The 55,830-nt window shown below is 68.1% G+C and carries 55 protein-coding genes and 2 pseudogenes (2 of these 57 only partly in view); 20 read left to right on the forward strand and 37 right to left on the reverse strand.

All coding sequences use genetic code 11. The annotated features are described in order from the left end of the window. Positions 1-2,194, forward strand: the 3' portion of a protein-coding gene (gene nirB, locus ADBZ6K_RS07330) for a nitrite reductase large subunit NirB (RefSeq protein WP_526345206.1). 335 nt of this gene lie to the left of the window's left edge; only the last 2,194 of its 2,529 coding nucleotides appear in the window; its start codon lies beyond the left edge, outside the window; the stop codon is at positions 2,192-2,194. Continuing rightward, a complete protein-coding gene (gene nirD / locus ADBZ6K_RS07335; protein ID WP_526345207.1) occupies positions 2,191-2,571 on the forward strand; it encodes a nitrite reductase small subunit NirD in 381 nt (126 codons plus the stop codon). The genes nirB and nirD overlap by 4 nt, the downstream gene beginning before the upstream one ends. 99 nt (positions 2,572-2,670) lie before the next feature. Here the strand turns inward: nirD and ADBZ6K_RS07340 are convergent, their stop codons facing one another. After that, positions 2,671-3,561, reverse strand: a complete 891-nt coding sequence (locus ADBZ6K_RS07340; protein ID WP_526345208.1) for a hypothetical protein — start codon at positions 3,559-3,561, stop codon at positions 2,671-2,673. Positions 3,562-3,781: 220 nt separating this feature from the next. Here ADBZ6K_RS07340 and ADBZ6K_RS07345 point away from each other — a divergent pair, with 220 nt between their 5' ends. Next, complete coding sequence (locus ADBZ6K_RS07345; protein ID WP_526345287.1) at positions 3,782-4,054, forward strand: hypothetical protein; 273 nt, start codon at positions 3,782-3,784, stop codon at positions 4,052-4,054. 6 nt (positions 4,055-4,060) lie between these two features. Here the strand turns inward: ADBZ6K_RS07345 and ADBZ6K_RS07350 are convergent, their stop codons facing one another. The 8 genes from ADBZ6K_RS07350 to ADBZ6K_RS07385 all read right to left on the reverse strand — a co-directional run bounded on the left by ADBZ6K_RS07350 (position 4,061) and on the right by ADBZ6K_RS07385 (position 11,369). Beyond that, the gene (locus ADBZ6K_RS07350; protein ID WP_526345209.1) at positions 4,061-4,783 is read right to left on the reverse strand and encodes a sirohydrochlorin chelatase; all 723 of its coding nucleotides are present in this window, start codon (positions 4,781-4,783) and stop codon (positions 4,061-4,063) included. Continuing rightward, positions 4,780-5,949, reverse strand: a complete 1,170-nt coding sequence (locus ADBZ6K_RS07355; protein ID WP_526345210.1) for a uroporphyrinogen-III synthase — start codon at positions 5,947-5,949, stop codon at positions 4,780-4,782. Before ADBZ6K_RS07355 ends, ADBZ6K_RS07350 begins: the two co-directional genes overlap by 4 nt. A 180-nt stretch (positions 5,950-6,129) precedes the next feature. Then, positions 6,130-6,663, reverse strand: coding sequence for a GNAT family N-acetyltransferase (locus ADBZ6K_RS07360; protein WP_526345288.1), 534 nt, complete (start codon positions 6,661-6,663; stop codon positions 6,130-6,132). Between the two features lie 196 nt (positions 6,664-6,859). Then, the gene (locus tag ADBZ6K_RS07365) at positions 6,860-7,750 is read right to left on the reverse strand and encodes a 5-oxoprolinase/urea amidolyase family protein (protein ID WP_526345211.1); all 891 of its coding nucleotides are present in this window, start codon (positions 7,748-7,750) and stop codon (positions 6,860-6,862) included. A 10-nt stretch (positions 7,751-7,760) separates the two neighbouring features. After that, the gene (locus ADBZ6K_RS07370; RefSeq protein ID WP_526345212.1) at positions 7,761-8,435 is read right to left on the reverse strand and encodes a 5-oxoprolinase subunit B family protein; all 675 of its coding nucleotides are present in this window, start codon (positions 8,433-8,435) and stop codon (positions 7,761-7,763) included. Positions 8,436-8,529: 94 nt separating this feature from the next. Then, the gene (locus tag ADBZ6K_RS07375) at positions 8,530-9,171 is read right to left on the reverse strand and encodes a queuosine precursor transporter (protein ID WP_526345289.1); all 642 of its coding nucleotides are present in this window, start codon (positions 9,169-9,171) and stop codon (positions 8,530-8,532) included. An 87-nt stretch (positions 9,172-9,258) separates the two neighbouring features. Continuing rightward, positions 9,259-10,236: an ABC transporter substrate-binding protein gene (locus tag ADBZ6K_RS07380; RefSeq protein ID WP_526345213.1), complete on the reverse strand. Its 978-nt coding sequence runs from the start codon at positions 10,234-10,236 to the stop codon at positions 9,259-9,261. A 17-nt stretch (positions 10,237-10,253) separates the two neighbouring features. Then, the gene (locus ADBZ6K_RS07385) at positions 10,254-11,369 is read right to left on the reverse strand and encodes a putative sulfate exporter family transporter (protein ID WP_526345214.1); all 1,116 of its coding nucleotides are present in this window, start codon (positions 11,367-11,369) and stop codon (positions 10,254-10,256) included. A gap of 301 nt (positions 11,370-11,670) precedes the next feature. Between ADBZ6K_RS07385 and usfY the strand changes: the two genes are divergently transcribed. The 3 genes from usfY (at position 11,671) to ADBZ6K_RS07400 (ending at position 12,659) form a co-directional block, all read left to right on the forward strand. Further along, positions 11,671-11,982 carry a protein UsfY gene (gene usfY, locus ADBZ6K_RS07390; protein WP_526345215.1) on the forward strand — a complete coding sequence of 104 codons (312 nt, stop codon included), beginning with the start codon at positions 11,671-11,673 and terminating at the stop codon, positions 11,980-11,982. Between the two features lie 90 nt (positions 11,983-12,072). Continuing rightward, positions 12,073-12,330: a Rho termination factor N-terminal domain-containing protein gene (locus ADBZ6K_RS07395; RefSeq protein WP_526345216.1), complete on the forward strand. Its 258-nt coding sequence runs from the start codon at positions 12,073-12,075 to the stop codon at positions 12,328-12,330. Between the two features lie 62 nt (positions 12,331-12,392). Further along, positions 12,393-12,659 carry a YdeI/OmpD-associated family protein gene (locus ADBZ6K_RS07400; RefSeq protein ID WP_526345217.1) on the forward strand — a complete coding sequence of 89 codons (267 nt, stop codon included), beginning with the start codon at positions 12,393-12,395 and terminating at the stop codon, positions 12,657-12,659. Positions 12,660-12,664: 5 nt separating this feature from the next. On the opposite strand, the gene ADBZ6K_RS07405 is transcribed toward ADBZ6K_RS07400, so the two are convergent. Together ADBZ6K_RS07405 and ADBZ6K_RS07410 are read right to left on the reverse strand one after the other, a co-directional pair. Next, a complete protein-coding gene (locus ADBZ6K_RS07405) occupies positions 12,665-13,735 on the reverse strand; it encodes an NAD(P)H-dependent flavin oxidoreductase (protein ID WP_526345290.1) in 1,071 nt (356 codons plus the stop codon). 31 nt (positions 13,736-13,766) lie between these two features. Further along, complete coding sequence (locus ADBZ6K_RS07410) at positions 13,767-14,690, reverse strand: LysR family transcriptional regulator (RefSeq protein ID WP_526345218.1); 924 nt, start codon at positions 14,688-14,690, stop codon at positions 13,767-13,769. 127 nt (positions 14,691-14,817) lie between these two features. Between ADBZ6K_RS07410 and ADBZ6K_RS07415 the strand changes: the two genes are divergently transcribed. The 4 genes from ADBZ6K_RS07415 to ADBZ6K_RS07430 all read left to right on the forward strand — a co-directional run bounded on the left by ADBZ6K_RS07415 (position 14,818) and on the right by ADBZ6K_RS07430 (position 17,152). Beyond that, positions 14,818-15,531, forward strand: a complete 714-nt coding sequence (locus ADBZ6K_RS07415) for an SDR family NAD(P)-dependent oxidoreductase (protein ID WP_526345219.1) — start codon at positions 14,818-14,820, stop codon at positions 15,529-15,531. Between the two features lies 1 nt (position 15,532). Then, positions 15,533-15,910 carry a nuclear transport factor 2 family protein gene (locus tag ADBZ6K_RS07420; RefSeq protein ID WP_526345220.1) on the forward strand — a complete coding sequence of 126 codons (378 nt, stop codon included), beginning with the start codon at positions 15,533-15,535 and terminating at the stop codon, positions 15,908-15,910. Positions 15,911-15,987: 77 nt separating this feature from the next. Continuing rightward, a complete protein-coding gene (locus ADBZ6K_RS07425; protein WP_526345221.1) occupies positions 15,988-16,431 on the forward strand; it encodes a VOC family protein in 444 nt (147 codons plus the stop codon). 43 nt (positions 16,432-16,474) lie between these two features. Further along, complete coding sequence (locus tag ADBZ6K_RS07430) at positions 16,475-17,152, forward strand: SDR family oxidoreductase (protein ID WP_526345222.1); 678 nt, start codon at positions 16,475-16,477, stop codon at positions 17,150-17,152. Between the two features lie 32 nt (positions 17,153-17,184). Here the strand turns inward: ADBZ6K_RS07430 and ADBZ6K_RS07435 are convergent, their stop codons facing one another. From ADBZ6K_RS07435 to ADBZ6K_RS07445, 3 genes are all read right to left on the reverse strand, one after another. Continuing rightward, positions 17,185-17,616: a VOC family protein gene (locus ADBZ6K_RS07435; RefSeq protein ID WP_526345223.1), complete on the reverse strand. Its 432-nt coding sequence runs from the start codon at positions 17,614-17,616 to the stop codon at positions 17,185-17,187. Positions 17,617-17,856: 240 nt separating this feature from the next. Then, positions 17,857-18,723, reverse strand: a complete 867-nt coding sequence (locus ADBZ6K_RS07440; RefSeq protein WP_526345224.1) for an alpha/beta fold hydrolase — start codon at positions 18,721-18,723, stop codon at positions 17,857-17,859. A gap of 43 nt (positions 18,724-18,766) precedes the next feature. After that, positions 18,767-19,174 (reverse strand): hypothetical protein, encoded by a 408-nt coding sequence (locus ADBZ6K_RS07445; RefSeq protein ID WP_526345225.1) that lies wholly within the window; start codon positions 19,172-19,174, stop codon positions 18,767-18,769. 186 nt (positions 19,175-19,360) lie between these two features. On the opposite strand from ADBZ6K_RS07445, the gene ADBZ6K_RS07450 reads away from it, so the two are divergent. Beyond that, on the forward strand, positions 19,361-20,350 hold the full coding sequence (locus ADBZ6K_RS07450; RefSeq protein ID WP_526345226.1) for a LysR family transcriptional regulator: 990 nt from the start codon (positions 19,361-19,363) through the stop codon (positions 20,348-20,350). Positions 20,351-20,393: 43 nt separating this feature from the next. Here the strand turns inward: ADBZ6K_RS07450 and ADBZ6K_RS07455 are convergent, their stop codons facing one another. Further along, the gene (locus ADBZ6K_RS07455; RefSeq protein WP_526345227.1) at positions 20,394-21,185 is read right to left on the reverse strand and encodes a class I SAM-dependent methyltransferase; all 792 of its coding nucleotides are present in this window, start codon (positions 21,183-21,185) and stop codon (positions 20,394-20,396) included. Between the two features lie 28 nt (positions 21,186-21,213). Next, complete coding sequence (gene fmdA, locus ADBZ6K_RS07460) at positions 21,214-22,467, reverse strand: formamidase (RefSeq protein WP_526345228.1); 1,254 nt, start codon at positions 22,465-22,467, stop codon at positions 21,214-21,216. A 122-nt stretch (positions 22,468-22,589) separates the two neighbouring features. Here fmdA and ADBZ6K_RS07465 point away from each other — a divergent pair, with 122 nt between their 5' ends. Continuing rightward, positions 22,590-22,877, forward strand: a complete 288-nt coding sequence (locus ADBZ6K_RS07465) for an FmdB family zinc ribbon protein (protein ID WP_526345229.1) — start codon at positions 22,590-22,592, stop codon at positions 22,875-22,877. 69 nt (positions 22,878-22,946) lie between these two features. Beyond that, the gene (locus ADBZ6K_RS07470; RefSeq protein ID WP_526345230.1) at positions 22,947-23,690 is read left to right on the forward strand and encodes a dienelactone hydrolase family protein; all 744 of its coding nucleotides are present in this window, start codon (positions 22,947-22,949) and stop codon (positions 23,688-23,690) included. Positions 23,691-23,717: 27 nt separating this feature from the next. On the opposite strand, the gene ADBZ6K_RS07475 is transcribed toward ADBZ6K_RS07470, so the two are convergent. Continuing rightward, positions 23,718-25,094: a cytochrome P450 gene (locus ADBZ6K_RS07475; RefSeq protein ID WP_526345231.1), complete on the reverse strand. Its 1,377-nt coding sequence runs from the start codon at positions 25,092-25,094 to the stop codon at positions 23,718-23,720. 192 nt (positions 25,095-25,286) lie between these two features. Here ADBZ6K_RS07475 and ADBZ6K_RS07480 point away from each other — a divergent pair, with 192 nt between their 5' ends. Next, on the forward strand, positions 25,287-26,156 hold the full coding sequence (locus tag ADBZ6K_RS07480; RefSeq protein WP_526345232.1) for an SAM-dependent methyltransferase: 870 nt from the start codon (positions 25,287-25,289) through the stop codon (positions 26,154-26,156). A gap of 30 nt (positions 26,157-26,186) precedes the next feature. Here the strand turns inward: ADBZ6K_RS07480 and ADBZ6K_RS07485 are convergent, their stop codons facing one another. Both ADBZ6K_RS07485 and ADBZ6K_RS07490 read right to left on the reverse strand, forming a co-directional pair. Continuing rightward, positions 26,187-28,316, reverse strand: coding sequence for an Rv1355c family protein (locus ADBZ6K_RS07485; protein WP_526345233.1), 2,130 nt, complete (start codon positions 28,314-28,316; stop codon positions 26,187-26,189). Positions 28,317-28,382: 66 nt separating this feature from the next. Continuing rightward, positions 28,383-29,033, reverse strand: coding sequence for a TetR/AcrR family transcriptional regulator (locus ADBZ6K_RS07490; protein WP_526345234.1), 651 nt, complete (start codon positions 29,031-29,033; stop codon positions 28,383-28,385). An 83-nt stretch (positions 29,034-29,116) separates the two neighbouring features. Between ADBZ6K_RS07490 and ADBZ6K_RS07495 the strand changes: the two genes are divergently transcribed. Beyond that, positions 29,117-30,058: an amidohydrolase family protein gene (locus tag ADBZ6K_RS07495; RefSeq protein ID WP_526345235.1), complete on the forward strand. Its 942-nt coding sequence runs from the start codon at positions 29,117-29,119 to the stop codon at positions 30,056-30,058. 132 nt (positions 30,059-30,190) lie between these two features. On the opposite strand, the gene ADBZ6K_RS07500 is transcribed toward ADBZ6K_RS07495, so the two are convergent. Genes ADBZ6K_RS07500 through ADBZ6K_RS07535 form a run of 8 tightly spaced genes read right to left on the reverse strand, consistent with a single transcriptional unit; the run spans position 30,191 to position 40,496 of the window. Beyond that, the gene (locus ADBZ6K_RS07500) at positions 30,191-31,765 is read right to left on the reverse strand and encodes a peptide ligase PGM1-related protein (protein WP_526345236.1); all 1,575 of its coding nucleotides are present in this window, start codon (positions 31,763-31,765) and stop codon (positions 30,191-30,193) included. Then, positions 31,762-32,877, reverse strand: coding sequence for an adenylate/guanylate cyclase domain-containing protein (locus ADBZ6K_RS07505; protein ID WP_526345237.1), 1,116 nt, complete (start codon positions 32,875-32,877; stop codon positions 31,762-31,764). The genes ADBZ6K_RS07500 and ADBZ6K_RS07505 overlap by 4 nt, the downstream gene beginning before the upstream one ends. Beyond that, on the reverse strand, positions 32,877-33,257 hold the full coding sequence (locus ADBZ6K_RS07510) for a response regulator (protein ID WP_526345238.1): 381 nt from the start codon (positions 33,255-33,257) through the stop codon (positions 32,877-32,879). The genes ADBZ6K_RS07505 and ADBZ6K_RS07510 overlap by 1 nt, the downstream gene beginning before the upstream one ends. Further along, positions 33,254-35,539 (reverse strand): GAF domain-containing protein, encoded by a 2,286-nt coding sequence (locus ADBZ6K_RS07515; RefSeq protein WP_526345239.1) that lies wholly within the window; start codon positions 35,537-35,539, stop codon positions 33,254-33,256. The genes ADBZ6K_RS07510 and ADBZ6K_RS07515 overlap by 4 nt, the downstream gene beginning before the upstream one ends. An 8-nt stretch (positions 35,540-35,547) precedes the next feature. Next, positions 35,548-36,198: an FHA domain-containing protein gene (locus ADBZ6K_RS07520; protein WP_526345240.1), complete on the reverse strand. Its 651-nt coding sequence runs from the start codon at positions 36,196-36,198 to the stop codon at positions 35,548-35,550. After that, a complete protein-coding gene (locus tag ADBZ6K_RS07525) occupies positions 36,198-37,505 on the reverse strand; it encodes a vWA domain-containing protein (protein WP_526345241.1) in 1,308 nt (435 codons plus the stop codon). The genes ADBZ6K_RS07520 and ADBZ6K_RS07525 overlap by 1 nt, the downstream gene beginning before the upstream one ends. Continuing rightward, positions 37,492-38,526 carry a PP2C family protein-serine/threonine phosphatase gene (locus ADBZ6K_RS07530; protein ID WP_526345242.1) on the reverse strand — a complete coding sequence of 345 codons (1,035 nt, stop codon included), beginning with the start codon at positions 38,524-38,526 and terminating at the stop codon, positions 37,492-37,494. The genes ADBZ6K_RS07525 and ADBZ6K_RS07530 overlap by 14 nt, the downstream gene beginning before the upstream one ends. After that, a complete protein-coding gene (locus ADBZ6K_RS07535) occupies positions 38,523-40,496 on the reverse strand; it encodes a serine/threonine-protein kinase (protein WP_526345243.1) in 1,974 nt (657 codons plus the stop codon). The genes ADBZ6K_RS07530 and ADBZ6K_RS07535 overlap by 4 nt, the downstream gene beginning before the upstream one ends. Here ADBZ6K_RS07535 and ADBZ6K_RS07540 point away from each other — a divergent pair. Beyond that, positions 40,495-40,758 (forward strand): hypothetical protein, encoded by a 264-nt coding sequence (locus tag ADBZ6K_RS07540; RefSeq protein WP_526345244.1) that lies wholly within the window; start codon positions 40,495-40,497, stop codon positions 40,756-40,758. The genes ADBZ6K_RS07535 and ADBZ6K_RS07540 overlap by 2 nt on opposite strands. A gap of 40 nt (positions 40,759-40,798) precedes the next feature. Here the strand turns inward: ADBZ6K_RS07540 and ADBZ6K_RS07545 are convergent, their stop codons facing one another. The 3 genes from ADBZ6K_RS07545 to ADBZ6K_RS07555 are packed head-to-tail and all read right to left on the reverse strand — an operon-like array spanning position 40,799 to position 44,141. Then, complete coding sequence (locus ADBZ6K_RS07545; protein ID WP_526345245.1) at positions 40,799-41,935, reverse strand: hypothetical protein; 1,137 nt, start codon at positions 41,933-41,935, stop codon at positions 40,799-40,801. Positions 41,936-41,937: 2 nt separating this feature from the next. Beyond that, complete coding sequence (locus ADBZ6K_RS07550; RefSeq protein ID WP_526345246.1) at positions 41,938-42,900, reverse strand: glutamate ABC transporter substrate-binding protein; 963 nt, start codon at positions 42,898-42,900, stop codon at positions 41,938-41,940. Continuing rightward, on the reverse strand, positions 42,897-44,141 hold the full coding sequence (locus ADBZ6K_RS07555; protein ID WP_526345247.1) for a GlnX family signal transduction membrane protein: 1,245 nt from the start codon (positions 44,139-44,141) through the stop codon (positions 42,897-42,899). The genes ADBZ6K_RS07550 and ADBZ6K_RS07555 overlap by 4 nt, the downstream gene beginning before the upstream one ends. A gap of 469 nt (positions 44,142-44,610) precedes the next feature. Here ADBZ6K_RS07555 and ADBZ6K_RS07560 point away from each other — a divergent pair, with 469 nt between their 5' ends. Further along, positions 44,611-47,262 carry a helix-turn-helix transcriptional regulator gene (locus ADBZ6K_RS07560; RefSeq protein ID WP_526345248.1) on the forward strand — a complete coding sequence of 884 codons (2,652 nt, stop codon included), beginning with the start codon at positions 44,611-44,613 and terminating at the stop codon, positions 47,260-47,262. A gap of 3 nt (positions 47,263-47,265) precedes the next feature. Here ADBZ6K_RS07560 and ADBZ6K_RS07565 read toward each other — a convergent pair whose 3' ends face one another. The 3 genes from ADBZ6K_RS07565 to ADBZ6K_RS07575 form a co-directional block, all read right to left on the reverse strand. Further along, on the reverse strand, positions 47,266-47,961 hold the full coding sequence (locus tag ADBZ6K_RS07565) for a QcrA and Rieske domain-containing protein (RefSeq protein ID WP_526345249.1): 696 nt from the start codon (positions 47,959-47,961) through the stop codon (positions 47,266-47,268). Further along, on the reverse strand, positions 47,958-48,515 hold the full coding sequence (locus ADBZ6K_RS07570; protein WP_526345291.1) for an RNA polymerase sigma factor: 558 nt from the start codon (positions 48,513-48,515) through the stop codon (positions 47,958-47,960). The genes ADBZ6K_RS07565 and ADBZ6K_RS07570 overlap by 4 nt, the downstream gene beginning before the upstream one ends. A gap of 76 nt (positions 48,516-48,591) precedes the next feature. Next, entirely contained in the window at positions 48,592-49,080 is a 489-nt protein-coding gene (locus ADBZ6K_RS07575) for a DoxX family protein (protein ID WP_526345250.1), read from the reverse strand. 221 nt (positions 49,081-49,301) lie between these two features. Here ADBZ6K_RS07575 and ADBZ6K_RS07580 point away from each other — a divergent pair, with 221 nt between their 5' ends. From ADBZ6K_RS07580 to ADBZ6K_RS07590, 3 genes and pseudogenes are all read left to right on the forward strand, one after another. Next, positions 49,302-49,823 carry a hypothetical protein gene (locus ADBZ6K_RS07580; protein ID WP_526345251.1) on the forward strand — a complete coding sequence of 174 codons (522 nt, stop codon included), beginning with the start codon at positions 49,302-49,304 and terminating at the stop codon, positions 49,821-49,823. Between the two features lie 214 nt (positions 49,824-50,037). Continuing rightward, a pseudogene (locus tag ADBZ6K_RS07585) lies at positions 50,038-50,238 on the forward strand (cyclohexanone monooxygenase); the annotation flags it as partial. Between the two features lie 42 nt (positions 50,239-50,280). Beyond that, positions 50,281-51,048: pseudogene (locus tag ADBZ6K_RS07590) on the forward strand (serine hydrolase domain-containing protein); the annotation flags it as partial. Between the two features lie 17 nt (positions 51,049-51,065). On the opposite strand, the gene ADBZ6K_RS07595 reads toward ADBZ6K_RS07590, so the two are convergent. From ADBZ6K_RS07595 to ADBZ6K_RS07610, 4 genes are all read right to left on the reverse strand, one after another. After that, a complete protein-coding gene (locus ADBZ6K_RS07595; RefSeq protein ID WP_526345252.1) occupies positions 51,066-52,022 on the reverse strand; it encodes a DUF808 domain-containing protein in 957 nt (318 codons plus the stop codon). Between the two features lie 25 nt (positions 52,023-52,047). Then, positions 52,048-53,643 (reverse strand): PucR family transcriptional regulator, encoded by a 1,596-nt coding sequence (locus tag ADBZ6K_RS07600; RefSeq protein WP_526345253.1) that lies wholly within the window; start codon positions 53,641-53,643, stop codon positions 52,048-52,050. A gap of 158 nt (positions 53,644-53,801) precedes the next feature. Further along, positions 53,802-54,926, reverse strand: coding sequence for a CaiB/BaiF CoA transferase family protein (locus ADBZ6K_RS07605; protein WP_526345254.1), 1,125 nt, complete (start codon positions 54,924-54,926; stop codon positions 53,802-53,804). Beyond that, on the reverse strand, positions 54,926-55,830 hold the 3' portion of the coding sequence (locus ADBZ6K_RS07610) for an aldehyde dehydrogenase family protein (RefSeq protein ID WP_526345255.1). Its footprint extends 571 nt past the window's final position; the window shows 905 of its 1,476 coding nt (coding positions 572-1,476); its start codon lies off the right edge, out of view — the gene reads right to left on this strand; its stop codon occupies positions 54,926-54,928. The genes ADBZ6K_RS07605 and ADBZ6K_RS07610 overlap by 1 nt, the downstream gene beginning before the upstream one ends.

Genomic DNA, 55,830 nt, shown 5'->3' on the forward strand with positions numbered 1-55,830 from the left:
GTATGCCTTCGTGCCGCCGGTACCCGGTCACGACCTGCCGGGCTGCCACGTCTACCGCACTCTCGACGATCTCGACGCCATCCACGCTGATGTGCAGCGCACCCTGGCCGCCGGGCACACCACCGCCGGTGTGGTGGTCGGCGGTGGCCTGCTCGGACTGGAGGCGGCCAACGCGCTGCGCCGGTTCGGGATGCAACCGCACGTCGTCGAGATGGCGCCGCGGCTGATGGCCGTGCAGCTCGACGAGGCGGGCGGGGCACTCCTGGGCCGGATGATCGGCGAGCTGGGCATCGCGGTGCACGCCGGTGTCGGCACCAAGGCCGTCGAAGCCACGCCGGACGGGTCGCTGCTGATCACCCTCAGCGACGGAAGCCAGATCGACGCCGGTGTGGTGGTGTTCGCCGCCGGGGTGCGTCCCCGCGACGAGCTGGCCCGCGCGGCCGGGCTGGGGATCGCCGAGCGCGGCGGTGTGCTCACCGATTTGTCATGTGTGACAACCGATCCCGCGGTGTACGCGGTCGGTGAGGTGGCCGCCATCGAGGGCCGCTGCTACGGCTTGGTGGGGCCCGGCTACACCAGCGCCGAGGTGGTCGCCGACCGGCTGCTCGGCGGCGCCGCCGAGTTCCCCGAAGCCGACATGTCGACCAAACTCAAGCTGCTGGGCGTCGACGTCGCCAGCTTCGGCGACGCCATGGGAACCACGCCCAACTGCCTGGAAGTCGTCGTCAACGACGCCGTCAACCAGACCTACGCCAAGCTCGTCCTGTCCGATGACGCCAAGACCCTGCTGGGCGGCATCCTCGTCGGCGACGCGTCCAGCTACGGGTTGCTGCGGCCGATGGTCGGCGAGCAGCTGCCCGGCGACCCGATGGCGTTGATCGCCCCGGCGGGCTCCGAGGGCGGGGCGGCCCTCGGTGTCGGTGCACTGCCCGCCGCGGCGCAGATCTGCTCATGCAACAACGTCACCAAGGGCGATCTGACCGACGCCATCGCCGCCGGCTGTCATGACGTGCCCGCGCTGAAGGCCTGCACCAAGGCCGGCACCTCCTGCGGTTCCTGTGTGCCGCTGCTCAAGCAGCTGCTCGAGGCCGAGGGCGTCGAGCAGTCCAAGGCGGTGTGCGAGCACTTCAGCCAGTCGCGTGCCGAGCTTTTCGAGATCATCAGCGCCACCGAGATCCGCACGTTCTCCGGGCTCATCGAGCGGTTCGGCACCGGAAAGGGTTGCGATCTCTGCAAACCCGCCATCGCGTCGATCCTGGCGTCCACCGGCTCCGGGCACATCCTCGACGGTGAGCAGTCGTCGCTGCAGGATTCCAACGACCACTTCCTGGCCAACATCCAGAAGAACGGCAGCTATTCGGTGGTGCCGCGGGTGCCCGGCGGCGACATCACGCCCGAACAGTTGATCCTCATCGGCGAGGTCGCGAGGGACTTCAACCTGTACACCAAGATCACCGGCGGGCAGCGCATCGACATGTTCGGTGCGCGGGTGGATCAGCTGCCCGAGATCTGGCGGCGCCTCGTCGAAGGCGGGATGGAATCCGGCCACGCATACGGCAAGTCGCTGCGTACGGTCAAGAGCTGCGTGGGCAGTGACTGGTGCCGCTACGGCCAGCAGGATTCGGTGCACATGGCCATCAACCTGGAGTTGCGCTACCGCGGGCTGCGTGCACCGCACAAGATCAAGATGGGTGTCTCCGGGTGTGCCCGTGAGTGCGCAGAGGCGCGTGGCAAGGACGTCGGCGTCATCGCCACCGAGAAGGGCTGGAACCTCTACGTGTGCGGCAACGGCGGGATGACGCCGAGGCATGCCGAACTGCTCGCAGGGGACCTCGACGACGAAACCCTGGTGCGCTACATCGACCGGTTCCTGATGTTCTACATCCGCACCGCCGACCGACTGCAGCGCACGGCGCCGTGGCTGGAGGCGCTCGACGGCGGACTGGATCACCTGCGTGAGGTCGTGTGCGACGACACCTTGGGCCTGGCAGCCGAATTCGAAGACGCGATCGCCCGCCACATCGACGGCTACGCGTGCGAGTGGAAGGGTGTGCTGGACGATCCGGACAAGCTGTCGCGATTCGTTTCCTTCGTCAACGCGCCCGAAACTCCCGATCCGACCGTGCAATTCACCGAGAGCCACGGCCGCAAGGTGCCGATCGGCATGCCCCGCTATCAGAAGGAGCAATCATGACGCTGCTCGACGACCGTCGCGCCAAGGCGGATGACCTCCACGCCTGGACCAATGCGTGCCGGTACGACTTCCTGATCCCTTGCCGCGGTGCCGGTGTCCTGCTGGACGACGGATCGCAGGCGGCGCTGTTCCGCCTCGACGACGGCTCGCTGCGGGCGGTGGGCAACATCGATCCGTTCTCGGGAGCTGCGGTGATGTCGCGCGGCATCGTGGGCGACCGCGCGGGCCGAGCCACGGTTCAGACGCCGATCAAGAAGCAGGCGTTCGCGCTGGACGACGGGACCTGCCTCGATGACCCTGCCGTCTCGCTGCCGGTATACGCCACCCGGGTCACCGACTACGGCGTCGTACAGGTGGGCCGCCGCATCTCGGCGTAGCCGCGATTGGCCGCCGCGACTGGACTGCGCGATGTCTGCGCAGGGGTCGTGGGGGGCGTCGAACCAACAGCCCTGGCGCAGAAGCCCCGGCACAGACCATCACAGCGCGCGCAACAGCCGCTGTCGTGTGCAAGCGTCGTCGGAGATCAGCTCGTCGCGGGTCCCGGTGCTCCACAACTCGATCGTCTGGATCGTCCAGTAGGCGCCGAATTCGAGGATCAGCGCGGATTCGGCGATGAGCACGGCGTGGTTGAAGCCGTCGAGGGTGAAGTGCAGCGCCACCGTCACCGTCAGGGTCAGCACCATCGCCACGGCGATCAGATGATAGAGCCGGTGGTAGATCTGCCGATTCGGACATTTGGCGTCATCCTGCCGTCCACTGAGGAATGCGGTGATGAACACCGTCAGGATCATCGCGGCGAACATGATCACGGCCGCGATGCCGTGGGCGTTCGCGGTGAACCAGTCGGGGGCGAGGATCAGGGTGGCCAGGCCCACGGCGAGGATGAGGCGCTGGGCCCAGATCGCCACGGTGCCAAGGACGCTCATCTGGTCGGACGTGTCTGTCCTGCGGTGCAGCCACCAGGACGCCAACCGGGAGGCGACCAGTGCGATGACGACCGCCCACACATTCGAGCGGATGACCGTCCCGAGCTCGAGTTCGCCGGGCGCCAAGGCGGTTCCGCATTCGAGGACGGGGCGCGTGGTGGGCACCATGGCGACGATGAACATCAGGATGCCCGCCAGGTTCAGTAGCACGTCCTCGGTGTCGCTGCTGCCGCGGTAGACGATGAACATGGCGCCTGTCGCGCAGAGAGCGCCGATGAACACGGCGTGCGCCGAGGTGAAGTAGTAGGCGCTGATCGATGTCTGCCAGCAATCCGCCCGCACTCTCTCGATGAGCACAGCGGCGGCCAACATCACGATCATGACCGGCATACCGCCACGCAGATAGCGGTAGGTCTCCAACGCAACGGAGCGTTGTGTCATTGCGCGAGTATGGCACTCGCCCGCCTTTCCGATCGTCGAGACAATGTCGCGGTTCTGTGACGTTCGACCAAAGCCGGGAAATTGCGGTGGCCGCGGTGCACAATGCGCGTGCGCTGACAGCACGCGGCGCGGCACCGACACCACCGGTGTGCCCGAGGAGATGGGGATTCAGATGAACCGATGCAAACGGATCGGGGTTGCCGTGCTCTGCGGGGTCGCCATGGTCACCGGCATCGAGATGTTGGGCGCGTCGACGATGACCACCCAGCATGACGCCGATGTGTGCGCCGGTGTCGGGGGCAGGCGCGTCTCCGTCAGCGGGTGCGGCAGCATCGCCGACGCCATCGCGCCGTGGGTGCCCCCTCCCGCGGAGTATGCGCCGATGCCCGAGGACTATGCGGCACCGCCTCCGCCGCCCCCACCGCCTCCGCCGCCGAATATCAACGTCTGCGCGAACGTCGGCAGGCGCATCAACGTCAGTGGCTGCATCTAGCCCGGGCTACGCGACCTCGCCCCGGTCCCGGGCCACCGCCCACCGGCCGGCCTGCTGCGGCAGGCGTGCGCGGCGGAACCTGGCGGCGACGAGGCGCACGGTGCCGGGATGCAGGCCGAGCGGATCGGTGACCACGTCGGCGCCACTGGCCCGCAGCCGATCCTGGAACAGGCCGTCCGCCAGCAGGTAGGACGCCACGACGACGCGGCGCGCGCCGTCGCGGCGCAATGCGGTCACCGCGTCGGCGATCCGCGGTGTCCCGGTCGCGGCGAAGGCCGGCTCTACCCGCGATCCGGTCAGCGCCGACAGCCAGGTGGCCGTGGTGTGGAGGTCGCGCTGGGCGGTCGGATCCGAAGTGCCCGCCGCGGCGAGGACGACCGAATCGCCGGGACGCCAGCCGGATTCGGCCAACCTGCCGGCCATCACCCGGATCATCTGCGGGTCGGGCCCGAGGGCGGCGGTGACGGTCACATCGGGGTGCCCGCTGTCGGCCACGTGTGCCGGTATGTCCGCGCGTACGTGATAGCCACGGGACAGGAAGGCGGGCACCACGATCGCAGGCCGGTCGTGCCAGTCCGCAAGCACCTCGCTAGGGGTGGGGCCGAGGACGTCGACGAACGCGACGTGCACGGTGCGGCCGAGCATGGCGGCGACGCGATCGGCGAGGTCACCGACCATCGACACGCCCTGCCGTTTGCGCGTGCCGTGCGCCACCAGCAGCAGGCTCACAGTGGCTGCGCCTTGTTGCGGACGTTCTCATCGATGTCGTCGTCGACGGCTAGCCGGTAACCGCGCTTGACCACCGTCGACACGATGTTCTTGTCGCCGAGCGCGGTGCGCAGCCGCAGCACGGCGGTTTCCACGGCGTGGGTGTCGGTGCCGCTGCCCGGCAGTGCATCGAGCAGGCTCGCGCGCGATACCACCGTACCGGGGCGATGGGCGAGGGCTCGGATGGTCGCCATCGCCGCGGGGGAAAGCGCCTTGACGGCGCCGTCCACCAGCACGCAGGTGCCGCGGATCTCGAGCACATGACCCGCTACCCGCATGGTGCGCGACCGCAGTAGCGGTAGCTCGTCGGTGATGTGGCGCGCCAGGGCGCCGAGACGCATGCGTTCGGGCATCGAGGTCGGCACCCCCAGCCGGACAAGGGGACGCGCGGTGACGGGACCGACGCACATGGCGTGCACCGGTCCGCGCAGCGCTGCCAGAAGCCGATCGCTCACGCCCAGCTCGGCCGCGCGCATGATGACCGACGCCACGGCGGGCGCCGACGTGAAGCTCACCGCGTCGAACTGCTCGTCGGCGATGCCGGTGACGAGTTGGTCGAACGCGCCGTGGCGCGGTGCGGGGCGCCAGCGGTACACCCGGATGGGCACGATTTCGGCACCCGCCTCGCACAACTCGCCGATGAACTCGGGGAACGGGTCCCAGTCGGCGGTCGCGCCGTGCAACTGCACCGCGATGCGGTGGCCGGCGACACCGGCCTCGCGCAGGTAGTGCAGCACCTCCCGGGACGATTCGGATTCGGGCGACCATTCCTCGGGCAGCCCGGCAGCGCGTAGCGCTCCGGTGGCCTTGGGTCCGCGCGAGACGACGCGAGCCTTGCCGAGCGCGTTGACCAGTTCGGTGGCCAGGCCCCAGCCGTCGGCGGCGGCGACCCAGCCGCGGAACCCGATTCCGGTGGTCGCCACCACAATGTCGGGCGGTGAGTCGATCAATGCTTCGGTGTGTGTCCGCAGCTCGTCGTCGTCGGGCAGCGACACCATGTCGATCGCGGCGGCGCAGGTGACGGAGGCGCCCCTGCGGATCAGCATTGTGCTCAGCTCGTCTGCTCGGCGGGCCGATGTGACGGCCACGCGGAAGCCGGTGAGCGGCTGCCAGTCGGGCTGGCTCATATGTTCTGTGTATGCATGTCGTGTTTCCAAGCGGTTACCGGGTCATTGCGGGGCTGTGTACCGTTCAGCCCCGGCTCGGCTCACGACGCTATGCGTTCATTATTGCCCCGACGCTGCGTGCGGTGACCCGGCTGTGACGTTCCGCTCACCCGGGCCGCGTGGCGGTTGTGAGATCGGCGCCTACCAGACGTCGCCTGCACGCCAGTCGCAGGTGATCTCCGCGGTGTCGTCGAGATCGACGGTGATCGGCAGGACGAAGAGGGAGCGGTCGTCGTCGGGGGTGCGGGTGACGCCTGCGGGTGCAAGCACGTAGGTCTGCCCGCGCCACGGGATCCACCCGCGGGAGCCGTACAGACGGCGACCGGCGTCGGATGAACTCAGCGCGCCGAGTTGGTAGGCGCCGCGCACGACCTGTTCAACCGCGTCCAGCAGCGCTCGCGCGAGGCCCTGGCCACGGCAGTCCTCCCGTACCGCCACCGCTTCGACGTATCCGCAGCGCAGCGGGGTGTCGTGGTAGATCAGCCTGCGCTGGACGACAGCCGCATGCCCGATGAGGGCACCGTGATAACCGATGAGTGCGTGCATGCCGCCGAGCGAGTGCTCCCAGTCGGCGTCGGTGAACTGACCTGCGAACGCCTCGATGACCATCTGGCGCGCGTCTTCGCGGGTCTCGTTGTCGAGGTCGGAGGTGTGGACGAGGCGTGCCGTGTGCACACCGCGGACGTGAGGAGCATTGGGGTTGCCGCGGACGTGAGGAGCGTTGGGGTTGCCGCGGACGTGAGGAGCATTGGGGTTGCCGCCCACGTGAGGAGCGTTGGGGTTGCCGCGCACGTGAGGACCATTGGGATCGTGCGTGTCCACACTGTCGTTCTACCAGCGCGGGCGCCGTTTGACACCCACCTCGGGAGGGTCAACGACGGTCGGTGAACGGCTTCCTCGGCCTCGACCAGTGCAGACGGACCGTCTGGCCCGGCCGGATCTGAGCCACCCTGTCGATGTCGCCGTCGGTGACCACGCCGATCACCGGATAGCCGCCGGTCACCGGATGGTCCGGTCCCAGGATCACCGGGAATCCGTTCGGCGGGACCTGGATCGCGCCGCGGGCGGCGCCCTCGCTCGCCAGCTGCCGGTCGGGCCACCGGTACTCCAGCGGCATCCCGACCAGCCGCATCCCGACCCGGTCGCTGTGGTTGGTCACCAGCCAGTTGGTGCGTACCAGGACATCGGGATCGACGAACCAGTCGTCGCGGGGCCCCGGTACAACATCGAGATCGAGCACGTCGGTCTTGATCGCGGCCACCGGCGCCTGGTCGAGTTCGGGGAACTCGTCAGGGTGGTCGCCGACCTCCAGCACGTCACCGGCGCGCAGGGGGGCGGGCCCGATCGCGGACATCACGTCGTAGCTGCGGGAGCCGAGGACTGGTTCGACGTCGAAGCCGCCGCGGACCGCGACGTACGTGCGCAGCCCCGCCTGCGGCGCCCCCATCGATATCACGTCGCCCTCATGGGCGTAGTGAATGCTGTTGGTGCCGAACGGGACCCCGTTGACCGACGGGTCCGTGTCGGCTCCGGTGACCGCGATCGCCACGTCGCCGCCGCGCACCCGGGCAGCGAACCCTCCGAACGTCACCTCGATGGTGGCGCTGTCGCCGGGGTTGGCGACCAGTCTGTTGGCCAGCGCATGGGAGCGCCTGTCGGCGGCGCCGGAGCGCGTCACCCCCATGTGGGCGAGCCCGGGCCTGCCGAGATCCTCGACGAGCGCCAGCGGTCCTGTGCGCAGGACTTCCAAACATGCGGTCATCGGAATCCCCTCACACTGCCCGGAACTGAACCCACATGCCTGGCGTCAGCAGGGCGGGCGTTTCCCGTTCGACGTCCCACAGCACGGCATCGGAGCGGCCGATGAGCTGCCAGCCGCCTGGCGATTCCCGCGGGTAGACACCACTGAACTCGCCGGCGAGGGCGACGGATCCGCGGGGTACCTTCGTTCGCGGTTCCGCGCGGCGGGGAACCTGGAGGCGTTCGTCACCACCGACGAGGTAGGCGAATCCGGGCGCGAAGCCGCCGAAGCCGACCCGCCATGGGGTGCCGGTGTGCGCGGCGATCACCTGGGCGGGCGCAAGCCCGGTCAGCCGAGCCACCTCGTGCAGGTCGGGGCCGTCGTACACCACGTCGATGGTGATGTCGACGCGGTGGCCGTGCGCCGATTCGGCGATCACGGCGGGATCGAGCCGCAGGGCGGCCACGCGCTGTCGTGTCGGCGCCAGATAGCGCGGGCCGGCGAGTTTGATCAGCACGGTCGCCGAGGCCGGCACGATGTCGACCACCCCGGGCAGGTGGGCGTCGCGCACCACGTCGGCCCACGCCAGCATCTCGGCGGTGCTGTCGAACTCGAGCAGCAGCGCTTGGTCGCCGTAGTCGTGCACCTTGCCGATGACCTTGCCGATGATCTCGCCGGTGATCTTGGCATCCGTTGTCGCGGTCATACTTCCCAAGCTACCCGCCGGTAAAGTCGCCGGCCGCTCCTTTGTGAGCGTTGCCAGAGCTGCCTTACCGAAGGCTCATGACTTTATCGGCCGCTCACACGGTGACGGGCCGGTAGGTCGGCTCACGCCGCTTGATCGCTGCGATCACGCGGTAGGTCACTGGCAGCAGCAGCACCTCGACCAACGTCTTGTAGATCCAGCCCAGCGCGGTGTAGGTGACGAAGTCACCGAAGGAGCTGATGCCGATGGCCCCTGCGGCGATGCTGCAGAACACCAGTGTGTCGCCGAGCTGTCCGGCGAACGTCGAGCCGACAAGCCGGGCCCACAGATGCTTCTCCTTGGTGCGTTCCTTGATTGCCACAACCACCCAGGCGTTGATGGTCTGGCCGACGATGAAACCCGCGAGCCCCGCCACGATCAGCTGGGTGTAGGCGTGCACGATGTTCTCGAGGTGTGCCTGATTGGCGTAGAAGTCGGCGGCAGGAAGATAGAGCGTCACCCAGAACGCGAGCGCCGCGAGCGCGTTCATGGCGAATCCGAGGAAGATCGCCCGACGCGCGGCCCGGAACCCGTAGACCTCCGAGAGCACGTCACCGATCACGTAGGTCAGCGGAAAGACGATGAATCCGCCGTCGGTGATGATCGACCAGTCACCGATGATCGGCCCGAACGCGACCCCCTTGGTCGCGGTGACGTTGGAGATGATCACGAGCGCGGTGAAGACCGCGACGAGCATCGGATAGTAGGTCGATCCGACCTGGGCGAACGCGGCGGCATGAGGCTCGGTCGGGGTGGTCTTCTGGCTTGTCACCCCGACATCTTGTCAGGCAAGTGCCGCGCCGATCAGCGCAGGCAACCGGCCGGCGACCACTGGATAGGACAGCGGTGAAGCGAACGCGATCGCTCCGGCGAGCTCCTTGTCGGTGAACACATGGCGGCGCCGGTCGGCCGCCCGTAGCCCCGCGATGACAGGGTCGGCTTCGAGCGCGGCCTGCTGCTCCGGGCTCTCCGTCGTCCACACCGACACGTCGGCGGCATCGAGGACCGACGCGATGTGGTCGCGGGGAATGAGGGTGCGGCCGTCGTGGTCGTAGTCGTCGATGCTGTCGGGGATCACCAGGCCCATCTGGGTAAGGAAATCGGTGCGCCAGCCGGCGGGCGTGGCCTGCACACTGTCCCGGTAGAAGGTGCCGCTCAACAGAAGCACCTTCGCCCCCGAGAACCGCGGCTGGCCCTTGCCCGCGGTGGTGAACGTGTCGTCGACACCCTCGATGAGGGCCTTCATGTCATCGGCTTTGAACACCGCCTGACCTATTGTGGTGGCCTGGTCCTTCCACGGTTCGAAGAACGCGTCCTGACCGGATTGCGCGACGGTCGGCGCGATCGCCGACAGCCGCGTGTAAATGTCCGCATCCAGTCCCGCGTTGGTCGCCACGATCAGGTCGGGCTTCAGCGAGGCGATCTGATCGACCTGGATGCCGTCGCTCAGGCCGAGGACGACGGGCTGGGCGCCCCCGAGTCTGGGCTGGGCCCAGGGCCACACGCCGAACGGCTCGCCGCCGAACCAGTCGGTGACGGCGATCGGGACGACCCCGACGGCCAGCAGATCGTCCTGTTCCGTGAGGCCCGCACTCACCACCCGCCGAGGCGGTGACAGGATCCTGGTCTCGCCGAACGCGTGCGCGATGGTCACCGACCCGTCGTCGGCGACCGTCCCCGGTTTCGGTGGGCCGCACGCGGCCAGCGTGGCGGCGGTCGCGCTGAGCGCGAGGAAGCGCCGGCGTGACAAGCCCGTTTGCACCGGCCAGAGCGTACGCGCTAACTCACCTGGAAGTTGCCGAACAGCACCAGGGCCAGGCCCAGCGCCACGACGATGTTGACGAAGGTGGCCGAGGCGAACACGGCGACCGGCCGCCAGCCCGCCTCCCGCAGCCCCTTCAGCGAGAACTCCAGGCCGATCGCGACGAACGCGAAGATCAGGAACCAGGTGCGCAGGTCGTTGACGGTGCCGATGACCGCCTTGCCGTTCTCGGCCCACTGCAGGTAGAGGGTTCCGATCACCGAAGCCACGGTGAAGCCCAGCACGAACTTCGGGAAGCGTTCCCAGAACTGCCCGATGGTGGGTCGGGCCTCGTTCGCGTCGCGTCGCTCGACTTTCAGGGCGAAGTAGGCGGTCAGCGCGATCGCGACGACGCCGATGAGGGCGTTCTGGGTGGTCTTGACGATGGTGGCGATCTGCAGGGCATCCTCGCCGGCGATGGCGCCCGACGCGGCCACCGCGGCTGTGGTGTCGATGTTGCCGCCTATCCATGCCCCGGCGACCGCATCCGGCAGCCCGAACCAGTGCGCCAGCCACGGCAGCAGAAAGATCGAGGGCAGTGCGAACGCGATGACCAGCGACGCGGCGTAGGCGAGCTGTTCACGCTTGGCCTGCACCGCTCCTGCGGCGGCGATCGCGGCGCTGACCCCGCAGATCGACACCGCCGAGGCCAGCAGGGCGCGCAGTTTGTCGTCCAGTCCGAGCCTGCCCCCCAACCACCAGGTGAAGCCGAAGACGATCGAAATGAGCAGCAGAGCCTGAATGATCGCCGGTCCGGCGGCGCTGATCAACAGCTTGAGGTTGATCGACGCCCCGAGCAGCACCAGGCCGGTCTTGATGAAGAACTCGGTACGAAACCCGCGTGACAGCGCGTCGCGCAGCGCGAGCTTGCTGAGGATGAGGTTGCCGATCAATCCCAAAGCGATTGCATAAACGGGGAACTCGACCGACTTGGCGATCTTGGCAAATGGCGTGCCGGCGGCCCAGGTGGGGACTTGCGCCTCCAGGAAGCGGGTGGCGGCGCCCAAGGCCACAACCACGACGACACCGGCAACGGCGTAACCCAGTGCCGAGGTACCCGTTCGCGACCGCTCTTCGGTGGTCTGCGTGGTCACGGAATCACGCTGCCCGGGATCGCGCCGACAAGCACCAGGACCAACAGGCTCAGGCCGACGATGACAGCGAGCCAATCCTCACTCATGACCCCGCAGGCTAGTCAGCGACGCGGTGGGTGGCACGAGTTGTGCTCAGCGCGAATCGAATCGTCCGACCGGAATCGGTTCCTACGTGGTCGACTGGAGTCGCCGTTGTCCGGCCCGTTTGATCGTCGCCATTGCCGGGTAGCAGAGGGCTACGGGAGAACGCACCGGGGAAACGCACCGTCGGTGCCCAGGACGCCCAGCGGAAGGAGCACCCGTGGGAGACACATCGCAGGATCCGGTCGACCATGCCCGGACGACACGGCAGCACGCAGGCGAGTCGATGAAGAACGGGACGAACGCGCCCGGCTTGATCGCGGTGGCGGTTGGCATCGTCGCACTGGTGGTGTGCCTGTTCGCCTTCGCCACCGGCTCCGCGGCCACCGCCTGGGTGGCGGGCATCGTGTCGGCGGCCGCGATCATCGGCGGTCTGGCGTGGCTGGCCATCGCGCACCGGCGGGTCCGCATAGCCGAACGACGCTGGCACGCGGAGAATCCGCACGCATGGGCGGAGCCTCCGACCAGTTGATCACCCGCCGCGGTTTCGCGGTGCACAGGGGCGGGAACTCGCGCGCAGCGGGCAGTCGCGCACGGATGGAACGTAGACGGAGGTGACTGGATGCCGAATGCATCGATCAAGGACGAGAAACTTTACGAAGAACTCCGCCAGGAGGGCAACTCCAAGGAGAAGGCCGCCAGGATCGCCAACGCCGCGGCCGCCCGCGGCAGATCGGCGGTCGGCCGCAAGGGCGGGAAGTCAGGTTCGTATGACGAGTGGACCGTCACTGAACTGAAGGCCCGGGCAAAGGAACTCGGCATGACGGGCTACTCGCGAATGCAGAAGGACCGGCTGATCGAGCTGCTGCGTAACCACTGAGGGCGGATCGGACGTTTGGCACGATAAGGGGAAACGGGCGTGGATCGAGGGGAGTCGGACCTGTGGGCAGCGAGCGTGTCCCCGGCGGTGTCGTGCACGACCTTCCCGCCGACCTGCGCACGGCGCTGACCGCCGACGCCACGGTACTGGCCGCATGGAAGGACATCACCCCGCTGGCGCGCAACGAGTTCATCTGCTGGGTCGAGGACGCCAAGCAGGATACGACTCGACAGCGGCGCATCCGCCGGACCCAGGAGGAACTCTCTGACGGCATGCGCCGGCCGTGCTGCTGGCCGGGGTGTAAACACCGCGAGCGCACAGGTCGTTAGCCGGTTCAGGCGCTGTCGGCGAGACGGGTCAGGATCGCGGCAGTGGATTCCTGCCGAGCGTGCCGGTAGCCGGTACCGGCCCAGAGGTGAACGAGGTCGGCTTCGCCTGCTGCCGCGGCGGCCTTGCGCAGCGGGCTGGTGAGGTGATGAATCGCCGGATAACCCAGAGGCGCTGTCGCTTCGTACTTCTCGATGAACGAGTTGCGTAGCCCGCGCGCGGGTCGGCCGGTGAAGGCGCGGGTGAGGACGGTGTGTGTCCGCGCCGGATCGGTCAGCGCGGCCCGATGGGTGGCGGAAGCGCCGCTTTCGTCGGCCAGGAGCAGCACGGTGCCGACGGCGGCCGCGACCGCACCGGCCCGAAGTGCATCGGCCACACCCTCCGCAGTTGCCAGGCCGCCTGCCGCGACGACCGGAGCCGGCACCGCGGCCTTCACCAGCCGGATCAGGTCGATGATGGGCACGGGATCGAGAGGGCGATCGGGGGTGAACGTGCCCGAATGTCCTCCCGCGTCTGCGGCCTGCACGACGACCATGTCGACGCCCGCGGCCACGGCCAGTTGGGCTTCTCCCGGCGAGGTCACCGTCTGCACGACGGTGGTGCCCGCTCGCTGCAGCGCTCGGATCACGGTGTCGGCGGGCAGGCCGAAGGTGAAGCTGACGACCGGAACCGGATCGGAGAGCAGGAGGTCCATCTTGGCCCCGAAGGCGTCGTCGTCGTCGACGGGATCGTCGGGCAGGGTGATCCCGAACCGGTCGGCCTCGCGCTGCATCTGCACCGCGTACCGGTGGTAGGACTCGACGTCGATGGGTACCGGATTCGGTGCGAAAAGGTTGACGCCGAACGGTACCGAGGCGTCGCGCACCGCGGCGATCTCCGCCTGGACGCTGTCGGGAGACTTGTAACCGGCGGCGAGAAATCCCAGGCTGCCTGCGCGTGACGCGGCGATCACCGTCGCGGGGGTGGTCGGTCCGCCCGCCATCGGGGCGGCGAGCACCGGGATGCTCAGGCCTAGGTTGGTCAGTGGTGATGTCATCGATGTCGTCCTATCACGGCGGTTGGCCTTCGATGTAACGATGGTGTCCCTGGTGGCGCCCGCTGGCGGGAACTCAGGGTGCCGCCGCGCGGTGCGGATCATCTCGAGGCAGCCACACCTCCGGCCCGGTGAGGCCCGATCGGTCGACGCCGGCCGTGAAGGCGTCGATGACCGCGTGTACCAACGGGTTCGGCTCGCTTTGCCGCCAGACCAGCGACCACGTCCACATCGGAATGGGTTGCTGCACCGGACGCCGTGCCAGGTCGGGTGGCGTTGTGTCGTGCTGCCCCTTGGGGTTGTTCAGTACCGGACGCCGGAGTCTGCGGACGTGGTCGAAGAAGGTCGCACCTGTCACCCCTCCGTCCTCGACGCGTACGACCTGAGCGCCCGACGCCCCGGCGAACTGCGCGGCGTACCTGTTCCACGACGACCAGCTCGCCTCGTCGGAGTCCAACAGCACCGTCAGGTTGCGCGCGTCCACGGGCGAGGAATCCCGTCCGACACTCAACGCGAAGAGCCGGTCGGCGCCGACCAGCCGTGCCTCAAGTGACATCGCCTGCAGATCGGCCCGCTCGACCCAACAGATCGCGAGGTCCAGGTTGCCGTCCGCGACGCGGGCCGCCTGCGTGTGCGAGGGCATCACCCAGGTGTCCACCCGCAGCTGCGCCACTCCCGCGGCCCGCTCAGCCCAATCCGTCGGGCACCACTGCACATAGCCGATCCGGACGGGCTCGGACGACGCCAGACCGACGGCGTGGCGGCGAAACTCGTCGGCCTGCCCGATGAGGGCCCGCGCCCGAGGGAGTAGCGCCGAGCCGGCATCCGTCAGTGCCACCGAACGCCGATTGCGGTCGAACAGCTGCACCTTGAGGTCGCGTTCGAGCGCCTTGATCTGCTGGGAGAGCGAGGGGCCCGCGATGCGCAGCCGTTCGGCGGCCCTGCCGAAGTTCAACTCGTCGGCCACCGTCACGAAGTAGCGCAGCTGCCGCAGCTCCACACGGGCCAGCGTAATGCAGTGAGAGTCTGCGCCTACCAGTTGCGAGCGAACCGGTCTTGCGGGCCGGGACTGCCCATCGCCCGACCGGGTGTTCCGAAGATCAACACCACGAGAAGGGAACACGAACGTGACATCAACCCCCCGCGTCGCACTCATCACCGGCGCATCGCAAGGAATCGGGGCGGGCCTGGTGGCGGGGTACCGCAAGCTCGGCTACGCCGTCGTCGCGAATGCCCGCACCATCGGAGACAGTGGCGACCCGATGGTGCTGGCAATCCCGGGTGACATCGGGAAACCCGGAGTCGGCCGACGCATCGTCGACACGGCGGTCGAACGCTTCGGACGCGTTGACACCGTGGTCAACAACGCAGGCATCTTCATCGCCAAGCCCTTCGCCGACTACACCGACGACGACTACGACGCCATCACCGGCGTGAATCTCCGTGGCTTCTTTGAGATCTCCCGCGCTGCGGTCGCCCGGATGGTCGAGCATGGCGACGGTGGCCACCTGGTGACGATTTCGACGTCGCTGGTCGACCACGCCAATTCGTCGGTGCCGTCGGCGCTCGCCTCTTTGACCAAGGGCGGGCTCAACGCCGCCACACGCGCACTGGCTGTCGAATACGCCTCGCGCGGAATCCGTTCCAATGCAGTCGCACTCGGCATCATCAAGACGCCCATGCACCAGCCGTCGGACTACGACACCCTGGCGGCGCTACACCCGGTGGGCCGCGTGGGCGAGGTTGCCGACGTCGTCGACGCGGTGCTCTACCTGGAGAACGCGCCGTTCGTCACCGGCGAGATCCTGCACGTCGACGGCGGCCAGAGCGCGGGCCACTGACATGAGCGCCCTACAGATCATCGCCTCCGTCATGGACGAGTGGAAAGCCGGGATCGACAGCCACGATTCCGGCCGGGTGGCCGCAGCATTCGCCGACGACACAGTCTTCCAGGGTCTGCGCCCCTACGGGGTGGGCAGGCAAGCCGTCGCCGACTACTACGAATCGCAACCCACCGGCATGACGGTCAACTACCGAGTCCTCGAAAGCCGCAGTCCGGCAAACAATGTCGTGCTCGGCTATCTCGCTGCGACGTTCAGCTTCCCAGACCGCCCGCCGGTCGAACTGGCCATCGGTGTGGTACTCACCCGCCTGGGTGGCCGGTGGCAGGTGGCGCAATATCAGGCGTCCCCGCGCGACCTGGTGGTGGCGGTCCAATGACGTCGCGAGAGTATCCGGCGGTGCGGCACGGCTCGAACAGACAGGAAACCTCGACCAAAAGGGAACAGGGAGTCGTCATGGATTTCAAGCTCGAAGTTGTAGTGCTGCCGGTATCAGACGTGGACGCAGCCAAACTGTTCTACCTCGGACTCGGCTGGCGACTGGATGCAGATTTCGCCGTCGACGACGACTACCGGGTAGTGCAGCTCACACCGCCTGGCTCGCCGGCGTCGATCATCCTCGGCTCCGGTGTCACCACCGCCGTTGCGGGCTCCACGCAAGGTCTCTATCTGGTGGTCGCCGACGTCGACGCCGCACGGGCGGAACTGATCGCCCGCGGCATCGACGTCAGCGAGGTGTTCCATGATGCCACGGGGATCTTCAACCACGCGGGGACGGAGGCGCGAGTGGCCGGCCCCGATCCGCGGCGTCGCAGCTACGGATCGTTCGTCTCCTTCGCCGACCCCGACGGCAATCGTTGGGTTCTGCAGGAGATCACCGAGCGCGCGCCGGGTCGCTGACCCTACTCACACTTCATCCAGCTATCACAGGAGACATCGGATCATGAACACTGAACACGTCACCGCATTGGTCACCGGAGCCAACCGCGGACTCGGGCGCCAATTCGCTGTCGCACTCGTCGCACGCGGCGCCAAAGTCTACGCAGCGGCACGCCGACCGGAAGCGGTCGACATTGCCGGCGCCATACCGGTGCAACTCGACATCACCGACTCGCAGTCGATCCAGCGTGCCGCGCTGCACGCATCCGATGTGAACGTACTGATCAACAACGCTGGAATATCAACCCGTGCAACTCTTCTCGATGGATCACTGGACGACATCCGCGCCGAGATGGAGACACATTACTTCGGTACCCTGCAGGTGCTTCGGGTGTTTGCTCCGGTGCTCGAGCGCAACGGCGGCGGAGCGGTCCTCAACGTTCTGTCCGTGCTGTCCTGGCTGCACCCGGCCACCAGCGGGGCTTACTCCTCGGCCAAGGCCGCCGCATGGGCGATGACCGACGCCGTACGAGACGAACTGGCGCCCAGGGGAATCAGCGTTACTGCATTGCACGTCGGCTACATGGACACCGACATGGTCAGCTACATTCCCGCCGACCAGAAGACCGACCCGGCCGTGGTTGCCGCGGCGGCACTCGGTGGGCTGTTCAACGGCCGACGTGAGGTGCTGGCCGACGGTTGGTCGCGCGATGCCAAGGCGAAGCTGTCGACGACCCTGTAGGGAGGGTGAATAGCGTTGGGCGGTAGGAGGAGTCAGTCGACTGCGATGATCTCGAGCTGAATGTTGTCGGGATCGCGGAACACCACGGTCGAGTACCGGATCGGTTCGGTCTCGTCGACGATGCCGGTGTTGGGGACGCCCAGTTCGTCCAGCCACGCCGCCCAGGCCTGCAGGGTGTCTCGACCGGCCACGCCGAACGACACATGGTCCAGACCCGTGTGCGCTTCGTCGAACGGTTCTCCGCGATTGCCTGTGTTGGTGTGCAACGAGAAGATCAATCCGGAGCGCGGCTCCGGTAACAGCACGCTGTAGCCCGTCTCCTCCTTCTCGTGGTGCGGAACCTTGATGTCCGGGCGCTCGGTTTGAAACACCCGCTGATACCACGCCAGGCTCACCTCGAGGTCGGTCACCGTCAGTGAGACATGGTGAACCCCGATGATCGCCGGGCCAGTCGTCTCGCTCACCGATACCTCCTCCTGGCCAGGGTCCGTCAGATGCTACTCGCCACCCTTGCTGCCACACGCCGAGCGTCTTAAGGCGTTCTGCACCTTGGTGATTGCGCCAGGTGAGTGCGCCTGGGTGATCACACCCCGCAACCGGGGGCGGCAATGTCGGCGGCCGCCCCCACCCTCTCGCATCCGGTGACGCCGCATGCGCCACCGGATGCGCCACGAAGGCCAACGGTGCACCCTGGGTGGTGTTGGCTACGTCGAGGCGCTGGTGAGTGACCGCTTCCGCAGGATCTCCAGGGCCTGCAGCAGGTACGTGCGGAATACCGCGTGGTTCTCACTCATCGGGAAATGACCGATTCCCTTCATCTCGATGAACTCGCCGTTGCGGATCTGGGACGCAGTCCGTGCGCTGTCCTCCGGGGTGGTGAGGTAGTCGTAGTCGCCGGTCATCATGACCACCGGGCACCGCTCACCGTCGATCTCGCCGAGCTTGTCGCGTAGATCGTGGTCGACCGAGTAGAAGTGCAGGTCGCCCTTGAAGGCTTCCGAACCCTGGCTGTAGTAGAACCACGTCTTCCAGCGGTCGGCTTCGGGAGACTGCGGTGCCATCAGATCCCACACACCGCTGGCGCAGACCTGGGCGGCGTTGGCGTGAGGATGCTGCCACCAGTCGAGGTAGAAACCGGGGGAGTAGTCGGCGCCCTCGACGGGGATGACGCCGGCGAACCGGTCGGGCCGGCGAAGCGCCAGTTGCAGCGCAATGTTGCCGCCGAAGGAGGACCCCATGAAGATCGGGTTCTCCAGTTCGAGCGCGTCGCAGAGCGCGACGATGAAGTTCGCGTAGTGATCGGCCGTCAACGCGTACTCCTCCGTCCACCACGCGGTGTTCTCGGGCGGGTCGGACTTGCCGTGGCGCGGAAGGTCGTAGGCGATGACCCGGTAATTCTCGGTGATCTCCTCGTCCTCGAGCAGCCCGCGCCACTGGTGGTTGTGGCATCCCGCGGTGTGCTGACACACCAACGGCTGCCCGGCGCCGTTCTCGAGGTAGAAGACCTTGTAGTGCAGACCGTCGACCTCGACGTCGACGTAGTGGCCGGTGACCGGAGAGATCTTGCTCATGAGGGGTGTCCTTCGGTTTCGCAGGGTGTTCGGGCGGGGGTGTTCAGACGGGGGAGCCAACCGAGCGCAGCAGCTCGATCTGACGGGTGATGCAGCGCAGGTTCTGCATGAGTACCAGCAGATCGCCATCGAGTTTCATGTCGCGCTGAAAGCTGGCGGCCCAGATGCCGTGGTACATCGGGGCGGGCACCGGAACACCGAAGTTCCGCCAGGTCTCGGCGCTTGCACGGATCGCGAACTGGTAGGGCACATCGAGAGGGCCGGGATCGACCGCGATGTCGGTGACCTGACCGTCGCTCATCTGGATGACGAAGGTGTGATCGGTCATGTCGAGTTGGTACGAGCACGTGAAATACTTTCCGTGCGCTTGGATTTCGGGGTCCGAGTTGTTCGCCTGCGCGAACGACTCGGCCCAACTCGCCGCGGTCGAGGCGGGGGTGGTGACGGTCATCGTGGTTTCCTTCGAATCGGATGGGTGAGGCGGGTGTTCTCGCCCCGTGCCGGCCGACCTGGTCCAATCGGCGGACATGACGTCCATCACAGCTGCCGCGGCCGCTGGGCGTCCAATACCTGTCAACCATCGATCGATAGCCAATTCCTAATGGTCAGCGGATGTCGACTCGTTTAGCCTCGAAAGATGCTTCCCCAGCTCGACCTGCGGCTGCTGGCGTACTTCGTTGCAGTCGCCGAGGAGTTGCATTTCGGGCACGCCGCCGCCCGGCTGCACATTGCCCAACCGTCACTGTCGGTTCAGATCCGCAAACTCGAACACACCCTGGGCGCGGCGCTGTTCCTGCGCAGCAGCCGTCACGTCGAACTCACCCCCGCGGGTCTGGTGCTGCTGGAGGAGAGCCGGCGGCTACTCAGCGACGTCGAACGGATTGTCGGCCTCACCAGGGCGGCGGGGCACGGCACCGGCAGCCGCAAACTCGTCGTCGGGTTCCAGGCCAACGCCGCCGCGGAACTGACTCCTCAGATACTCAGCGCGTTCCAATCGCGGTACCCCCGCGTTCAGGTTCAGATGCAGTCGTTCGATTTCGCCGATCCATATGTCGGTCTGGCCGACGGTTCCTCCGACGTCGCGTTTGTCCGGCCGCCGCTCGTCGTCAGAGACTGGTTGGGAATGGAAACCCTGTTCGTCGAGCCGAGGGTGCTCGTCGTATCGACGGGCTCACCTCTCGCGGCCCGGTCCGATGTCAGCGTGGAGCAGGTGACGAACGAATTCTTCGTGGCGCGTAAGGCTCCGGAGGAGTGGCGCAACTTCTGGCTGGCCACCGAATCCCGGCAGGGTGAACCGGTCCGGCTCGGAGCCGAAGTATCCACTGTCGACGAGTGTTTCGAGGCGATCCTGTCGCAGCGCGGCGTCGCGTTCTCACAGGCGTCGACACAACGGTTCTACAGCCGACCGGGCCTCGCATTCGTTCCCGTCACCAACATCCCGCCCACTTCGCTGTCGATCGCGTGGCGCACCGATGTCGATTCCCAACTGGTCCGCGATTTCATCGAAACCGCGCGGATCGTCGCGTCCTTGCGCACCGTCCCCAATGCGTGGCCTTCGCCCGTTGGCGCGTCCGCCCCCGGGGCAGCCGGCGGCGACTACCTGCTTGCGGCGACGATGAACCGGTGAGCGGGTGTCGTCCGCTGATCGACACCGGCGCACGCCGGGCCGGTCAGCAAGCCTTGCGTCCGACAAGGTGGAAAACGCGACTGAGCTGACGGTACGGGTCTCGCCTGCTCGCTTCGAGTTCGACGGCGGCCGTCGCCGCCAACTGGTCAGAATCCCGTGGGTCCAACTGCGCTCCACTGAACTCGAGCCAATCGACGAACAGCCACACCCCGTACCAACGCAGCGGCTCCACGTCCCGGCGCCGCAGGAGATCGCTGAGGTGTTCCACGGTGTCGGCTCGGGTCGGGACCCCGAGCACCCCGATCTCGCCGGTGGCGTCGAACGCCGCCAGCGCGTCATCCCACCGCCGCTCCAACGCCGGGCGCACCGCCAGCGCCTTGGCGTTGCCTGCCATGATCGACACCACCCCACCGTCGGCCGCGCATCGGCACAGCTGATCGACCAACGGCTCCGGCTGGTCGAGATACCCGAGCACGCCATGGCACATCACGGCGGCGAAGCGCGTGCCGTCGACCGCATCGACGGCGTTCTCCCCGTCGGCCTCGACGAGAGTCACCCGTCGCCGGGTTTCCGCCGGCAGTCGCTGCAGCCGCTGGCGGGCCTTGCCCAGCATCGTCGGCGACGGATCGAGCACCGTCACGTCGTATCCGGCCTGGGCCAGCGGTAGGGACTGGTGCCCCGCGCCACCGCCCACGTCCAGGACCGATGCGGGAGGCGCGGGCAGATGCTCCAGCAACTGGTGGTGCAGCACGTGGGTGCGCACGTGGCCCTTCACGGAGGCGTACGCATCGTCGGCAAAGCTATCGGCCAAACCGGACCAGCTGTCGTCGCCCACCACGTCGAAGATATAGGTAACGGGTCGGTCAGAAGCTGGCGTGCGGCGCGCCGATGCCCGGGTCGATCTGATGGGGTCCCGCGGCCGACGGCGCGATGGGGAAATCGAAGATCGCCGTCGGAATGTACACGGTGGCACAGGAATTGGGGATGTCGACCACGCCGGACAGGCGCCCTTCGATGGGCGCCGATCCGAGCAGCAGGTAGGCCTGCTCAGGGCTGTAACCGAACTTGGTCAGGTAGTCGATCGCGTGCAGACAGGCCCGCTGGTAGGCGAGGTCGGAGTTGAGGTACTTCTGCTCGCCGTCCAGCGTCACCGAGGTGCCGGAGAAGGCGATCCACTCGGAGTACTGGGGATCGGTGTTGCCGGGCATGAAGATGGCGTTCTCGGACACCCCGTAGGTCTGCATGCCACCCTTGATGAGGTCGACATGGAGATCCATGAAGCCGCCCATCTCGATGGCCCCGCAGAACGTGATCTCACCGTCGCCCTGCGAGAAGTGCAGGTCCCCGAACGACAGGTTCGCGCCGGGGACGAACACCGGGTAGAACACCCGCGTTCCCTTGGTGAGGTTCTTGATGTCCTGATTGCCGCCGTTCTCCCGTGGCGGGGCGGTCCTGGCGGCTTCGGCGGCCACCCGGGTGAAATCGGCGCCCGTCAGCGAGCCGAGGATCGCGTCCTGGGGTTCCGGTGGCAGCGCAAGCGGCGGTACCCGGTCCGGGTCGGTGGCGATGAGCGCACCCTCACGAGCGTTCCATTTGGCCAGCAGCCCCGCCGACGGTGCGGTGCCCATCAGGCCGGGGTGGACGATCCCGGTGTACTTCACCCCGGGGACGTGCCGCGAGGTCGCGCTCTGCCCGGCAAAGTCCCAGATCGCCTTGTACGCGTCGGGGAACTGCTCGGTGAGGAACCCACCGCCGTTGAGTGTGGCGAAGATGCCGGTGTACCCCCAGCCCTGACCGGCGAGGGGGCCGGAATCCTCCTGCGGGATGGGTCCGACGTCGAGGATGTCGACGATCAGGAGGTCGCCCGGTTCGGCCCCTTCTATCGCGAACGGACCCGACAGGCGGTGCACACCCTTCAACGGGGCGTTCAAGATGTCCTCGGCGGAGTCGTCGTTGTGAATCGCGCCGTCGAACCACTCGCGGCAGTGCGCGCGGAAGGTGTCACCCGGCTTGACGGTGACGGCGGCAGGAATGTCGGGATGCCAACGGTTGTGCCCGACAATCTGCTGCTCGGTGAATTTCTTGGTCGAGTCCAATGGGAACAGCAATTCGGGCATGTCGGCCTCCTCCGTGCGATTGCTTTCGGTACTGGAACGACTCGCTCTTCCGAACCTAGCGCGGTCCTGGATGCGGCCGCATGGAAAGCACGTGACGCACGGTGGGGACTACGGTTTCGGATATGCCGTCGTACGCGTTTCGATGCGAGCAGGGGTGCGTGGACTTCGTCGAGCACCATCCGATCACGTCCCCGCCCGACGGCACCGACTGTCCACAGTGTGGCGCACGGGCGCGGCGGATGATCGGGTCGCCCGCGCTCGGGGTGGGCCGCAACGCCGCGATGCGCATGCACGACCGCACCAGGGCGACCGCCGACACTCCCGATGTGGTGACCGGCCTCCCGCCGGCAACGGGCCCGGGGACACCGACGACCAGCAACCCGCTGCACCGGAAGCTTCCACGGGGGTGAACCCAGCGCGTCTATACGATGATTTCGACCCTATCGGTCCCCCGGCAACAGAATCAACGGTGACACCCCATGCCAGATATCGTCTATCCGGCTGCTGATGCCCACGTGCCCGGCTACCTCGCCATCCCCGAAGGCGACGGCCCATGGCCCGGCGTCGTGGTCATCCAGGACGTACTCGGTCTCACATCCGACTTGAAGCGGATCACGGACCGCTTCGCGGCGCATGGCTATCTGGCGCTGGCTCCGGCGCTCTACGGCGGCCACGGCCCCAAGATCAAGTGCATGATCAGTACCATCCGCTCCCACTTCACCGGCCGCGGCGACGCCTACGACGACCTGATCGGCGCCCGCGAATACCTGGTCGCCGACCGTCGGTGCACCGGCAAGGTCGGCCTGGCCGGGTTCTGCATGGGCGCGGGCTATTGCCTGCAGCTGGCCCCCAGCGGCCTGTTCGACGCCACCGCACCCAGTTATCCCCTCCTGCCCAAGGATGTCGAGAAACTCCGGCAATCCTGTCCGGTCGTCGCGAGCTTCGGCGCCAAGGACCGTGTCGTCGCGCGCGGGACCGCCGCCCAGCTCGAGGCCGTGCTCACCGAAGGTGGCGTGCCGCACGACGTGAAGGAATACCCGGACGTCGGCCACGCCTTCATGAACGATCACCCGGTGCCCGCTCGGATCCGGCCCGTGGTCGGCGTCGCCCGAATGGCCTATTCGGCGCCCGAGGCCGAAGACGCCTGGCAGCGCATCGTCTCGTTCTTCGAGGAGCACCTCAGCGAAGCAGACAGCGATCGCGATCCTGCCGGAAAAGCCTGACCCGGACCGCCCGACGTATGACGCGTCCTAGCGGCGCGATCGAACACGGGCCCTGATCGGGGCGCCGGCGATCATGGTGAAGTGCAAGGCAAGTGGGAAATCGTCGTCAAGAGAACAGATTTCGGCTTCGCGGACGAGGGTTGCCAACGCGAGCGTGACCTCGAGCATGGCGAAGTGGTCGCCGATGCACGAGCGCGGGCCGCCGCCGAACGGAAGGTACTGCCAACGATCGAGTGCCTTCATGTTCCTCGGGCTGAACCGGTCGGGGTCGAACCGAAGGGGGTCATCCCACAGCGCCGGATCGCGTTGAACGGCCATCCGCCCGACGATGAGCATGGTGCCCTTCTCCACCCGATAGCCGCCGACGGCGACATCGCGGGTCGCCATCCGTGTTCCGGTGGGCGCAGGCGGGCACAGCCGAAGCGACTCCCGGATCACCTGCACGGTGTAGCCCAGCTGCGGGATGTCGTCGGGCGTCAGTGGCCGGTCAGGCAGGGCCGCAACCTCTGCCGCAACCCGGTCCTGGTACTCGACGTGGCGGCCCAACGACCACAGGGCGTACGCCAAGGCCGTTGCGGTGGTGTCGTGGCCGGCGAAGAGGAAGATGATCAGCTCATCGCAGATCTCTTCGTCGGACAACCCGCGCCCGGTCTGCGGATCTTTGGCGGCGATCAACGCCCGCACCAGCGGCGCTTCTCGCGTCGGATCCGCACGGCAGTCGCGCAGCAGATCCCGGGTCAGGGCGTGCAGCTGCGCGCTCGCCGCCCTAGCGCGACGGCGCGCCGGTGTAGGTAACCAGTGCGGGGCGCGCAGCGGGTATGTCGCGCGCCTGATTGCGTAGGTCAACGCGATCCGCAGCGGGTCGACGACCTCGTCGGACCGCCGTTCCAAGTCCATCCCCAGCACCGATCGGCCCAGCGCGCGCAGCGTGAGCGTGCGGCTCTCGGCGTCCAGGTCGATCTGGGCATCCTCACCCCACCGCTCGCGAACCGATTGTGCCGCCTGTGCCATGTGACCACCGAACTCGTCGACACGTTGTTTGGTGAACACCGGTTGTATGGTGCGCCTGCGCGGCTTCCACGGCTCCAAGGGGAGGTCGGCGAGGTTGCCGCCGATGATGCGGCGCATCTCCTCGAAGACCGGGGTGGTCTTGTCGACGGACGCGTCCTTGGTGCTGAGGATGTCGCGAATGGCACCTGGCGAGGTTGCCAACACCATGGGAGGGATCAGCCAGCGCGGGCCCAGTGTGAAGGCGGTGACAGGTCCGCCGGCATCACGCAGTCGTTCCGTACCGGTGCTGAAGTGCCGGACCGCCGCGATGCGCTGGCGAAGACCCAACGGGTTAACCGGCGGCAGGGGCAACGAACTGAGCTCATCGCCCGCAAGGGCTTGTACATGAGCCACGTTCTCTCCTGGGACGGCACCGCGATTGTTTGCAGGTAGAAGCTTAATGAGTGTTGCTGAGCGGGGCTTGCCGCCGGGGACCGCGATGTGACGGACAACACGATGCGACACCCGCCCGGCCCGATTGGATCATCATGTATTCCGTCGGCGCCAAGCGTGACGCGACGTTGAGAGCTCGTGGTGAGGTTCGTGGTGAGGACAATCCGACCGCTGTGGCGGGTACCTGGGATCGTGGTGCGCGAACGGTTCCACCCGGCCGGGCGTGAGCGCGTCCCCGAACCCATGGTGATGGACGATCCGGAGTCGGTTGCCCAGTTCCACAGCGGTGGCGCGGCCAATCCCGGGATGCGGGCGATCTACGACCTGTGTGCGCGCGCACTCGATGCGTTGCTGCCGCCCGGTGGCCGGCTGCTTGACCTGGGGGTCGGTTCGGGTCGCGCGCTCAGTGCCGTCCTGCGTCGACGGCCCGACGTTCGGGCCACCGCGGTCGACCTCGCCCCGAATATGCTGACCACCGCCCGCGAGCTGTTCGACAGCGAAGGCCTGGGCGACCGCGTCGAACTGGTGCAGGCCGACATCACCGCATTGCCCGAGCGGTTGTCCACCGGCCCGTGGGACGCGATCTCGTGCATGTGGACCTTGCACCAACTTCCGGATCTCGACGTGTTGCACGCTGCCCTCGGCCAACTCGCGGCAGTGCAGAGCCGCAGCGGAGCCGCGGTGTGGATCAGCGACTTCCAGCGTCTGCGGGATCCGGAAGCCTGCTCCAGGATGTTGGTGTGTGTTGACCCCCAATCGCCAGAAGTGCTGCGCCAGGACGCAATTGCCAGCGAAGCGGCGTCGTTCACCATTGCCGAGCTGTCGAGCGAACTGTCGGCTGCCGGATTGCGGGGAATGCACGCTGGCCATACGACACCACTTCCGTATCTGCAGGCGCACTGGATGTTGGGTGCGGGCGGCAAACCGGATGCCCGACTCGGCAGGAATGACGGCCAGCTGTGTGGTCAGGCCCGGCGCGAGGCGGCGTTGCTGCGCTGGGGATTCACCGCCAAACCGTTCTGAGGCGTCCTCGGCGAATCGGCCGGCGTGGGATTAGTTCTGCGGCGGGCGGATTCGGTTCAGACTGCGCCGACTCGGCTTCGACGGTGGCGGCGCGAACGTGAACCGCAACACCAGCACGATGGCCGCCGCCGGATCGATGGCGGCAAGCCGCACGAAATCGCCTTGCAGTTCCCTCAATTCGGGTGCGAAGCGCGGTGACATCTCGTAGAGCTCCGCGGTGCTCCTGGCATGCAGGAACACAGGTGACAGCGGCTGTACGCTCAGGCCTTCCCGCTGGGCGGCGATCCACATCGCCTCGACGGCAGAACCTCCCCTGGCGTAGTCGCCGAGACTATCCCCCGTCACGGTGACCACCGCCAGCGCGGAGCTGGCGAGCACCCGGTCGCGCATGTTGTCGCCCAGCGCGCTGCCGGCGTCCCACTCCGCGAGGCGGGCCATGACGTCGGGCCGGCGCACGACGTCGAGGAACGCCGCGTCGCTGGCGTCGAACTCGAGGGTGCCGACGTCCAGGCCGACGTCGGGCTCGGGGTCCCCGGGCCGGCGAAGCTCGGCCATCATCTCCGCGTGCAGCCGCGGCGTTAAGAAGCGTATACGGTCGGTAGCACCGAAAATCGCTGCGGCCCTGGTGAGCTCGCCTCGATCGGTGATCAGGTGCAGATGGGCGCCTTCACGTTCGGTTGCGATGGCGAGACGCTCGATGGTCTCGTCGCCGAGTGGCTGGGGCGTTCCGTGATGGCGGTTGGTGTGGCGGGCGAGCATCGGTTCGTACAGCTCGGCGAGGGCGGGGTCGTCTCCGTTGCCGAAGGCCATCGCGGCTCTAAGGGGGGATCCGGCGTCGCCCTCGGAGACGCTCACCGGGCCGAGCACCCCGCGTGCGGCGGCGGCGATCTGGACGTTGAACAGGGCGGCGCCCACTGCGACAGCGCTGCCGCGGAGACCGATGTCCATCATCGACGTGTGTTCTGCGGCAATGCTGATCGTGATCCTTTGCGGCTCTACGTCGATGAGCCAGGGCTGGGCGTTTCCGCCGGACGGTGCGCGCAGAGCGGCGGCGACGACGGGGTCCTCGACTGCGGGCGCCGGAGTCTCCTCGAGTGCGGGGCCGTTCAGATTCATCTCGGGTTCTTCGATCTGGTCGAGCGCCCCACCGATGTCGACGCGGCACCGACCCGATCTGAGGGTTTCACCCACACCGATTCTGCGCACCGCCTCGGCCAATGCCGAGGCGCCGACGACGACGTCGGATGCCAACTGCGGCCAGGTCGACAACGACCGGTCGATCTCGAGAAGGGATGCCGCCGTGCGTGGCGAGAGCTGTTCGGCCTCCAGGTGCCGCAACATGTGGGGGACCTTCTCCCGGCTGCTCATGCCGGGCAGCAGCCGCACATCGAGTTCACCCAGCAGTCCGTGCAGGATCGGTCGTTGCGGTGACTGATCGAAACGTTCGACGTCGACGATTCCGCGGTCACTGGTCGCCATCAGGACCGGAACGCGCCGATCGCGGGCCCCTAAGCGCAGCACGGCCTTCATGTCGAGCGAATCGCACTCCTCCACGAGGATGTCGAGTCCATCGAGGAATGGGTCAACCGTGTCGGCGGTGATCCCCGCGACGAACACATCGACCGCCAGGTACGGGTCGAGTTCGGCGATCCTGCGGGCAGCCACATAGGCCTTGTTGACCCCGAGGTCGAACACCGTCGCCGGCACCCGATTCAGATTCGACAGCTCCAGATGGTCGAAATCGGCCAGCCGGATACGTCCGCACAAGCCTTCCATCGCCAGGGTGTGAGCGATGACGTGGCCGACACTCAGGCCGGCGACCCCGACGGTCAGCGAGTTGAACCGGGCTTGTTCGTCGGTGGTGATGCCGTTCCTGTTGCGGTCGAGTCGGAGTGCCCGGAATCCGCGCGGACCCACCACCGCGACGACGCTTCGCCGCCAGGGGTAGTAGGCCCACCGGCCGGGTTCGGCGAGGACGTCATCCCCGGGCGCCGGGCGGAGGCTGCGCAATCCTGAACGCTGTGCGTCGCGGTGGTCGAGGAACTCCACCGCGGGGTCCGCTCGTAGCCGCTCCAGCATCTCGCGATCCGTGGCGTCGGCGGGGTCCAGGATCCGCGCGGTGTAAGCGGTTGCATCGGGCCCTATCACGGGCTCTGTCACGGTGGCCCCTGTCTCGCTGTTGAGCGCCAGACATGCGGAAATGGTGCACATCGCCTGCGGCGTCGATCAGCGTGCAACACTACCGTCCGCACCGTTCGATTCCAGGAGGTGGGCTGCGGCGTCGACGATGGCTCGGGCGTGCAGTTCGAAAAGCGTCATCAGGTCGACGGCGTCGCCGCCGATTTCTTTCGCCATGAACAGCCCATCGCCGGCCGCGAGCGCGTAGGTCGCCAGGAGCTCCACGCCGCCATCGGTCAATCCCGGTGCAAGGTCTGCGATCACCGTGCGCACCTGCGCGAGCGCCTGATCGCGGACCGCCATGAACATCGCCCTGGCCCGGGGTTCGACCGGACGGCGCTCAAGCGCCAGCATCAGGCCGAGACGAAGGAATTCGGGGGAATCCCGTAGCGCCCTGGCGATCTGGCGACCCACGGCAACGGCGCGGGTCGGCGCGTCACCGTCTGGTGGCATTTGCCAGGCCGTCAGCCAGCTGCCGAAGCTGCGCTCGATGACCGCGGCCAGCAAGTCGTCCTTGTCCTTGAAATGCCAGTAGATCGAGCTGGCCGGCAACCCGCATCTGGCGCTGACCGCCCCGATGCTGGTCCCTTCGTAGCCCCGTTCGGCGGCGATCTCGGTGGCCGCGTCGAGGATGCGGCCCCGCGAGATCTCACCGTCGGCGCGTTGTCGCCGCCGTTTGGGCTTACCCGGGTCCGGCATGGATACCTCCGATGGCATTGACTCCGTAGTGATCGCTACATTACCGTAGTGATAACTACGGAAACAAGTCGGGGAGGACCACGATGTCCCGGATAGACACCCACCACCACATCATTCCGCCCGATTACCGAAAGGCGCTGCGCAGAGCGGGGATCGACGACGCGGGTGGCCGTACACTGCCGGACTGGAGCACAGAAGCGGCCCTGCAGGCCATGGCCGACCTCGACGTCGGCACCGCGATTGTGTCGGTGTCCGCACCGGGGACGACCTTCGTGCCCGATCCCGTCGGCGCCGCGGCGCTGGCCAGAGATGTCAACGATTGGGCCGGCGCTCTTGTGGCGGACCGGCCCGACCGGTTCGGCTTCTTCGCGACGGTGCCCATGCCGCATCTCGATGAGGCCGTGGCAGAGGCTGTGCGGGCCCTCGACGTCCTACGGGCCGACGGTATCGTGCTGCTGGCCAACAATGCGGGCACCTATCTCGGTCAGGATGGCCAGGATGAGTTGTTCGCCGCGCTGGATAGCCGCTCCGCTGTGGTATTCGTCCATCCCGCCGAGTTGCCCGGCCCCGCCGTTCCCGGTGTGCTGCCGTGGGCCACCGACTTCCTGCTGGATACCACCAGAGCGGCATACCTGTTGGTGCGCAACGAAATACGAAGGAGATTCCCGAACATCAGATTCATCCTGAGCCATGCGGGCGGCTTCGTTCCCTACGCCAGCCACCGGATGGCGCTCGCCATCATGGCCGACACCGGGCGGGCCGCCGCCGACAGCCTGGCGGACCTCGCCGGCTTCTACTTCGATACCGCCCTGTCATCGAGTCCCGCGGCGCTACCCACCTTGCTCGCCTTCGCCGAGCCGGGTCACGTCACCTTCGGCTCCGACTGGCCGTTCGCTCCGGTGGGTGTCGCCCAGCTGTTCGCCGCCGGCCTGGAAGCCTATCCGGGGCTCGACGCCGACGCCCGCGCCGACGTCGAGCGGAACAACGCGCTGGCGCTGTTCCCGCGCCTGGCGTCGCTCGTCTGAGCCAGCCCCGTCCCCTTCAGGCTTGTCTGACGCCGACCCTGTCCGCCGGCGCATGCGCCGAGGGTGACCTCACGGCGGAGATTCGTCGAAATCCTCTCCGTGACGTTACTTTCGGCGGCAGCCGGCCGCCCGTCAGATGAGTACGGCCCGCTCCTGGAGCGCGAGCTCCGCCTCGTGCAGCAGGACCGACTGCGCCTCCTCGTAGATCCGCCACGCCTCCTCGGGGCTGTCGCCGACCGCCGTCAGACCGATCCGGCCGCACTCGGTGAGACAGCTGATCATGTGGAACACCACCCCGGTGCGCCGGGACTGGTCGAAGTGCAGCCCGTGCTGGACGACGACGTCGAACAGATCCGGAACGGTGAGCACCTTGAGCCGGTCGTCTTCCAGGTGGTCGGTGGCCACCAGGTACTTACTGGTGCCGCCCGGGGTCACGAACACTCCGCGCTGTCCGTCATAGCTGCCGTCGGTGAGGAACTGCAGGGTCAGGAACGGGTGCGTGGTGCCGCCCTTGCGCAGGTTCAGCTCGATCGCATAGGGCGTCCATGCACCGCTTTCATCTTGCACGACAACGAAATCGACCGCGAACCGGCCCAGGACACCGATCTCGGCGAGATGTCCGCCGATCACCATCGCGGGCTCGGCGATGGCCGCGGCGTAACCGGGATCGGCGGGGAACACGCACCCGAGATACTTCTGGCCGCTCGCGCCGCCGAGTAACTGATCGTGGGTGGACAACAGTTCGGCGGTGCCGTCCGGCAGACCCCGCATCTGGACGCTCGGACTGGTCAGCCGCGTTCCGGTGATGCGCTCTTCGACGATGCCGCCGCTCCTGTCGAATGCCGCCAGAAAGACCTCCGGCGTGAGCGTGACCGCCTCGGGCTGCAGGCGGAACACCCGCTCCCTGATGGCGGCGGCCTCGTCGGCGGCGCCGACATCCGGCAGGTCCCGCAGGTCGAGCATGGCATTGCCGGAACCCGAGACCCCCTCGTTGATCTTCACGATCGCCTCGGTGAGCGCCGGGCGCCGGGTGCGCATGGTCTGCACGCCCGCCACGATGTCGTCGACCGTGTGCAGGTCTTCGGCACCGACCGGGCATTGCACCCCGAGTGACTCGAACAGTCGGCGGCACCCCGTCTTGGTGCCCAGATCGGCCAGCCGCGGATCCGCCCCGTACATCGGGATACCCAGCGACAGTGCAACGTCGCGCTCGAGTGTGGTGGTGTTGTAGGGGATCAGGTGACTGCGCGCCGGATTGGGCACCATGGACCGGATGGTCTGCAACAGACGTGGTCGCGCAAGCAGTTTCGCACTCAGGGACCCCGGCGACGAATCGCCGACGGGGATCAGGGTCAGGCGGGCGCGCGCATGACTCGGGATCACACCGGGCAGCAGGCCCAGGTAGTACTCCACGACGGACTCCGAGATCGGTTGCGACGTCACGTAAATCATCCGCAGCCGCGGCTGGCGCAGCAGCAACAGCAGGAACAGTGCGCGTTCCTCCATCGCCTGCATGACGGTGCCGCTCGTCGCGGTGGTGCGTTCGATGCTGATGGAGGGGACCACCACCACCGACTCGTCGGGGTAGCCGAGGCGCATCGCCTGCCAGGCCGGGCCCATCGCCTCCTGCAACTCGTCGAAGACGCGGTAGCGTTCCTCCTCGCTGAGCTCGGACAGGTGCCGGCCGGGAGTCTGAAGTTGTGTCATGTGCTCACCTCGTTCAATGCACTGATGTTGTGGATCCGCACGGAGCGGCTGAATCCCTTCGGCTGTGCGTCGCCGATGAATTCCGACACGGACAGGTGCTCGACGGAGGCAAGCACGCGTTCGGTGACGAGGATCTGCCAGGGCCTGGCGTCGGCGCACAGCCTCGCGGCGAGGTTGGTCACGCTGCCGATCGCCGAGTAGTCGAAGCGGCCCTCGAAACCGATCCTGCCGAGAGTCGCGTAACTCTGGGCGATTCCGATGCCGAGAGCGAGGTCATGGCCGTTGCGGAGCCAACGGGTGGCAAGCCCCTTGACTGCGTCGCGGATGTCGACCGCCATGCGTACCGCACGCTCGGCCGCGTCGTCGCAGGGGATGGGGTCGTTGAAGAAGACCATCACCCCGTCTCCGGTGAACCGCTCCAGCGTGCCCTCGTACTGGTGGATCAACGCCCCGATCACTTGGTGGTATTCACTCAATACCCCCATCACCTCCTCCGGCTCGCTGGTCTCTGCGAACGGGGTGAAGTTGCGCAGATCCGTGAACACCACGACGATCTCGCGGCGATGGCTGCGAAGCAGGGTCTCGTCTCCGACAACGAGTTCGGCGAGCTGCGGGGAGAGGAACCGCCGCAACCGGTTGGTGCGCTCCAACTCGGCGACCTGCCGGGCGACCCGGGTCTCCAACTCGGAGTTCCATGCCGCGAGCTCGTCGGCCTGCCTGCGGATGGTGTCGTGGTATCGCTTGATGCGCGCCAGCGACGCCACCCGGGCGAGCAGTTCGGCCTGGTCGAAGGGTTTGGCGACGAAGTCGTCGACACCGGCCTCGAGCGCGGCCAGGCGCTGCGTACTGCCGCTCGCCGTGATCATCACCACCGGAAGGAATTCGGTCGCCGGTATGGAGCGGATTCTGCGGGAAACCTCGAGGCCGTCCATCCCCGGCATCACGAGGTCGAGGAGCACCAGATCGACGTCACCGGTTTCGAGCAGTTCGAGCGCCTGCGCCCCCGAGGAGGCGGTGAGTACCCGGTAGCCGCGCGGCGTGAGGACCGCGTCCAGGAGTCTGAGGTTGACGGGCTGGTCGTCGACGGCTAGCACGGTGACCGGTATGTCCATCATTTCCCCTGGCCCGCAAGGAAATTCCCGATCTGCCCAGGAAGTGCCCGCACGCTGATCGGCTTCTCGATGTAGCCGTCGAATCCGGCGAGTTCGGCCCGCGCGCGGTCGGCGGCCATCGCGAATGCCGTTACGGCGACCACGGGTACGCTCGGCGCGAGAATGCCCTGCCGCAGCCTGCGCATCGTTTCGGTGCCGTCGATGCCGGGCAACTGGAGATCCAGCAGCACGAGATCGGGCGGATCCGACGTCGCGGCTTGCAGACCCTCCTCACCGGTCCGGGCCTCGACGATGTCGTACCCGGCGACCTGGAGCACATCGCGGACAAGCTTGAGATTGAGCGGATTGTCCTCGACCACGAGGATCCGGCGGGGTGTCACGACGACTCCGAAGGGCTGAGTCCCTTGGCCGAACCGGTCGGGACACCGACGCGGTTCAAGGCGTCGATCAGCTCGTCACGACGAACCGGCTTGCCCAGGTAGGCATCCGCACCCATGGCCGCGCCCCGCGGGCGGTCGTCGACCACCGTGGCGATGATCACCGGTATCGCCGCGGTTGCGGGCTGTGCCTTGAGTTCGGCAAGCACCTGCCAGCCGTTCAGCCGTGGCAGCTTGATATCGAGGACCACGGCCGCCGGCCGCACGCGGCGGATCAGGTCGAGGGCGTCCACACCGTCCCGTGCCCGCAGGACCCGGGTCGGCGTGCCGTCAAGGTAGGCCGACAGCAGATCCAGGGACGCCCGGTCGTCGTCGACGAGGACCACCACCGGTTCGTCGCTTGGGGATGCGGGGGCCTCGTCGGCGAGCGGCAGCAGTCCCGGTATCGAGAAGCCGAAGGTGCTGCCGGAGCCCACCGTGGTGTCCAGCCACATCCGCCCACCGAACAGCCCGACGATGCGCCGCGACAGCGTCAACCCGAGTCCGGTGCCCTCCTCCTTGGCGGGTCCCCTGCGGCCCTGCTGGAACGACTCGAAGATGCGATCCCGATCCTCTGGCGGCACGCCGATCCCGGTGTCGGTGACGGTGACGGTGAGTTCGCTGCCCTGCCGAGAGGCGCGCACCGACACACTGCCGCCGTCCGGGGTGAACTTGACGGCGTTGGACAGCAGGTTGAGGACCACCTGCTTGAACCGCAGCTCATCCGCCTCGATCAACCCGACGTCGTCGGCGACGTGCAGTGTGACGGCGATGGCATGCAGCGCCGCCCGCTCGCGGACCATGGCCAGGCTGTACTCGAGGGCACCGGCCACGCCGAATGTGGCTCGCTCGAGCACCATCTGGCCCGCCTCGACCTTGGACAGGTCGAGTATCTCGTTGAGCAGTTCGAGGAGATGGCGGCCGGAGTTCCAGATGTCGCGCAGGTACTCGTCCTGCCGTTCGTTGATCTCGCCGAACATGCGCTCCAGCAAGACTTCTGAGAAGCCGATCACCGCGTTGAGCGGTGTCCGAAGTTCGTGGGACATGCTGGCCAGAAACTCGGACTTGTGCCGGCTGGCAACCTCGAGTTCGGTCGATTTGGTCTCCAGCTCACGGAATAGCCGCGCATTGACGATGGCCAGAGCCGACTGGCCGGCGAAGGTCTGCAGCAGTTCGATCACGTCGAGGGGGAAGCTGCCCGTCCCGCGTCGCCGGATCACCAGCACGCCGATGACCTTGTCGCCGCGCAGCATCGGGACGGCGAGCACCGAGCGCCAGCCGTCGCGGAACAGGACCTCCAGATAGTGGTCGAGATCGGCCTGGCTCAGATCGGGGATCTGAAGAGGCTTGCGGGCCCGCACGGCCCGACCGACCAACGTCGACTCCCCGTCGATGGTGATGGACCGCAGCTGCTCCAGAAGGTCGCGACGGCTGCCGAACACCGCCCGGACGAGGAACGAGTCGTTCGCCTCGTCGTACTCGAGGATCGAACCGCCGTCGGTGCCCAGCGTGATGTCGCCGAAACCGAGGTTGGTCAGCCGCACGGCGTTGCTGACGATCCGGTCGAGGACCTCTTCGAGGTCGAGGCTCGAGCCGACGGCCTCGTTCACCTTGCGCAGCGCCTCGAGCTGGGTGACCTTGTTCGACAGCTCCGCACCTCTGGATTCGAGGGCGCGCATCAAGGTGACCTGGCGCAGTGCGATCGCGCCCTGCGCGGCGAACTCCTCGAGCAGTTCGCATTCGCGCGCGTCGAACGGTGCGACCTCGGTCCGCCACATCGACAGCACCCCGACGACCTCGTCCTGGAGCAGCATCGGTGTGGACAGCAGCGTGCGAAAGCCGGTGAGCCGCTGCAGATCACGCCGCCCGTAAGCAGCGTCGCTGAGCACGTCGGGAACCTGGTGGGTGCGCTTGTCCTCGGCAGCGCGCCCCACCGCGGACAACCGGTTTCGGGCGATCGGCTGGTCCAGCAGGAGTCTGCGGTAATCCTCCGGGGTTTCGCCGGAGACCCGCGAGAGCCGGAACACGTCCCCGTCGAGCAGGAACAGCTGTGCGGCCCGCGCCCCGCACAGGCGCGCCGCGTACTCGAGCACGGTGTCGAGCACGGCGCCCGGGTTGGCCACGTCTCGACCGAGCGCCGCGAGGATCTCGCGGATGGCCGCGGACTGCTGGTGCGCCTCGCGCAGCGCCCGGTGCTCGTCGATCGGGTCGTCGGCGCTCGGGGTGGGAATGCTGGGGTCCGTCACGGCAACCGTCACCCGTCTTGGATGATCGTGATCGTCGTCCACGCGCCGACGTGGATGCGATCGCCGTCGGTGAGTGGGGTTTCCTCGCCGTTGCGCAGAAAGTCGTCGCTGTCGTTGAGGCTCGTACCGTTGGTCGAGCCGAGGTCGGTGACGGTGACGCCGGAGTCCCGGATCCGCAGCACCGCGTGTTGGGTGGACACGCCGCGGTCGACGGGGTGGATGCCGAGGTCGATCGCCGGCTCGACGCCCTGGTCGCGGTTACGCCGCCCGATCAGGGTCGTGTTGGCGCGCAGGGCGATCCGCCGTTCGGGGAAGTACTCGGGAAATTCGACGGTGTCCGGACCGCCCCGGGCCAGCACGCGTTGATAGAAGGTCCGGTCGGCGGCGATGACGGCGATCCACCGGGCGGCTCCCGATGGCAGGCGACTGTCGCCGGCCGCGACGGGTTCCGGTGCCGGAGCAGGCGGTGCGGGCAGCGCCGAATCATGTCCACACGTTTCGCAGAACCGCCCGGCGATCGGCGCCCCGCACCCTGGGCAGACCGTCACCGCCGAAGACGACGACGAAGCCCGTTGTCCCGCCGCAATTTCCATCGGCGATCCGCACACGTCGCAATAGTCGGTGGCGGTCGAGTCGTGCCCATCGGCGCAAATCGGCATCAGGTCTCCTTCCGCACCCTCGCGGTTCTCGTCGAGCGTGCGTCAAGGGCCATCTCATCGGCCGCCGCGATGTCGCGGTGCAACCGCGCGGTACCGGTGCGCTTGTCGACCTCGATCACGCCTTCGAGCAGCTTGGCGGTGCCGTCGTTGCCCGACTCGACGGCCAGTTCCATGGCGCGCTTCAGTTTGGCTGTCGCGGTGGCGATGTCACCGCTTTTGCGTGCGCTGAGCCCGTCCTGGACCGCCTGCGCCAGTTCGGCCTGGCCGGTGTAGTGCGCCACCCGTCTGCTGATCCGGGCCGACAGCGCCGTGTCGGCCGTCCAGACCGCCTTCACCAGACCCTCACCCAGCGTCTGGTCGCCTGCGGTGACGGTCACCCGCGCCGCGAGCTTCTCCCGCCCGACCGCGGCGGGTTCCACCGCAACCTGGATGTGGTAGTCGCGATCCTCCACACCCCAGGAACCCAACGGGTACTCGCCGCTCTGACTTCCCGCGTCCACCCGGCGATGGGTCAGGTCCTCCACCGTCGGCGCTACCTGTTTGACGAACTCGACGCGAGCCCCCGCAGGAGTCCACAGCCGCAGCGTCAGATCGGGGATCGACTTGGCCATCGACGCGCGCATCATCGCGGCGAAGTCATCCGCCAGATCGGCCGGATCGGCGACGATGTCCACCGTGCCAAGCAGCGCCGAGGAGATCGCGCGCAGTTCCTCGACGTGCCAGCCTGTTCCGACCCCCCGGCAATCGCACGTGAAAACCCCTTCGCTGAGCCCGATCTCGTGTCCGAGCTGTTCGGGCGTCTCGTGCTCGTCCTTCCCGTCGGTGAGCAGGATCGCGTGGGTGAGTGCGCCCGGACGTTGTGCGACGACCCGTCGGACGTACGCCAGCCAGGTCCCCATCGCGGTCCCGCCGTTGGGCCGTAGGCCGTCGACCGCCACGGCCGCCGCGCCCCTGGTCGCGGTGCTCGCCCTCGTCGGGCGGCCATCCGGGGGATAGACGGGGACCGCCTTTTCGGTGCCGGCGATGATCGCGAAGTAAGTGCCGTCGACGAGTTCGTCGATGGCGGCCGCCGTGGCTCGCTTGGCCGCGTCGAACTTGCCCGACGGCGCCATCATCGACGTCGAGCAGTCGATGACGATGGCCTCCACCCGCTCCAGCACGGACTGATCTGCCACCTGGTTCGCGATGCCGCTGTCTGCCGTGATGCTGACGATCGCATCGACGGTGCCGGTTCCCTCCGCGAGGTACGGATTGTGGTCGACATCGACGGTGATGCCGGAAGGTCCTTGTGCGTCAGCTGAACTCATGAGGTCCTCCGATCGGTATCACGGCGACGGTGACATTGTCGTGGCCTCCGGCCTGTAATGCGAAGTCGACGAGGGCGGTTGCCACGGCAGCGGCGTCGGCACCGGTGCAGAGCCGGGCGATGTCGTCCGCCTCGGGCAGGTAGTTCCACAGTCCGTCGGTGCACAGCAGCAGCGAACCAGGACCGGTGGCGGTGATGGTGTGCACGCTGGAATCCGACCACGGTTTGGATCCGGCGTCGGCGCCGAGCCACCGGGTCAGCGTGTGCGCGCTGCGCTGGACGGCATCGGAGTCGGCACTCACGCCTGCGGTGATGAGTTCCTGCGCAAGGGAGTCGTCGACGGTCAGTTGCCGTGCGGGTTCCGGTCCGGCAGGAAGCCAATATGCCCTGCTGTCACCGACGTTGGCGATAGTGATCTGCGCGGTGCCATCGGCGGCGGGTGCGATGGCGGCCGCGGTGTATGTGCACGACGGTGAGGATGACGCATCCGAGTTCGTTCCCGCCGCCGCGGCGGCCCGTGTCGCTTCGGCCAGACCCGTCAGTGCCGCCGGGCGCCCCTTGCCCGACGCGGCAAGCGCCGCGAGCATCGCGTCGACACCGGCGGCAGCGGCCGCGGCCGCGGCCATGTGAGCCTGCCCCGACGTGGAGACGCCGTCACAGACGGCCACCGCGATAGCGTAGGGCGGCAGGCCGGCGCTGACCGCCACGGTGCCGGCGGCGGCGGCGTCCTCGTTGCCGACATGGACCAGACCCCGGTCGCTGACGAGCACGATGGCATCCAGATCCGCCGCACTGCGGTCGGGTTCGGCGCGCCGATGGCCGCAGGCGGTGCAGTACTCCTCGACGAAGGTGTCGTTGCCACAATCGGCGCACGGGCCCTGATTCGCGCCCGGCGTCCCGGCGGGTCCGGGGACGGAGATCCGGCGCAGCTCGGACAGGGCGGCGCCGCAGCTCTCGCAGAACCGGTCCGTCCGCGTGACCGCCGCGGCGCAGCGCGGACACGCGATCGGCGGCCCGGTCACAACCGGGTCCTGGGACGAACCGCGTTTGCCTGCTCCACCAACGCGATACGGTCCCACATGTCGTCGGTGTCGTGAGCAAGGTCGCGGTAAGCGTGTTCCATACCCGTGCGGATCCCTCGTTCGTCGAAGTCCCCGCCGAGCAGTCGCGGGCTGGTGTTGTTGTTGCCCGCACGCAGCCACGCCAGCGCGCCGCCGAGCACCTGCAGCCGCAGCGACGCCCGCCTGGCCGCCGATTCCAGCTTCAGGGCGCCCGCCCGCGTGGCGGCGTCAAGTAGCGTCTGTTCGTCGGTGTCGGCGGGTGCCCGGCCGTCGAGGAGGATCTCGATCGCGGTCGCGCGGGCCGCCGTGCAGTGTGCCGACTCGGCGGGAACCTGGTCGAGCACTGCGACCGCGCCGACGCGGTCACCTGCCCTGACCCGCTGCCTGGCCAGTCCGAACGCCGCGCTGACGTAACTGTGATCGGTGCGCCACACCGTCTCGTAGTAGTTACTTGTGCGGCCGCCCAGCTCGGCGGTCGCCGCGGCGGCCAGCTTTGGCGCCAACTCACCGGGCAGCATGCCCAGCACCGCTGCGAAATCTGCTGTCGCCAGGTCGAATTGGCCCTCCAGCAGTGCGCATTGCCCGCTGTACCATTTCAGCCGCCAATCGCCGGGGATCACCGGCTCCACCGCGGCGAGCCGCTTTCTGGCCCCCTGCGGATCGCCCAGTTCCAGCGACGCGCGCGCCAATCTCAGCGGAACCTCGACCGAGGATGTGCGCAGCGGGTGCGCTCCACCCCTGGCCAGGCTGAGCGCCTGCTCGAGCTGGGCGGGTGAAGTACCGCTGGTGGTCGCCAGCACCCCCGCCCCGGAGTCGTTCGGGTCGACCACCGGCACCGGCAGCGCCGCGATCACATGGGGGGCGTCGACCGGCATGTCGCGGCCTGCGCCGAACACCGGGCGCTGCGGGCTGAAGTAGCTCGACATCCGGGGACGCTCGGTGCCGCTGTCGGCGGCCGCGATCTGGTGCAGCACCCCGGTGAGCTGATCGGTCATCTCCTCCATCGACGCGAACCGCCGGCCGGGATCGGGGTCGGTGGCGCGCAGGATCGCCAGGTACAGCGATTCGTGCTGAGCCAGCACGGGCACGCTGTCGGGCCCCGGTAGCTGATCGACGAAGCGTCCATGCTCCTGAGGCACATCCATGACGAGCACTGCCAGCGTGCGGCCCACCGTGTACACGTCGCTGGCGACGGTGGGTCCGGTGCTGGCGATCTCGGGTGCCTGATAGCCGACGGTGCCGAAGATCGCACTGTCCAGATCGTCCATGGCGATGACGGCGCCCAGGTCGATCAACTTGAGTTGTTCGTCGGTCTGCATCACGTTGTCCGGCTTGAAGTCGCAGTAGGCCAGCCCCTGCGAGTGCAGGTAGCCGAGTGCCGGTGCGATCTCGACGATGTAGGCGACGGCCTGGTCGGGCGGCAGGGGGGCGTTGCGGGCCTTGCGGATCTGCTTGAGCGATGTGCCGCCGACGTACTCCATGACGATGTAGCCGACCGGAACGCCTGCGCTGTCGGGGTGTTCGACGAAGTTGTAGATCCGCACGATGTTGGGATGCTCCACACCGGCGAGGGTGAGCACCTCCGCGGCGGCCGCGGCCATGGCGTCGGCATCGCCGGAGTTCAGCAGTCCCTTGAGGACCACCCAGCGGCTGTGCACGTTTCTGTCGATGGCCAGATAGATCCAGCCGAGGCCGCCGTGTGCGATACAGCCCTGAACCTCGTACTGCCCGCCGACGAGATCACCACGGGAAAGCTTGGGAACAAAGGAGTATCGGGTGCCGCAGGCCGGGCAGAAGCCCTCCGCGCGTCCCGCTTGGCCGTCCCGCGCCCGCCCGACCGGTTTGCCGCATTCGGGATTGCCGCAGAACCGTTTGCCCTCCGGCACCTCTGGATTCGGCAGGATCGCGGCCGCCGGATCGCCCGTCGGCATGCGCGGCATCGTGACGACGCCCGCCCCGAGCCGCCCCCGGGTGCTCGACGACGTCGTCGAGGAGGTGCGTGCGGTCCTGGCCGAACCGGTGGTGGGGCGGCTCACCGCGGCCGCGGTGACCGGCCCCGCGGCCGCAGTGGCCGGCCCCTCGGATGTCGCGGGGGCCGATATCTGTCGGGAGGCCGTCGCCGGAGCTGCGGGCGCGGGCGTCGCGGGCGCGGGCGTCGCGGGTGCGGGCGCCGTGCCGCACACATCGCAATAGCCGTCGACGATGGTGCCGCCGCAGCCCGGCTCGCCGCACGTCATCTCGATTCTCCCTGCTTCTCGGCGATCAACTGCCGGTAGTCGGTGATGGCACGGGTCACCGCGCGCAGGTCACAGGGCTGACGGGACAGCAGCCCGGCGGCGATACGGCTGCATGCCAACAGATCTCGGTCCTCTCCGAGCCCCAGCCGGGCCGCCTTCGCCTGGTAGGCCGTCAGTCGTCCCTTGAGTTCACCGCGCCGGTCGAGCAGGCCCTGAGCGAGCACCTCGCTGTCCCGTATCGCGTTCAGTGCGGTCTCGATCCGTTGCCGCAGCGACCGCAGCGCAGCCGCGTCGGCCGATGCGAGCGACCGCAGGTCCGCGCGAAGCGCGGGTTCGGTGTCGGCGGGCGTGGGCAGGGGGGCGGTCAGGACCAGCTGCTCGGCGTGGGCGCGGGTGTCGGCCGCCTGCCGGGTCGCGCCGTGCAATGTGTCCAACAGGGATGTCGCCGCTGCCAGCGCCGCCGGCCAATCATCCTTGATCGCCGCCAGTTCGGTGAGTTCGGCTTCGCGGCGTCCGATTTCGTCGGCGATGTCGCGGATGCGTTCCTCGACGACCTGTGGGGTCAACGACAGCGGATCGGTCGCCGAATCGGTCAGCAGCACGGCTAGCGCCTTCGGCCCGGCCGCGCCCGCGGCGTCGAGGCGTTTCTGCGACGGCGCCAACCCGTGGGCGATCAGCGAGTCGATCTCGTCGACGGCGTCGAGGAACTCCGCAACGGCGGGGTACGCCGCGCGGATCCGATCGGCCGCGGCGGCGAATCCGGCCGCATCGGCATGCGAACCGTTGTTTGTGTTCTGCACCAACAGCTTCCGCGGACGCGGTGGTTCGGCGGGGCCGGACAGCAGCCGGGTCAACTCGGCCCGCTCATCGTCGTCGAGCTTGGTACCCCGCGCCCGCACCGCCTGAACGGACTCCAGCATCGACGTGAGCCGTCCGAAGTCGTCCCACATCTGCCCGAGGGATCGCTCGACCGCCTTCCATCGTTGCGCGGTGATCCCGGCAGGCGGGTAGCGACGCACGTGCGCGAGTCCCGGATGGTTGTCCAGCGCCACCAGTGCGGCCGAGATATCGGCGGCTTCGGCTGTGCGCGAAGCGAGTTCACGATCGATCTGTTCGGTGGTCAGTACGTTCACGGTCAATCCTCATACCGCGGCGCCGGGGGTCCCGGCGACGGTCCCAGACCGCGCAGCCAGGTGTCGTACAGTCGCTGCCAGGTCCCGTCGACACGCATCTGTTCCAGCGCGCCGTTGACGAATCGAATGAGGTCGTCGTCACCCTTCTTGATCCCCACGCCGTAGGGTTCGACGCCGAGACTGGCGCCGGCCACCTCCACGTTCGGATCCTGGGCGGCAAGGCCCGCCAGCACGACGTCGTCGGTGCTGATGGCGTCGACCTGATCCTGCTGCAGCATCAGGAGGCAATCGGTCCACGTTTTCGCACCGACCAGCGTCGGCCTCGGGTCCAGCGCGAACAGTGTGGACAGTGAGGTCGTGCCCGACACCGCACACACCCGCTTGTCACCAAGCGCCGCAGCTGAATCGATGCCGGATCCCTTCGGTGCCAGGATGCGCTGATTCGCCAGGAAGTACACGGTGGAGAAGGCGACGTCGTCCTTGCGTTCGCAGGTGATCGAATAGGTCCGGACCACCAAGTCGACCAGACCCGATTGCAGTGCCGACACCCGCTGGCCGGCGTCGACCACCCGCAGGTCGATGCGGTCGGGATCGCCGAAGATGCGGCGCGCGAGCTCACGGGCCAGATCGATGTCGAACCCCTCGAGCTGACCCGTCGCCGGATTGCGGTAGCCGAATAGGTAGGTGTTCTGGTCGACGCCGACGACGAGCCTGCCGCGTTCGGCGATGGCGGCCATCGTCGAACCCGGCGGCATGTTGCCCGGTGCGGGAAGCGACCCTGGGCGCAGACTGGCTTCGCGGTCGCAGTCCTCGCGACCCGCCGCGGGTGCTTCGCTGACATCCTGCGCGCCTGCCGGTCGCACCTCCACCGGCGGGACGGTCGCCGACGGCGGTGGAGGCGATGTCGATCCGCATGCGGCCGTGACCGCAACCGCCAGTACGGCCGCCCAGATCCGTGGCCTCATAGGAACTCCTTGAGCCGCGGCCAGAGTCCGGCGACGGCGGCCGCCGCGGCCGCGATCATCAGCACGAGGGTCCCTGCCGGGCTCCATACCAGGAAGTTCCCCGCCGCCCACACCCTGTTACGCAGCGCGGCCCTGGTGTCCTCGAGTTCATCCCGCAACCCGGCCTCGACGGCGGCGAACTGCGCCGCGGACGCGTGCGGGTCCGGGCCGATCGCCTGCGCGACCGCGTCGGGGTAGGCGCCGGCCAGATAGGCCTCCACCTGCTTGCGATGGCCGGCCGTCCACCGTTCGACGGCCTCCGACACAACCGGCGAGCCCTGGCCGAGCACCTCCACCAGGCCGTCGATGCGGTCGGTGAACGCCTGCTCGCCTGCGGTGATGTCGCCGCGGGCGATCAATTCCAGGGTTTCATCGGTCCTGGCCTGTTGAGCGAGGATCCGCGCTTTCGTGAGCCGGTCGAACCGCTCGGAGCCCTCGATGCTGCGTCCGACGTCGGCCGCCGCCAGGCGGGTGGCGAGGACGATCCACAGGATCGCCAGCAACACCAGGGCGCCTGCGATCAAAAGCCCTACGTTGAACTGCCGGTTGGTGCGGGTGACCATGATCGCCGACCCGACGCCGATCACCACCAGCACGAGCGCAAGCAACGCCAGGCTCAGCAGGGGCGTCGATCCGACAGCGCGCTGGTCGTCCGAGACGGTGGCGAAATCGGCGGAGTAGATCCGTTCCGCGCCGGGAAGCAGTTTGGTCTGCATCAACGTCGACGCCTCGCGCAGGTAGGCCGACCCGATCGGGAACCCCTGCAGGTTGTTCGCCCGCGCGGCCTCCACCAACCCGGTGTAGGCGGCCAGCAGCGCCGATACCTCGGCGACCGCGGTACGGCGGTCCGTGTCGGCTGCGCCCGCGGTGGTGTCGGCCAGCGCAGCCGCCGCGTCCGCCAACGCCTGCTGATAGCGCTCGCGCGCCTGCGCAGTCTGCGTCCCGCCGGACAGGAACGCTGACGCGGCGGCGGCATCGGCCGCCGAGAGGGCGGCGTACAGATTCTGCGCCGCGTAGGCGACCGGCTCGGAATGGTCCAGAACCGCGTCGCGCGCGGCGATCCGCCTGTCGAGCTGAGCGGCGGCGACGAACCCGGCGATGATGCACGAGGCCGCGATGACGACGGCGAGGATTCCTACGACCCCTGGCGTGGTTCGGGCGAATCGGCGCAACCATGCCGCGGAGGCACGCGTGTCGAACATCGGAGCGCCTACGGCATTCACCACCCACCTCCCCCGCGCGGATTGATCGTAGCCGCTGCGTACCCGCATCCAGCCGACAATGATCGATTCGTCGGGGCGGCCCCGGCCGGTGGGGACACGCAGGTCGTCGGCCGTTTCGTGGCGTGACGGCGGTCGCGCCGCGGTGCCGATCTCACTGGCGCAGGCGAGGGCGCCCCCGCCTGGATACCGTGATTCGTCACTGGCCAGTCCCGTCCGTTCTGTTCGACCCCGTGCTGTTCGACCCCTTGCGGGCGACACCGCGATCATCGCGCCCCGCCACGCCCGCCGGGCAGGTAGTGGATTACTGGATTTCTGCGCCAAGGTCCTCGGCGACTACCTCCATCGATCGGACGGCTCATCGATTCCCTGCCCGCCCCGCCGCCCGCCGTCGCGGGCGTTGGCGGTGTTGGGCTGCGGCGCCGGTACCTGCGCTCCTACGCTTGTGGATATGCGCTTGACGTGGCCGTTGACCGGGCGCTCGAACGAGATGCGCCTCGTAGAGGCAGCGCTGTCCGACCCCGACGCGTCCGGGATCGTCATCTGTGGTGCGCCGGGGGTGGGCAAAAGCCGAATCGCGCGCGAGGCGCTCGCCTCCGCGGCGTCGAAGGGACATGAGGTGCGCTGGGTCGTCGGCACCTCGTCAGCGCGGGCGCTTCCGCTCGGGGCCCTGGCGTCGTGGGCGGGGTTGGCCGGAAGTGACAGTCTCCAGTTGGTCCGCGGTGTCATCGACTCGCTGACTGCCGCGTCGGCCCCGGGCACGGTGGTGGTCGGCGTCGACGACGTCCACCTGCTGGATGACCTGTCGACGTTCGTGGTGCACCAGATCGTGCAACGGCACGCCGCCAAGGTCGTCCTCACCATGCGGGACGGCGACCCGATTTCCGACGGGGTGCAGGAACTTTGGAAGGACGGAGGGTTCGACCGGATCGATCTGCCGCCGCTGTCGACCGATGAGAGCGCCGCGCTGCTGTCGGCGACCCTTGCCGGACCGGTCGATCCGCATGCCGCCGACCGGCTGTGGGAGCTCACCCGGGGCAACGTTCTCTATCTGCGCCACATCGTCGAGCAGGAGGTGGCCGCAGGCCGGCTCGAACGGGGGTTCGGCAGCTGGCGGTGGATCGGCGACTCCGTCGTCCCGCGCGGCCTCGTCGAGTTGATCGAGTCCCGGATCGGTGCGCTGCCCGACGGAGTCGGGACGGTGCTGGATGCGCTCGCCGTCGGTGAGCCCGTCGAACTGGCCGCGCTGAGCCGGATCGTCGATTCCCGATCGGTCGAGGAAGCCGACGCGCGTGGCCTAATCAGGCTCGAACACCTCGACACCGGTGTGGTGGTGCGGGTCGCGCACCCGCTCTACAGCGAGGTTCGCAAGAAGTGCGCCGCGCCCACCCGGCTGCGGCGGCTGCGCGGACGGGTTGCCGTCGAGCTGGGTAACGCGCCCGACCGCGACGATGTGCGAATCATGGTTCGGCGCGCCGCATTGAGCCTCGATTCCGATCTCGCCCCGGACGCCGGTCTACTCGTCAGGGCGGCACGTGGCGCCATCTGGCTGGCCGATCTGCCGCTGGCCGATCGGCTGGCCCACACCGCGATCCGCGCGTCCGCCGGACCGGAAGCGAGGTTCGTCCGGGCGCATGCGCTGTCGTGGCTCAGCCGGGGGCAGGAGGCCGAGGATGTGCTCGCGGGCATCCCGGTCGCCGACCTGACCGAAGAGGACGAAGCCCGGTTCACCTATCTGCGGGCCAGCAACATGCTGTGGGCGCTGGCGGAGCCAGATCGGGCCAAGGAGATCATCGACGCGGCGGAGCATGTGACGGCCGGGCAGGCGCGCAGCTGCATCGACGCGGTCCGCACGGTGTACCTGTTTGCGATCGACCGGCCGGAAGCCGCGACCGCGTCATCGAAGGGTCTGGTGCTGGAGGAGCTGCCTCCCATCGTGGGGACCGAGACGGCTTGGGCGCTCGCGGCCATTCGCGCGGACGCCGGGCGCGCGGCCGACGCCGAGGCCGTGGCCGAGGCGGGATACGACATCGCGACCCGCTGTCTGGACGCGCCGCACATGCGCTTCAACATCGCCGACGCGCATGTCAGCGCGCTGGTGCTGGCCGGCCGCATCTCGGATGCGCTGGAGGTGGCCGAGCGGGTCCGCGACCAGGCCGCCGACCTGCCGGGCGCGGCGCAGCTTCTCGGAGCGGCCATCGCGGGCAGGGCCGCACTCGGTGCCGGGCGTCTCGACACGGCATGCAGGTCACTGGATCAGGCGGCGGGAGCGTTGTCGGCGTCCGGGCACGCCATCGGCTGGGGGTATCGCTACAGCCTGCCGCGTGTGACCGCGCTGGCGATGCGCGGTGTGACCGCCGAGGCGGCGGCCGCGCTCACCGCGCTGGACGACCTGCGACGGCCATTTCGGTTGCTCGACTTTGAGAGGAGCCTGGCGCGGGCCTGGGTTTCCGCGGGTGGGGGAGCCATCAGCGAGGCGGTTGCGATCCTACTGTCGGCGGCCGAGACGGCTTCGGCCAACGGGCGATTCGCGGCCGAGACGATGTGCCTGCAGACCGCGACGCAGTTCGGCGACCGAACCTGCGAGCCCCGGCTTCGGGCCCTTGAGAGCGTCGTCGAGGGCCCCCGGGTTGGTATCGCGGCGCGCTTCGCCGCGGCTATGTGCGACGGGGATCCGGCCGAATTAGAGTCGTTGGCAAAGGCTTTCGAGACGATGGGGGACCGCGTCGCGGCGGTGGACGCGGCGGCCCACGCGGCCATGGCCTTCCGTCGCCAGGACCTGCGCGGCTCTGCGCTGCGATGTGTGACCCGCGCGGAGGCGCTGGCGGCGCAGTGCGGCGGCGCCAACACGCCGGCCCTGCGTGAGGCCCGCACCCCGCTGCCGCTGACCGACCGCGAGCGCGAGATCGTGTTGATGCTCGGTCAGGGCCTGTCCAACCGGGACGTCGCGGATCGGTTGTACGTTTCGGTGCGCACCGTCGAGGGTCACATCTACAAGGCGATGACCAAGACCGGGACGGCCAGCCGTGGGGAACTGGCGGCGCTGCTGTCCCCGGCGTCGGCACCGATCGCCGACCCGGGTCCGTATCCGTCGTCCCAGTGAGGGTCACGCCTCTTCTGTGGGCGCGAAAACCTCGATGGCCCCGTTGTTTTCGCGGATCTGAAGGTGCGGCAGGGGTGGTGGGGCGATCGGCAGCTGATGGGTGAGGGTGGCTCCGTCCAGCGAGAACGACGTCGAATGGCATGGGCAGCGCAACTGCTGCGCCGCCGCGTCGAGCCATAGGGAGCAGCCCTGGTGGGTGCAGACCCCCGACACCGCCCGCAGTCCAGAACCGGTGCGGTGGACGAACCCGCGTACCGAACCCAGGTCGAACGCCATGGCGTGTCCGTCGGAGAGGTCGGCGCCCGCCCCGACGGTATGCCACGAGCCGGTGTTGGGCTCAAGGACGCCGTCGGCAGTCGCAGTGGGCGGCCGCTGCTCGTCGCTCCGCGGCAGCACGCGGCCGACGACCAGGCCCGTCGCTGCCGAGGCTGCGGCCAGACCGGTGCCGATGACCACCTGCCTGCGTGTCCCAAGCGTTGCTCGCCCGGAGGCGGGCGGGTGTTCGGCCATCGCACCGGCCAGCCGCCGATGCAGATCGGTGACGAACTCCTCGCGCGGCGAGTCGCTACCGAGCCGGGCAGCGCGCAGCTCGATGGCGGTTCGCATCTCCTGGGCCTCCGCGTCGTCGGGGCGCGCCCGGGCGGTCGGCTGGCCGCGCAGAAGGCCCTCCACGAAGCGGGGCACGATTCGTCTGGTCATCGCGTCCCCTCCTGCCCGGACTGTGCGGCCATCCGCAGGGCACGGTACTGCAACACCTTGGCATTGGCGACGCTCACGCCCATCTGGCCGGCTGCCTCACGGATCGAGAATGATTGCAGGAAGCGCAGTTCCAGGATTCGTCTGTAGTTGTCCGGCAGATGCGCGAGCAGCCGGCCCACCGTGTCGTGCGCGTGGCCCGTCTCCGCAGCGGGAGCGTCGGATTCGGGTACATCGACGTCAATTGTCGTGATCTGCCGGCCCATCCGGTCGGCCCAGTAGGCGGCCAACACGGTGCGTGCGGTCATCCGCAGGTACTTGCGCACCTCCGGCACCGTGGCCGAAACCCGCATCGGCCGCAACGCCGTCATGAACACCTCCGCGGTGAGATCCTCCGCGTCGGGCTGGTTGCCCACCTTTCCGTACATCAGGCGGTACACCCAGGTGACATTGTCGCGGTACACCGCGTCCCAGTCCGGATACGCCGCGTCCGTCACCGGCTGCAGCCCTCCCCTCGAACGCGGCGTGCGCACCGTCCCCGGGCGGACACGGCGCACCTCATTGTCGCGATTGTCGCGCGCCGTCACCGGCCGTCCCTGGCGATCGCACCTGAGGGGTTGCTGTGCATGAGGACTAGATCGAGGCGGCGGAGACCGGAGGAGACGACATGCGTCGGGCGTCGAGGGACATCGTGCCGGCACCGACGATCAGCAGGAAAACACTGCCGCACAGCATGGCCAGCTCGAGGCGGCCCTCATGGAAGAAGTCCCAGAATCCGCCCTCCTTCGGATACAGCGGCGCACCGGCCCATAGGATGGGCATCTTGGTTATGAAGAGCGCGCCGAGCATGTCGACGATCATCGGCACGGCCGCCAGCCTGGTCAGTAGACCTACCAGGATCAGGACGCCGCACCCGATCTCGAACACCCCGTCGAGGTAGGCGAAGAACGTTCCGCCCGGGATTCCCGCCTTGTCGAACCGGCCGGGGCCCAACGCGTCCGGCCGCAGGAACTTCAGCGCACCTTCGCCGGCGAAGATCAGCCCGACGTAGAGGCGGATGAGCACGACGGCGCCTGAGGCGCGGGTCCGGGAGATGTGGGAGAGCTGGGTCAACTGGGTCATGGGGAGTACACCTTCCTGGCGCCGCCGTTGTTTCGGCACCTCACCAGGAGATAGGGGCCGTGGTTACACCCGAGTCGAGCCGGCCGAGCGGTCGGGCGCATCTCGAACTCCTAACGATTGCGTTGTGTCTCGGCCGCGTCGCTCGCCACATCAAGAGGTCCGTGGTCTGGTGGGGCGTGATGTCCTTCTCCGGTCCCTCCCGACGGGTGAGCGTCGCCGCCATGGCGTGTTGCGCGTTGCTCGCCCTCGGCATTCCCGCAGCGGGGGCTGCGCCGGCGTTCGATGGCCAGGGGTACATCGATTCCACGGCTCGGTGCTCGGCCGCAGACACCACGGTCGCATTCGGCAGTACACAGGCGTCGCGGGTGGCCATCTGCCAAACCCCCGGCGGTCGGTATCAGTACCGCGGTGTGCGGGTGCGCGACGGCGCGAAGCTGATCATCCCGGCGTCACGCAACGCCGACGGTGCATTCGTCGCCGAGAACGACGGTGTCACTTACACGGTGACCTCGGATGCACTGGTGGTCACTGCGGGCGGCAGGGTGCTGCGCAGGGAGCCCATGACGGACTTCCACGGCCAGCCAACGCGGCAGGCCCCGGGGGATACGTCAGGGGATACGTCGGACGATTCGGCGGGGGATACGTCGGGGCCGACCGTCGCGCCGACTGCCACCCCGGCGCCGGAAACCCCGCGACCGCTGTCGCCCCCGCTGCCCGCCGAGGTGGGTGGCACCAGCAGTTGAGGGGGCACCAGTGTCGGCGGGACTAGCCCGGTCGCACACCCCAACTGCGCCGAGTTCTGCGTAAGGGCTGTCAGCGCCGCCGGTGTCACGACCGCTGCGCAGTACTCGGCGCGCACGGTGGCTAGCGGGTGGTGAGGTCGAGCGTGGCGTTGGGACCCGCGGAAACGCCCTGGGGACCGAACAATTCGAGTGTGACGCCGTCACAGGCTGGGCGGCGGGCGAAGAGGCCTGGGTGATCCATCACGAAACCACCGCCGCCGCCAATCTCATTTCCAAGACCGACTCCCGGTACACCGGGTCGAACGTGCCCGGCAAGCCCCGGCGGGTGCTTTCCTACACGGGCGGTGTCGGCGATTATCGACAACGTACCCAGGAGGCCGCGGCCAACGGCTATCGCGACTTCTCGATGCGCTGAACGAGCCGGTCAGGGAAGGACTCGCAATGAATGCCGATTTCACACCACCGGCTGGCGCGGGAGAAGGGGCAGCCAAGCGTCCTCATCGCCACCCGCGCGGCACTGACCACGCCGCTGCTGTTCGATCCGGGCACCCGATGGGAGTACGGCTCCAACATCGACTGGGTCGGTCAGGTTGTCGAGGGCATCACCGGCTCCCGGCTCTCGCAGGTCCTGGAGAGCGAGGTCTTCGCTCCGCTGGGCATCGAGTCGATGACGTTCGCGCTTGACGACAGCCGCCGCAAGCGGCTGGCTACCATGCACGACCGCAATCCCGACGGGTCGCTGACCGTGACGGACTTCGAGCTGCCGTCACCGCCCGAGGTCGACATGGGCGGGCACGGGCTGTACGGCACCGTCGAGGACTATCTGAAGTTCATCCGGTTGTGGCTCAACGACGGCCAGGGCGACAAGGGGCGGGTGCTGGCGGCAGAGACCGTCACGATGGCGGTCGCGCGACATCTCGCCGACGGCCTGAGCGTCGGCATGCTGCCCGGTGTGATCCCGAGCCTGTCCAACGACGCAGAGCTTTTCCCGGGAACCCCCAAGTCATGGTCGCTGCCGTTCATGATCAACGAGGCCGTCGCGCCGACGGGACGCCCGGCCGGCGGGCAGGGTTGGGCGGGGCTGGCCAACCTGTTCTATTGGATCGACCGGGAGAACGGCTTCGGTGGCTATTGGGCAACCCCGATCCTGCCGTTCGGGGATCCTGCGTCGTTCTCGGGCTATCTGGCCTATGAGTCGGCCTTCTACCAAAACCTCACCCGCTGAACCGCGTCGGCGGGGTGTCACGCGTCCGTGCCGTGGGCCTTGCCGGTGCCCTTGCCGAACGGCAGCACGTGCACGATCGCCACCACCAGGGCGCCGACCACCAGGCCGATCACGGCGGACGCGGCGGTGTTGACCAACCACGCCAGCAGGCCGCCGGCCGCTTCGACCGCGTGGTGGACGGCCTCCTCGAGGTGGTGGACCAGACCGTACGGGGTGTGCCAGCCAAGTTCGTCGGCCCCCACGAGCAGAATGTGTCCGCCGACCCACAGCATCGCGACCGTCCCGATCGCCGACAGCGCGGCCAGCAGTTTGGGCATCCCGGCCACCAGGCCGCGGCCCAGCCGCTGGGCGAACCGCGACCGCCGCTGTGTCAGCAGCAGACCGAGGTCGTCCATCTTGACGATCAGCGCGACCACCCCGTAGACCGCCGCGGTGATCACCACCGCGACGACGGCCAGAATGATCAGCCGTGGTACGAACGGCTGTTCGGCGACCTCGTTGAGCGCGATCACCATGATCTCCGCGGACAGGATGAAGTCCGTCCGGATCGCACCCGCTGCCATCTGGCGTTCGGCATCCTCACCGACCACCGCGACGGGCATGTCGTGGCCGCTGTGGCCGCTGAACCGGCCCCACACCTTCTCGGCGCCCTCGAAACAGAGGTAGGTCGCGCCGAGCATCAGGATCGGTGTCAGCAGCCATGGCAGGAACTGGCTGAGCAGCAGCGCGGCGGGAAGGATGAAGATCAGCTTGTTGCGCAGCGAGCCGATGGCGATCCGCTTGATGATCGGCAGTTCGCGTTCGGCGGCGATGCCGTGCACATACTGTGGCGTCACCGCGGTGTCGTCGACGACGACCCCGGCCGCCTTGGCCGTCGCGCGTCCGGCGGCGGCGCCGATGTCGTCGACCGAGGCCGCAGCGAGGCGGGCGATGGCAGCGATATCGTCCAGCAATCCGAACAGGCCGGCGCTCATCGCTTCTCCGTCATGGCACGTAAGGTTACCCGCCGGTGCTGTTCCGGGCGCGGGTGTGCGGGGGAGCCGAGCGCAGCTCACGCGCCTTGATCGCAATCCATAATTCGGCCCTGACGTCGGCGGATTGCAGGTCACGGTCGAGCAGCTCGCCGATTCTGGCGAGGCGGTTGCGCATCGTGTGGCGGTGGATGTTGATCGAGGTCGCTGCGTTTTCGACGTGGCCGTTGTTTTGCAGGAAGGCGTGCAATGTGGCGACGAGCCCCGGACTGTCGGCGGGCAGGTCACGGTCGTGCTCGTCGAGCGGATCCAGCGATCCGCCGAGGATGTCGAGTTCTTCGGTGCTGCGGCCGCCGAGGATGACCCCGAAGGGGCCCAGCTCACCGAAGTCGGACAGTCGCCCGTCGCTCGCCGCACGGGATGCGGTGCGGGCCTGCTGCAGGCCGCTTCCGATCTCAGCGAACTCGTGGGGCAGGCTGGCGCCGCCGTTCACCGGCCGTTGCAGCTGCGCGCTCAGCCCCTGGTGAAACTGTTCGGCGTGGCCGGCTTCGGCCGCCGGCAGCACGACGATGAGGTCGTCGTCCCTGGTACACATCAGGTAGGCGGAGTCGATGCCGTCCAGGATCTGCCGTGCCTGTGTTTCGGCGGTCAGTGCCGGGCCGACATTGCTGAACACGAGGGTGACGATGTCGGCCTCGGGGTCGAATCCGAAGTAGCGCAGCACCGCCGGTTCGACGGGCGGACGCGAGGGGCCGGGATCGCCACCACCCGGCGCGACCAGGATCGTCTGGGTGACCGCCGTTCGCAGCCGCTGCTCGGCGTCGATGACCCGTGCGGGTTTCTCCAGCTCGATGCTGATCAGCGACACCGCGTTCGCGACGAGCAGGCGGTCGCGGTTGGACAGCGGCTGCGCGGAGCGGACCGCGAGGTAGCCCCGTACCGTCTGGGTGGCTCGCAGGGACTGCAGCGTGCAATATCCCTGGCCATCGACCACGACCCGGCTGGCCTGACCGCGGCCCGCGGTCGGGCGGGCCTTGCGGATGTGGTCGGCGGCTAACCGCGAGATGCGGTCCTGATCGGGTCCACCCGTCGCCAGCACACGGCCGTCGGTGCCGAGGACCACCGCCGTCACCGACAGCGCCTGGCTCAGTGCCGACACCAGAGCCGGGATGCCGCCGCGCAGCGTCTGGCGGGCCAGCATCTCCTGCTGGTCGACGATGCGCTGGACGGAGCGCACCTCGTCGGCGTTCACCTCGTCGATGACCACCCTGGTGATCGCGATGAATGGTGTCGATGCCGGCACCTTGAGGACTGGCATGCCGAAGGCGTCGCCCGCCGCGACGATGCCGTCTGGCACGTCGGGGAAGGTGGTTCCGGTGTCGAATGCGAGCGCGGCGACGCGGGCCGCGGACAACCGTGCGACGTAGTCGAACTGCTCGCTGCCGGTGGTCCCCACCGTCAGACCCGTGGTCATCACCAACTCCCCGCCGAACAGATACGGGGCGGGGTCGGCGAGTTCGATCGCGTGTGCCCAGGAGATCGGGCGGTCGGCGTTCTCGCGACCGGCAACCAGCTCCAAACCGAGATCGGGGTGCTGTGCGAGCCGGCGCACGGTGATCGCCACGGCCTTTTATGGCACCGGTCGGACAACCCCGTCAAGGGTTGCGACCGCCGAGACCAGCCCGCCGCCCAGCGCAATTCGCGCGGCGGAGTCGAGGCAACCGCCGGTTGATTCCGCGGCCAGATCGCAATCCGTCGCGGATCGGCGATCTGTCCGCAGAATCATGCGCTCATCCCGCCGCCGAGGGCCGGCGGCGCGCTGCGGTAGCTGACCGGTGTGGCCGACAGCGAAATGGGGTTGGCGACTTGGGGTGTCGAGCTGCCCGGCACGGATACGGTCGCACCGATCCCGAGCCGTTCGGCGAACGCGAACGCCTCGGAGAGGTCGTTGATCGGCCCGGCGGGCACACCGGCCGCGGTCAGCACGTCATACCAGTAGTCGGCCCCCTGCGCCTTGAGAGCCGGTTCGAGCAGGGCGCACAACGCATCCCGGTTCGTGACGCGCAACGGATTGGATGTGAACCGGGCGTCCTCGGCGAGTTCGGGCCTGCCGATCGCGATGGCCAGCGAGGCGAACTGCCGGTCATTGCCGACCGCCACCGCGATGGGCCGGTCGGCGGTCTCGAATGTCTGGTAGGGGGCGATGCTGGGGTGGCGGTTGCCCATAATGGCAGGCACCGCTCCGGCGCCGAGATAGCCGGAGGCCTGATTCACCATGGACGACAACAGAACCGAGAACAGATTGACCTCGACGCGCTGGCCCTCACCGGTGCGGTCGCGGTGCGCCAGTGCCGTAAGGATGCCGGTCAGCGCGTGCATTCCGGCCAGCACATCCACCAGCGCCACACCGACTTTCGTCGGATCGCCGGGCTCGGTACCGGTAACGCTCATCAGACCGCCAACCGCCTGGACGAGCAGGTCGTAGCCGGGCATCGCGGCGCCGCCGCCACGGCCGAACCCGGTGATCGAGCAGTAGATCACGTCGGGGCGCACGGCGCGCACGTCGTCGTAGCCCAGGCCGAGCTTCTCCATGGTTCCCGGCCGGAAGTTCTCCACGACGATGTCGGCGGTCGCCACCAGATCGCGGGCCTCTGCGGCATCGGCCGGGTCGCCCAGATCCAGCGCGACGGAGCGCTTGTTGCGGTTGACCGCATTGAAATACGTTGCCACTCCGGCCGTGTCATAGGGCGGACCCCAGTGTCTGGTGTCGTCGCCAACGCCGGGCCGCTCGATCTTGATGACCTCGGCGCCGAAATCGCCGAGCATCATCGTCGCGTAGGGCCCCGCGAGCACCCTGCTGAAATCGGCTACCACGATGCCGTCGAGGGCCCCGTTCCTGGTCGCCATCACACCGCCGGCTTTCCGCCGCGCAGGTACACGGTCGTGGTGTGCGTGAAGAATTCCCGCGCCGCCGCACCCTGCTCCTTGGGTCCGAGACCGCTCTTCTTCGCCCCGCCGAAGGGCACATGCGGGTCGGCGCCCGCCGACTCCGAATTGATGTGCAGCACGCCCACGTCGATGTGCTCGACGGCCTGCAGTGCGCGGGTGACATCCTGCGTGAAAATCGCCGCCGACAAACCGAATTCGCTGTCGTTGGCCAGGTCGAAGGCATCCTCGGCGTCGGTCGCCCGCTTGACGGCGAGCACGGGGCCGAACAGCTCCTCCGTCCAGATGTCGGCAGGCTTTCCGTTCAGTTCCACGATGGTCGGGCGGATGAAGTAGCCCTCGGCCAGTGGGCCCTCGGTGTATGGCCGGCCGCCGGCCAGGACGCTGACACCCTGGCCGGCGGCGGTGTCGATACCCCTCGTAATCGACGTGTGCGCCGAACCGCTGACCACCGGCCCCATCTGGGTGGACTCGTCGGTGGGATCGCCGACCGTCAGCGCCTCGGCCCGCGACGTGAGGGCATCCAGGAACCGTTCGGCGATGCCCTTGGTCACGATCAATCGGGAAGTGGCGGTGCACTTCTGGCCGGTGGACCGGAACGCGCCGAGCATCACCTGCTCGACGGCGAGGTCGATGTCGGCATCATCGAGGACCACCGCGGCGTTCTTGCCGCCCATCTCGGCCTGCACGGGTACGCCGCGCGCCGCTGCCGCGGCGGCGATGCGCCTGCCGACACCGGTCGAGCCGGTGAAGGTGAGGGCGTCGATCCCGTGGTGGGCGACGATCCCGTCGCCGACGACCGAACCGCCGATGACCAGGTTGAGTACACCTGCGGGCAGCCCCGCGTCGGTGAGCGCCTGTGCGA

Source organism: Mycobacterium sp., assembly GCF_044223235.1.
Classification (GTDB): domain Bacteria; phylum Actinomycetota; class Actinomycetes; order Mycobacteriales; family Mycobacteriaceae; genus Mycobacterium.

What these genes read in the sequence shown, in the direction of transcription:
- ADBZ6K_RS07355 (WP_526345210.1), bottom strand. Translation starts at nt 5,949, where the DNA reads ATGAGCCAGCCCGACTGGCAGCCGCTCACCGGCTTCCGCGTGGCCGTC.
- ADBZ6K_RS07430 (WP_526345222.1), top strand. Translation starts at nt 16,475, where the DNA reads ATGAACACTGAACACGTCACCGCATTGGTCACCGGAGCCAACCGCGGA.
- ADBZ6K_RS07470 (WP_526345230.1), top strand. Translation starts at nt 22,947, where the DNA reads ATGCCAGATATCGTCTATCCGGCTGCTGATGCCCACGTGCCCGGCTAC.
- ADBZ6K_RS07365 (WP_526345211.1), bottom strand. Translation starts at nt 7,750, where the DNA reads ATGACCGCATGTTTGGAAGTCCTGCGCACAGGACCGCTGGCGCTCGTC.
- ADBZ6K_RS07445 (WP_526345225.1), bottom strand. Translation starts at nt 19,174, where the DNA reads ATGACCGTCACCACCCCCGCCTCGACCGCGGCGAGTTGGGCCGAGTCG.
- ADBZ6K_RS07520 (WP_526345240.1), bottom strand. Translation starts at nt 36,198, where the DNA reads ATGCCGATTTGCGCCGATGGGCACGACTCGACCGCCACCGACTATTGC.
- ADBZ6K_RS07345 (WP_526345287.1), top strand. Translation starts at nt 3,782, where the DNA reads ATGGTCACCGGCATCGAGATGTTGGGCGCGTCGACGATGACCACCCAG.
- ADBZ6K_RS07340 (WP_526345208.1), bottom strand. Translation starts at nt 3,561, where the DNA reads ATGACACAACGCTCCGTTGCGTTGGAGACCTACCGCTATCTGCGTGGC.
- ADBZ6K_RS07555 (WP_526345247.1), bottom strand. Translation starts at nt 44,141, where the DNA reads ATGTTCGACACGCGTGCCTCCGCGGCATGGTTGCGCCGATTCGCCCGA.
- ADBZ6K_RS07565 (WP_526345249.1), bottom strand. Translation starts at nt 47,961, where the DNA reads ATGACCAGACGAATCGTGCCCCGCTTCGTGGAGGGCCTTCTGCGCGGC.
- ADBZ6K_RS07490 (WP_526345234.1), bottom strand. Translation starts at nt 29,033, where the DNA reads ATGCCGGACCCGGGTAAGCCCAAACGGCGGCGACAACGCGCCGACGGT.
- ADBZ6K_RS07550 (WP_526345246.1), bottom strand. Translation starts at nt 42,900, where the DNA reads ATGAGGCCACGGATCTGGGCGGCCGTACTGGCGGTTGCGGTCACGGCC.
- ADBZ6K_RS07465 (WP_526345229.1), top strand. Translation starts at nt 22,590, where the DNA reads ATGCCGTCGTACGCGTTTCGATGCGAGCAGGGGTGCGTGGACTTCGTC.
- ADBZ6K_RS07535 (WP_526345243.1), bottom strand. Translation starts at nt 40,496, where the DNA reads ATGCCGACGGGCGATCCGGCGGCCGCGATCCTGCCGAATCCAGAGGTG.
- fmdA (WP_526345228.1), bottom strand. Translation starts at nt 22,467, where the DNA reads ATGCCCGAATTGCTGTTCCCATTGGACTCGACCAAGAAATTCACCGAG.
- ADBZ6K_RS07450 (WP_526345226.1), top strand. Translation starts at nt 19,361, where the DNA reads ATGCTTCCCCAGCTCGACCTGCGGCTGCTGGCGTACTTCGTTGCAGTC.
- ADBZ6K_RS07425 (WP_526345221.1), top strand. Translation starts at nt 15,988, where the DNA reads ATGGATTTCAAGCTCGAAGTTGTAGTGCTGCCGGTATCAGACGTGGAC.
- ADBZ6K_RS07505 (WP_526345237.1), bottom strand. Translation starts at nt 32,877, where the DNA reads ATGGACATACCGGTCACCGTGCTAGCCGTCGACGACCAGCCCGTCAAC.
- ADBZ6K_RS07540 (WP_526345244.1), top strand. Translation starts at nt 40,495, where the DNA reads ATGCGCGGCATCGTGACGACGCCCGCCCCGAGCCGCCCCCGGGTGCTC.
- ADBZ6K_RS07370 (WP_526345212.1), bottom strand. Translation starts at nt 8,435, where the DNA reads ATGACCGCGACAACGGATGCCAAGATCACCGGCGAGATCATCGGCAAG.
- ADBZ6K_RS07575 (WP_526345250.1), bottom strand. Translation starts at nt 49,080, where the DNA reads ATGACCCAGTTGACCCAGCTCTCCCACATCTCCCGGACCCGCGCCTCA.
- ADBZ6K_RS07395 (WP_526345216.1), top strand. Translation starts at nt 12,073, where the DNA reads ATGCCGAATGCATCGATCAAGGACGAGAAACTTTACGAAGAACTCCGC.
- nirD (WP_526345207.1), top strand. Translation starts at nt 2,191, where the DNA reads ATGACGCTGCTCGACGACCGTCGCGCCAAGGCGGATGACCTCCACGCC.
- ADBZ6K_RS07495 (WP_526345235.1), top strand. Translation starts at nt 29,117, where the DNA reads ATGTCCCGGATAGACACCCACCACCACATCATTCCGCCCGATTACCGA.
- ADBZ6K_RS07500 (WP_526345236.1), bottom strand. Translation starts at nt 31,765, where the DNA reads ATGACACAACTTCAGACTCCCGGCCGGCACCTGTCCGAGCTCAGCGAG.
- ADBZ6K_RS07420 (WP_526345220.1), top strand. Translation starts at nt 15,533, where the DNA reads ATGAGCGCCCTACAGATCATCGCCTCCGTCATGGACGAGTGGAAAGCC.
- ADBZ6K_RS07605 (WP_526345254.1), bottom strand. Translation starts at nt 54,926, where the DNA reads ATGGCGACCAGGAACGGGGCCCTCGACGGCATCGTGGTAGCCGATTTC.
- ADBZ6K_RS07525 (WP_526345241.1), bottom strand. Translation starts at nt 37,505, where the DNA reads ATGAGTTCAGCTGACGCACAAGGACCTTCCGGCATCACCGTCGATGTC.
- ADBZ6K_RS07560 (WP_526345248.1), top strand. Translation starts at nt 44,611, where the DNA reads ATGCGCTTGACGTGGCCGTTGACCGGGCGCTCGAACGAGATGCGCCTC.
- ADBZ6K_RS07375 (WP_526345289.1), bottom strand. Translation starts at nt 9,171, where the DNA reads ATGCTCGTCGCGGTCTTCACCGCGCTCGTGATCATCTCCAACGTCACC.
- ADBZ6K_RS07595 (WP_526345252.1), bottom strand. Translation starts at nt 52,022, where the DNA reads ATGAGCGCCGGCCTGTTCGGATTGCTGGACGATATCGCTGCCATCGCC.
- ADBZ6K_RS07440 (WP_526345224.1), bottom strand. Translation starts at nt 18,723, where the DNA reads ATGAGCAAGATCTCTCCGGTCACCGGCCACTACGTCGACGTCGAGGTC.
- ADBZ6K_RS07580 (WP_526345251.1), top strand. Translation starts at nt 49,302, where the DNA reads ATGGCGTGTTGCGCGTTGCTCGCCCTCGGCATTCCCGCAGCGGGGGCT.